The organism is Candidatus Allofournierella merdipullorum, assembly GCF_048426865.1.
In the GTDB taxonomy this organism is placed as follows: domain Bacteria; phylum Bacillota; class Clostridia; order Oscillospirales; family Ruminococcaceae; genus Allofournierella_A; species Allofournierella_A merdipullorum.
The window spans coordinates 55,317-112,022 of record NZ_DBFNWJ010000059.1 but is presented as its reverse complement, the minus strand read 5'-3'; the positions used below and the strand labels follow the sequence as shown (position 1 = coordinate 112,022).

Sequence of the window (56,706 nt, the reverse complement as noted above, 5' to 3'; positions counted from 1 at the left end):
TGCCGGGCTGCTTCTTGTAGGCCAGCAGCACCGCGCGGCTGGAGTTCACCACGCCGCCGTTGCTGTGCTTGTCCAGATAGCGGGCGATGTCGTCGGCGGTGCCGCCCTGAGCGCCGTAGCCGGGGATGAGGAAGAAGCTGTCCTGGTAGCGGGCGCGAATTTCCGCCGCCTCCTCGATGTGGGTGCCGCCGATGACGAGCCCCAGGCTGGAGTAGCCCTTCTCGCCCATACACTCGAGACCCAGCTCGTGGAGCTTGTCGCCCACCATGTCGTAGACGTGGCGGCCGTCGGCCAGCTTCTCGTACTCAAAGTCCTTCGCGCCGGGGTTGGAGGTGCGCACCAGCACGAACAGGCCCTTGCCCGCGCCGGTGACGTAGGGCAGGTAGGGGCGGATGGAATCCAGGCCCATGTAGGGGGCCAGGGTGATGAAGTCGGCCTCGAAGTCGCCCTCGAAGTGGGCCTTGGCGTACATCTCGGCGGTCTTGGCGATGTCGCCCCGCTTGATGTCCGCGATGACCGGCATGCCGGCGGCCTTCACGTAGTCCAGGGTCTCCTTGTAGGCGCGGATGCCGTCCAGGCCCAGGCTCTCGTAATAGGCGATCTGCACCTTGAAGCAGCCCGCCACGTCCTTGGTGGCGTCCACAACGGCCTTGTTGAACCGCACGATGTTCTCGCCGGCGGTCAGCTCTGCCTTGGCAAAGCCCTCCGGCAGGTAGGAAAAGTCGGTGTCCAGGCCCACACACACCGGGCCGCGGGCGGCCACCGCTTCGTACAGCTTGTCCATGTTGGTCATCATAACATTCCGCTCCTTTTAATAATTGTATTATATGAATGAAATATAACTATTTGTATTACCGCTTCCAGGTGATCTTGCCGCCCTTGAGGGTGAGGTCCACCCGGCCGAAGAGCTGCGCGCCGTCGTAGGGGCAGTTGCGGCTCTTGGAGTGCAGGGCGTTTTTGTCCACGGTATAGGGGGTGTCCAGCTCCACCAGGGTGAGGTCTGCCGCGTAGCCGGGCAGCACCCGGCCGTGGCCGGCAAGACCCAGGATTTCGGCGGGGGCGGTGCTCATCAGCTCCGCCAGCCGAGCCAGAGGCAGGCCGTTCTCCTTGCAGAGTTTGGTGTAGCACACGCCGAAGGCGGTCTCCAGCCCCACCATGCCCGCCGCTCCGGCGGCCTTTTCCTCGTCGGTGTGGGGGGCGTGGTCGGTGGCGATGGCGTCCACCACGCCCAGGCGGATGGCCTCGATGAGGGCCCCCACGTCGTCGGCGGTGCGGATGGGCGGGTTCACGCGGTAGTCGGTGTCGGCAAACCACAGGTGGTGGGGGGTGACTTCGCAGGTGACGGGCGCGCCCTTCCACTTGGACTGGCCGATGGCCTCCACCGCCTCCCGGGTGCTCACATGGCACATGTGCAGCCGCGTGCCGTAGTACTCGCACAGGTGCAGGTTGCGGATGGTCTCGATGTTCTCCGCCAGCCGGTAGTCCCAGGAGGAGATGTCCATGTCCTCGGCGTGGCTCATGATGACAAGGCCACGCTGGGCGGCGATGGCGAAGGCTTTGGCCATCACGTCGCCGGACTGCACGCCCTTGCCGTCCTCGGTGATGAATTTCAGGTCCTCGGGCAGGGTCTTGAGGTGGTCCAGGGTATGGCCGTCGAAGTTTTCGGTGATGCTCACCGACTGGTTCGCGCCGCACAGGCCCACCCGCTCGGCCTCGGCCATCACGCTGTGGGCGATGTCCGCCGAGGAGCAGACGGGCTTTGTGTTGGGCATCAGGTTCACGAAGGTGTAGCCGCCCGCAGCAGCGGCGGCGGAGCCGGTGGAGATGTCCTCCTTATATTCAAAGCCGGGGGTGCGCCAGTGGCAGTGCAGGTCCACGAAGGCGGGCAGCACCGTGCGCCCGGCGCAGTCCAGCACTTCCTCGCCGTCGGCGGCAAGGTCCAGACCCATGGCGGCGATGAGGCCGTTTTTCAGCAGCAGGTCCACCGGCTGGCCCGAGGCCAGGCGCGCGTTTTTCAGCAGCATGGGCAAGTTCGCTCCTTTCCATATCCTGCGGCCCGGGGCCGCGTTTTGGGCAAAAAAAAACTTTTCCCCCGAAAAGGAAAAGTCAAACAAAAGATGCAGAAAAAACACCGGCCCGCAAACCCAAAGCCCCGCGCTGTGCAAATCGGTGGGTCATGTGCTGCCGGCCCCTTTCTCTGCGTGTTAAATCAATTTATGTTAGCATACTTTTTACTGTGCGTCAAGCCCGGCCCTTGCGCCGGGGGGCGCTTTGCGTTACACTGGGAACAGCGCCCCGCCCGGGGCGCGGAGAGGAGCTTTTTTGCGATGAAACGACTGCTTTTGCTGTTTGTCTGTCTTTTGATGCTGGCGGGGTGCGCCGGCGAGCCGGCGGCGCCGTCCCTGCCCGCCGCAACGCCGGAGCCCACAGCCACGCCCGCGCCCACCGCCACCCCGGACCCGGAGGCCGCCTGGGCCGAGGCCGCCGCGGCCTTTCGGGAATGGCTGCCCACGCAGCCGGGCTTTGAAAACTTCTCCTTCGCGGTGAAAGAGGGCTTCCCCTATCTCATTTGTGTGAACCGGGCGGCCAGCTGCGTGACGGTGTACGCCGATGACGGCGCAGGCAGCTATTCGGTGCCCTACATGGCCATGGTGTGCAGCGGCGGCGAGGACACCCCTCTGGGCAGCTTTTCCACCCCGGTGAACTACGACTGGCGGCTGCTCTCCGGCCCCTGCTACGGCCAGTACGCCACCCGCATCGACGGGCCTTACCTTTTCCACAGCGTGCCCTACTACACCCAGCACAAAGACGATCTGGAATACGACCAGTTCAACCAGCTGGGCACTCCCGCCTCGCTGGGGTGCATCCGGCTGGCGGTGGCGGACGTGCGCTGGATCTACGAAAACTGCCCCATCGGCACGCCGGTGGTCATCTATGACGACGCCGAGAACCCCGGCCCCATGGGCAAGCCGGAGACGCTGTACATCGACCCGGCGGACGAGACGCTGCGGGGCTGGGACCCCACCGACCCCGACCCGGCGAACCCCTGGGACGACAGCTATCTGGATGGCACAGCCATCCGCAGCCGTGCGGCGGCCGCCGACTGGGAGGCTTTTAAAAACAGCGAGGCCTTCACCCAGAACCTGACCCCCACCGACCTGCAGGGCTGGAGCCACGACAGCTCCATCGAGGGTACCCGGGGGTAAGAGAGAAACGGCCCCATGCCGATTCGTGCCACTTCGCCCGAGCCTTCCGCACCGCACGCGGCGTCCCGGACACTTTTCACGACGAAGAAAAGTGTCCGTTCCGAGGCGCACTACGTGCGGAGGCACGGGCTTCGCCTCGGCGTTCATCAAACGGCGGTCCGGGTGAATCTTTTCGCAAAGCCGTCCCTTTTCTTTTTCGGGGCGGCGTTTCCCTTTTATCCTTATGCGGCCTCAGCCCGCCAGTTCCTCCATCGCCTCGCGGGCAGTGTCGGCGCTGAACAGAAAGCTGCCGCTGAGGGTGTAAACTTCCACGTGGCTGCCCACATAACGAATCTCGTACTCCATAATTCCTGCCCGCCTTTCTGCGTTTTGGCTTTGCGGGGTTTGCGTTTCCCCCGCCTCATGCTACCAGTATAGGCGAATATAGGTACGATAATCGGGATTTTGAATGGCGGCGGAAAATTTTTCCGCCGCGCAAAAAAGGGCCGCCCCCGGCAAATCCGGGGGCGGCCCTTTCGCTGTGTTTTCACTCGGTCTTTTGATAGACCGCTTCGATCTCGGCCACATACATGGTGTGGTAGTCCTTTTCCGGGTACCAGCGCTCGTCGGCGTCGCAGCCGGGGGCAAAGCCCGCCGGGTCCAGCGGCTGGGTATAGAGAGTGCGGCACACCAGCACCGTCTCGGCCTGGGCGAAGGCGGGCGCGCCGTCGAAATCGCACACCTCAAAGCCCACCTTGCCGATCTTGTCCTCGTCCCGGCCGCTGACCCGGCCCAGATAGGCCAGGTTCTGGCGCTGCTCCTCGCCGTAGAAGCTCAGGGTGAAGCGGCCGGCGGCGTCCACGAACTCCTTGGTGAACCGCTGGGGCCGAAGGAACACAAAGGCCACGTCCTTGCCCCACATCACCCCCATTCCGCCCCAGCTGGCGGTCATGGTGTTCACCCTGCCCTCCTTTTCGGCGCTCACCAGCATCCACCGGCGGCCGATCATGTTGAAAGGCTCGGCATGAAGGGCGGAAAGTTCGATCTTCTCAAAGGACATGTTCATCACACTCTGCTTTCTGTCTGGATCTTGCCCGGGGCGGGGCGGCCCTTGCCGCCGCCGCGGTAGCGGTCATAACAATACTGGATGATGGCGCCCCGCTTCACGATGCCGATGAAGCTGCGCTTGTCATCCAGCACGGGCACAAAGTTCTGGGTCATGGCGGCGGCCACCAGTTCGTCCATCTGGGTGTTCACCGTCACCGGCAGGTAGTCCCGCTTGCGGGGGATGGCCCGCACGGGAATGTCCTCGGCGTTTTCGATGCGGATGCCCTGGTTCTTGATGGCCCAGAGCAGGTCGCCTTCGGTCATGGTTCCCACATACTCGCCTTTGCGGTTGAGCATGGGGATGGAGGAATAGCGGTGGTACTCCATCTTTTCCAGAGCCTGCCGCAGGGTGAAATCATCGTATATAAAAGCCACGTCCTGTTTGGGAGTCAGAAAAAACAGGATGTTCACGCGCAAGACCTCTTTTCTGGGCACAGGAATGCCCGTCATTCTTTTGTTATTTTTATTATACCACAGCTTGCGCGTCCGAGTGTGAAGAACTTGTTAAACCCGGCGGCGGATTTTTCGGCGGGCGGCGCGAAACGGGCCGTTCCCCTTTAAAAATATCCGTTTCTGTGGTAGAATAGAACACGATTATCCCATCGAAACGGCTGAAAGGAGGCCGCGTCTTTGCCCTTTGCAAAACGAGCCGCCGCGCTGGCGCTGGCGGCCTGCCTTTTCCTGACCGGGTGCGGCGCGCCGGCCGGGGACGACTCCGCTCCCGCGCCGAGCCCCACCCCCTCGCCCTCGGCTCCGGCCCCGGCCGACCGGCTGGTGCTGGGCTACACCCCCGGCGACGGGTTCAACCCCTTCCTCACCGGCTCTACGCTGGTGCGCCAGAACGCCGGGCTTTTGTACGAAAAACTGGTGGAGATCGGCCCCGATATGTCCATCGTCTACCGGCTGGCCAGCAGCATCGACGTGCTGGACCTGCAGGCGGTCATCCACATCCGGGGCGGCGCCACCTTTGCCGACGGAACCCCCGTCACCGCCGAGGACGCGGCCGCCAGCATCGAGGCCGCCCGCACCAGTCCCCTCTACTCCGGCCAGCTGACCAACGTGACCAGCGTGGAGGTGAGCGACGGGGCGGTGGTGGTGACGCTGGCCCGGCCCGATTCCCTGTTCAGCTATCTGTGCGACATCCCGGTGCTGAAGGCCTCGGAGGTGGCGGCGGCAATGCCCACCTCCAGCGGCCGCTACGTCTACAGCGAGGGCGGCGTGCTGGTGGAGAACCCCCGCTGCCTCTTCGCCGAGGACGGCCAGCCCACGGAAATCGGCCTGGCCGAGGTGGGCAGCTACAACGAGATGGTCTCGGGCCTGACGGTGGGCTCGCTGAACCTCTACCAGACCAGCGAGCTGAACGACTCGCCCTCCGGCGTTGCCAGCGACCTGAGCTATTACCGCACCAACAACCTCATCTTCCTGGGGGTGAACGGGGCGGCGGCGCAGGACAACGCCATGCTCGCCCCCCTGCTGGGCACCGCCGCCGGGCGGGGGCTGCTGAGCCAGATCATCGGCCGCCGCGTTCTGGCGGAAAAGGGTTACTATTCCCGGGCCTACCCGGCCACCGGAGCCATCAACAGCTTCTACCCCTGCGTGCTGGCCCAGCAGGTCATCCTGCCGGAGGCCCAGCACACCGAGGCGGAGGCCCGGGCCGCGCTGGCGGCGCTGGGCTACACCGAAAACCCCATGGACGGCTTCTTCTACACCGCCGACGGCCAGAAGCTGACGGTGCGGCTCCTTGTCTACAGCGGCAACACCTACAAGCGCTACGCCGCCAGCCTCCTGGCGGACCAGCTGGAGACGGTGGGCATCGCGGTAACGCTGGAACAGGCGGATGATTTTGAAGTTTTCCGCGAAAAAGTGCTTTTGGGCGATTTTGACCTGTACATCGGCGAGGTCAAGTTGTATAATAATATGGATATGAGCCCGTTTATGGAGGGCGGCGGCGCCAGCGCCGGCATCGTGCAGAGCGAAGCCCTTTCCGCTGCCTACGACGCCTTCCGCAGCAACATGAGCGCCGCGGGCGCCTACGAGGCGGCCTTTGCCGCCGAGATGCCCTTTGTGCCCCTTCTGTGGCGCAACGGCACCGTGGTGCACACCCGCAGCATCCGGGGGCTCACATCCTCTATCAGCAATGTGTTCTATTCTCTGGGGCAGCTTCAGTTTGTCTCCGCAGACTCTTAACCGAACAGGAGGTTGTTTGTATGATCACCTTGCAAAACCCGCTGGGCACCATCAGCATGAACGCCGACTACTTCGCCGAACTGGTCAGCCTGGCGGCCCGCAGCTGCTACGGCGTGGCCGGCATGGCCACCGGCGGCGCCCACGACGATTTCAAGAGCCTTTTCTTCGGCAGCGATTTCCCTGAAAAGGGCGTGCGGGTGACCCAGAACGAGGGCAAGCTCACCATCGAGCTGCACATCAAGGTGGGCTATGGGCTGAACATCGCCACCATCGTGCAGAGCATCACCCACAAGGTCAAGCATGAGGTGGAAAACGCCACCGGCCTGAAGGTGGAGCGCATCGAGGTCTCGGTGGACGACATCGTGGCCGACTGACGGCCCCCTTCCCGCCGTCTTCGCGGGCGGACCCATAACTTTGATGTTGAGGTGTACTGTAATGATTACTGGTCGTATCCTGCGTGACGCCATCCTCTCCGGCGCCAACAACATTTCCAACCAGCGTTCCCGCGTGGACGAGCTGAACGTCTTCCCCGTGCCGGACGGCGACACCGGCACCAACATGAGCATGACCGTGGGCGCGGCGCGCCCCGAGCTGGAAGCCATGAGCGACGACTGCACCGTGGGCGAGGCCGCCAAGGCCGCCGCCAGCGCGATGCTGCGGGGCGCCCGGGGCAACTCCGGCGTTATTACCAGCCTGCTGTTCCGCGGCTTTTCCAAAGCGCTGGACGGCAAGAAGACCGCCGACGCCGCCGACGTGGTGGCCGCTCTGCAGAAGGGCGTGGAGGCCGCCTACAAGGCCGTGATGAAGCCCACTGAGGGCACCATGCTCACCGTGGCCCGCGTGGCCAGCGAAGAAGCCGCCGCCAGCGGCATCGCCGACGTGGTGGAGCTGTGGCAGCTGGTGATGAGCGCCGGCCAGCGCGCGCTGGACAACACCCCCAACCAGCTGCCGGTGCTGAAGAAGGCCGGCGTGGTGGACGCGGGCGGCCAGGGCCTGATGGTCATTTTTGAGGGCATGCAAATCGTGTTCGAGGGCGGCAAGCCCATCCAGTGCGAGGAAGCGGCCCAGAACAAGGCAAAGCTCTCCACCGACGGCGCCGGCAAGGGCGTGTTCACCGACGACCTGATGAAGGTGGAGGACATCAAGAACGGCTACTGCACCCAGTTCCTGGTGAACAAGAACGAGGGCGCCAGCATCGCCAAGCTCCGGGCTTTCCTGGAGTCCAACGGCGACAGCGTGGTGGTCATTGAGGACGACGACGTGGCCAACTGCCATGTGCACACCGCCGACCCGGGCAAGATCTTGAGCCACGCCATCCAGTACGGCTACCTCACCGGCTTCAAGATCGAGAACATGCACGAGCAGTTCCTGGCCCGCCAGAAACAGGGCAAGGGCCTGGAGAAGCAGAAGGCCGCCGAGGAGGCTCCCGCCGCTGCCTTCCCCTACGCCGCGGTGGACCCCGAGCGCACCTTCGGCTTTGTGGCCGTGGCCGCCGGCGAGGGCCTGGCCTCCGTGTTCGCGGATCTGGGCGTGGACGCCGTGGTCAGCGGCGGTCAGACCATGAACCCCGCCACCGAGGACATCCTGGCCGCCGTGCAGAGCGTGCACGCCGGCACCGTGTTCGTGCTGCCCAACAACAAGAACATCATCATGGCCGCCGAGCAGGCCCAGAAGATCGCCGACCGCAAGGTGGTGGTGCTGCCCACCCGCACCATCCCCCAGGGCATCACCGCCATGCTCAGCTTTGACCCCGACGCCGACGCCGACGCGAACTCCATCGCCATGATGGAGGCCGCCGGCCGCGTGAACACCGGCCTTGTGACCTTCGCCGCCCGCAACAGCGACTTCGACGGCCACAAGATCAAGAAGGGCGACATCATGGCTATGGAGAACGGCAAGATCGTGAACATCGGCACCGACATCTCCAAGATGACCTACCGCCTGGCCCGCAGCATGGTGAAGAAGGACACCAGCTTCATCACCCTCATCAGCGGCTGCGACGTGAGCGAGGAAGAGGCCCAGCGCACCCTGGAACTGGTGCAGGCCAAGGTGGGCGACAGCGTGGAAGTGACCCTCATCAACGGCGGCCAGCCGGTCTACTACTACATGATCGGCGTGGAATAAGCCCATACAACACCCACAGGCGGCAGGCACGGAATGTGCCTGCCGCCTTTTTTCGCACGGGATTTGTGCTATAATGAGGAAAACACGAAGGAAAGGGGGCCACGGCCATGCGGGCAGACACACCGGTGCAATACCTCAAGGGCGTGGGCCCCAAGACCGCCGAAAAGTTCGCAAGGCTCGGCGTGGCCACGGTGGAGGACCTGCTGGGGCTGTATCCCCGGCGGTATGTGGATTATTCGAATCCCGCCCCGGTGGCCGCCGCCCCCTTCGACACCGACACGGTGGTGAAAGCGGCGGTGTATTCAAAGCGCGGCGCTGTGCGGCTGCCCGGCGGGCGCACCATGGTGCAGGTGCTGGCGGGAGACGACAGCGCCGGCCTGTCCCTGACCTGGTTCAACACCCACTTCGCGGCGGACAGCCTGCAGGTGGGGCAGGAATACTTTTTTGAGGGCCGGGTGCGGGGCACGCTGACGAGGCGGGAGATGACCAACCCCACGGTGCGCACCCCCGCCCAGGTGGAAAAAACGCCCCTGGCCCCGGTGTATCCCCAGACGGAGGGCCTTGGCAGCGGCCAAATCGCCCGGTGCGTGGCCCGGGCGCTGGAAGAGGCGGAGCCGCTGGAAGAGATCCTGCCGCCGGAGTTTCTGACCCGGTTCAAGCTGCCGGGGCGCTGGCAGGCCCTGCAGGACATCCACCGCCCCGCCTCCATGGCCGCCGCGGCGGCTGCAAGGCGGCGGCTGGTGTTCGACGAACTGTTCACTTTGCAGCTGGGCCTGGGGCTTTTGCGCAGCCGGGGCGCGGCGAAGGCCAGCGCGGTGATGGAGCCCGCCGACCTTGACCCCTTCTGGTCGAGCCTGCCCTTTGCCCCCACCGGGGCCCAGCGGCGGGCGGCGGGGGAAATCTGCGGCGACATGACCAAGACCGCCCCCATGAACCGGCTTCTGCAGGGAGACGTGGGCAGCGGCAAGACGCTGGTGGCGGCGGCGGCGGTGTACACCGCTTACAAAAACGGCTGGCAGAGCGCCCTGATGGCCCCCACCGAAATTCTGGCCGCCCAGCACGCCGAGACGCTGCACAAGCTGCTGGGCCCCTTCGGGGTGCGGGTGGCGCTGCTCACCGGCGGCATGAAGGCGGCGGCAAGGCGCACGGCGCTGGCGGCCATCGCCGCGGGGGAGGCCGACCTGGTGGTGGGCACCCACGCGGTCATCGGCGAGGGAGTGCAGTTCAAGGCGCTGGGCCTTGCGGTGGTGGACGAACAGCACCGCTTCGGCGTGCGCCAGCGGGGCCTTTTGGCGGGCAAAGCCGCCCAGCCCCATGTGCTTGTGATGAGCGCAACGCCCATTCCCCGCACGCTGGCGCTGCTGGTCTACGGTGATCTGGACATCTCGGTGCTGGACGAGCTGCCCCCCGGGCGAAAGGCCATCAAGACCTACGCCGTGGGCGGCGAAAAGCGCAAAGCCATGTACGGCTTTCTGGAAAAGCAAATTGCCGCCGGGCGGCAGGTCTACATCGTCTGCCCGCTGGTGGAGGAGAGCGACGGCGAAAACACCGGCGACCTGGCGGCGGTGACCACCTATTACACCGAGGTGGCCAAGGCCCTTTTGCCCGGGCGGCGGGTGGGGCTGATGCACGGGCGGCTGAAGGCGAAGGAAAAGGCCGCCGTGATGGAGGACTTCAAGGCCGGCAGGCTGGACGCACTTGTCTCCACCACCGTCATCGAGGTGGGCGTGGACGTGCCGGGCGCCACGGTGATGGTGATCGAAAACGCCGAGCGCTACGGTCTGTCGGCCCTGCACCAGCTGCGGGGCCGGGTGGGCCGGGGTGCGGCGGAGAGCTTCTGCATCCTGGTGAGCGACCACCCCGGCGAGGGGGTGAAGGACCGGCTGCGCTTTCTCTGCTCCACCCAGGACGGCTTTGCCATTGCGAAGTACGACCTGGAGCACCGGGGCCCCGGCGACTTTTTCGGGGACCGGCAGCACGGCCTGCCCACCCTGCAACTGGCCAGCCTGACCACCGACACCCGCACGCTGGCGGCGGCTCACGCCAGCGCCGCCGAACTGCTGGAGGCAGACCCGGCCCTCACGGCCCCGGAGCACCGGGCACTGGCGGGGCAGGTGCAGCGCCTATTTGGACGCACCACCTTCAACTGAAACCAAAGGCCCGGACGGGGAACGCTCCCCGCCCGGGCCTTTTTTATTGATTATAGTTGGGCCGGTCCGCCCAGAAATCCTCCTTCGGCAGCATCGCGAAGGTGTAGCGCGTCTCGTCCACGACGCCGCCGTCCTCCGGCAGCTCCACCTGCCCCACGCTGTATCCCGTTGCCACAAGGTAGGCATCCTGCGTTTCGGCAAAGACCTCCAGCGGAAAGTCCCCCAACTCCCCGGCGGTGGCGAGGGTCTGCTTCACGGTGTGGCCCTGGGGGTCGATGAGGTAGTTGTCGAAGACGCCATCCTCTTCGCCCCGCACCAGGAATCCCTCTGCCGCGGCGGCCTGCAGCTGTGCCTGGGCCAGCTGCAGGCCCTGGTTCAGGTCGGTGGCGAGGGTGGTCTCCCCGCCCCCCGCCAGCGGCAGGCGGCAGATGCTGCCCGTGCGGTTTTCCAAGAGATAGAGAGCCTCCCCGTCGCAGGCGGCGCTGACCGGCCGCTCGCTGCGCACAAGCTCCTTCCAGCTGCCGTCGTCCACGTTCCACAGGCCCCAGCCCGCCTGGGTGCCCTCGCCGAAGCGCAGCACCAGTTCCCGCCCGCAGGCGCCCACAATGGCGGTGTCCAACAGCGGCAGGCCCGTCTGCTCCTGCTGCTCCCCGGTGGCCGGGTCCAGAATGAGCAGCCGCTTTTCCGCCTTGCCGTCGGTGTAGTCCGCCAGGATGCAATACAGCCGCCGGCCGTCCCAGGCGGGCGGGCCCGCCACCGAGACAGACGCGTCAAAGCGGGCCAGTTCCTTCCGGTCGGAACCGTCCCGCTCACAACACAGGATGCGCGCCTGGCCGCCGTCGTTCTCCCAGGGCGCGCCCTGCCAGACCACGAACAGCTGCTCCCGGGCAGTGTACACCGTCACGTCGCAGCCCTCCCACGCAATGCGGGCGGTGCAGCCCTCGTCGGTGTGGGCGCAGCCGGCGCTGCACACCGGGGCGTCCTGCAGGGTGGTGAAGTCCACGAAATGGAGCACAAAGTCGCCGCCGTTTTCCCGGGCAAGGTAGTAGTAGCCGGTTTCGGCGTCCCACTGGGTCAGCACGGTCAGCTCCGCGTCGGATGCGGCGGGCGCCGCGCTGGCCCCGGGCGCGGAGGAAGCGGGGGCGTCGGCAAGCAGAGGGCTGTTCTGCTTGGTGCAGGCGGCCAGCAGAACGCCGCACAAAAACAGGGCGATCCAGAGGGAATGTTTCATCTCGGTTCCTCCTTTCGGGGCTTCAGCGCACCACCAGCGCGCGGCTGCCCATGGCTGTGTAGATGCGTTCAAAGGTGTCTTTGTCCACCCGGGTGTTGCCGGAGAGCGGGTCCGCCAGCAGGCAGTCGCCGCCCTCCACCCCGGCCAGCACCAGACAGTGGAGATTGGCGTAGGGGCTGTATTCCTCGCCGGTGGGCAGCGTCCAGGTAAAGCCTTCGCTGAAGCGGGGGTCGGCATAGTCCTGGGTGAACCACACCGCCACCGGCCGCCCGTCGGCCAGCTGCTGTTCCAGCTTTGCAAAGGAGGCGCCGGTGAGGTCCTGGGCCCGCAGGGAGCTGCCGATGAAGGCCAGATAGTTGTTGGCTCCCTGCACCACCGGGGCCGCGAAGCAGTACCAGCCGCCGCTGGGGCTGGTGGGATCGCCCGCGTAGGCCTCCTCCGGGTCGGGGCCGAAGCGGTCCGGCCCGGAATAAGAAAACTCCTGGCGGGGGATCCACTCCATGGCCAGTTCGGCGGCGTCCGCCTCCACGCCGGCATAGCGGAGCAGGGTGGCCAGGCTGGCCGCCTCGCAGCCGTTGGGCAGGGTGGGGTTTTGCAGCACCGGCTCCATCTCCAGCACGCCGGAGGCCTCCGGGGCCTCTACGTTCCAGCCCGCGGCCACGGAGAACAGCGCTTTTGCCCGCTGCACGCCGTCGGCCAGCGCGCCCTGGGTCTGGCCCAGCACCCTCAGCAGCGCCCAGCCGCAGAGAGCAACCACCGCCAGCCGCACCACGGCGCCCGCAAGGCGGCGCTTGCGCCGCCGGCGGGGGGCGGGCGCACGGTAGACCGGGCGCTCGGGCTGCCGGCTCCGGGGCTGGCGAAGGGGCGCGGCGGCCTCCACCGGGGCGAAGGCAGGCAGGGGGATGGCCTGCTCCCACTGGCCGGCGGGCTGCAGGGCGGCGGCGGTGCGGATGGTGCGCGTGCTCATAAAAAAATCCCCCTCTGACACGATACATTTCGCGGCAACTGTCTGCCGCAAAACAAGTATCGCGCCAAAGGGGGCGCAAAGTCTGCAAAAAGCGGTATCGAAACTGTAAACATCCCGCAGAAAAACCGCAAAATCTCACTGCTGCAGCGCGTAGCCGGAGAAGCAGTCCAGCACCGGGTCGTAATAAAGGGCCAGGTTGCCGCCGTACCAGCCGAAGAGCACCATCACCTGTTTTTCCAGCGGCACGATCTGCACGTCCAGCCCCAGGTCGTTCAGCACCCGGTTCAGCTCCGCCTCGCCCATCTCCCGGTCGGCGTAGATGGGCTGGTGATTGTAAAGGGTGCCCCAGCTTTCTCCCGGTTCCTGCCAGCCGTCGGCGCTGTAGAGCACCAGGCTGTTGTACTGGGCGCTGCGCACCATGCCCTGCAGGGTGCTGAGCATGTCCGCCAGCTGGTCGCGGCCCATGCCCTGCCAGTATTCCTCCACCGGCTCCAGGAGGAAGGAGGCTTCATCCAGCGCCCAGGGGCGGGGGGTGAGCATGCTGTTCAGCCGCTGGTAAAGCTGAAGGCGCTGGTCGTCGTTGGAGAGGTTGACCAGGTACAAAAGTTCCTCCCGGCAGCGCTGCACGGCGGTCTCCTGCCAGTCGTCGGGCAGATTTTGATAGCCGTCTACGGCATACACAAGGCAGCTCACGGCAAAGCCGCTGTCCCGGTAGCCGGCGGCGAACTCCGCCGCCAGGGGCTGCTGCACCGCGTTGGGGGTGGCAAGGCCGGCGATCTGGGGCGGGGTGTCGGTGAAGCGGATGCCCCGCACATAAAGGCAGTCGCCGCCCTCCGCCCCGGCCATGTACACCTGGCCGGACGAGGCGTTTTCGCCCTGGCCCATGCCCCAGCCGAAGAGGTCCAGCCAGGGGGCGGCGAATTCGCCGGAGGCCTCGGCCCAGCGATAGACGCCGTTTTGTTCCTCCGCCGTTTCCAGCAGCTGCCAGGGCCAGAACTGCACGTTGGCGCTCTCGGCGCCCAGGGCGCTGTAGACCGGCAGGGCGCTGTGGCTCTCCACCTGACGGCCCGGCGGGGAAAGGCCCGCCGCGGCCACCAGGCCCATGCCCGCCGCCAGCACGCCGGCGCAGGCGCCGAAAAAGAGCAGGCCGGGCCGGCCGGGGAAAGAACGCTGTTTCACGGGGCCGCGGCCTCCTTTCAAACATTTATTGGATGGCTATGCCGGACCAGGTCTCCAGCACCGGGTCGTAGTAAAGGCCCATGGTGACTCCCCCGCCGGAAAAGAGCACCAGCACGCTGTCGGAAAGGGTGACCACCTGCAGCTCCATGCCGTACTCGGCATACTGCTGCTGCAGGCGCTGTTCCAGCTTGTGGGTGTCGGCTTCGCTCATGGTGCCGGCGGCCAGCGCCGCAGGGTCGGGGGAGTTTTCCGGCGGCCAGAGAGCGGTATCCGGCCCAATGCCCGCCGGCCACTGCAGGTAAACGTCGACGGCCAGCGCTTCCGTCAGCGGCGCGGCCAGCCGGTCCAGCAAGCTCTCGATGGGCATGCGGGCGGATGCCTGCAGCCGCCGCAGCGCCTCGTCGCTCAAAGAGCCGTCCTCGGTGCCCAACGGCTGCGAAGCGGGCGCTTCCTGCGGATCGCCGGCCACGTCCGCCGGGGACGGAGTGGCGGAGATCACTTCGGAGGCGGTGGCGTTGTCCATCAGCCAGCCCGCCGCGCCGCACTGGAACCAGAGGTCCAGCAGCACCTGGCGGTAGGCCGCCTCCAGCTGGGCCTCGGTGGGCGTTTCTTCCGATTTGAGCACAAAGCTCATCGCCAGGCCGAAGGCGAGGGCGGGGTCGTTGCCGCTGCCCCGGGCCATGTCCAGCGTGAGGGTGCGGGGCGAACCGCCCTCGGGCGTCCAGGTCACCGGCACATCCTGCAGATACTCGCAGCTGGAACGGGCGTCGTGATAGGTCTCCACCGACGCGGCGGTGGTGTCCATCTCCACACCGCCCCCGCCTAAGATCCCGTCGGTGATCAGCACCAGCATTTCCTGCAGATAGCTGTCGCCCTCCACCGGGATGAGCGAGGGCTCCTGCCCGGCGCACTCGGCGTAGAAGGTCCAGGGCCAGAAGCTCACGTCGTCGGTGCGCTGGCCCACGGCGCTGTAGACCGGCAGCGCCGAAGTGGAGGCCACCTGGGTGCGGGGGGTGAGCACCGCCTGTTCCAGCACGAAGGTGAGGACAGTGCCCGCCAGCAGGATGATCACGCCGGTGGTCGCCACCTTGCGCTGCACCGTGCCGGCTTTGCCCGCGCCGGGGCGGCGGATGCGCCGCGGCCCGCTCATGGTTCTTCCTCCCCCACGGGCGGGGCGGTCAGGGGAAAGCGCAGGGTGATAAGGGTGCCCTTGCCCACCCGGCTGTCGATGGCAAAGGCGCCCTTGTGGATGCGGCAGATCTCCTCGCACAAGGCAAGGCCCAGGCCCGCGCCGCCGGCCTTGCGGCTGCGGGACTTATCCACCATGTAGAAGGGCTGGCGCACCTTGTCCAGCTCCTTCTGGGGAATGCCCTGGCCGTAGTCCCGGATCATGATCTCCGCCTGGCCGCCCTGGCGGTGGGCCAGCATCTGGATGCGGCTGCCCTCGGGGCTGGCCTTGCGGCCGTTGTCGATGAAGTTGTACAGCAGGGATTTGAACAGTTCCCGGTCCATCATCACGAACAGCCCCTCCTCGCAGACCTGCTGCAGGGTGAGGCCGGAACTGGCCAGCACCGGCTCCATGGCGGCGGCCACCTCCTTCATCACCTCCGCCAGCGGCTCCGGGGTGAACACCAGGTTCTGGCTGCCCACGTTCAAAAGCTCCATCAGCTTGCCGGAGAGCGAACGCATGCGCTTTGTCTCCTCCACGATGATACCGGCGTACTCCATCCGCTTTTTGTCCGGCACGTCCTTTTGCAGATACAAAAGGTCGGCAAAGCCCAGGATGCTGGTGAGGGGCGTTTTCATCTCGTGGGCCATGTTGGCGATGAAGGCGCTGCGGTCCTCGGCGGCCTGTTCCAGCTGGGTGACCCGGCTCTCCACCGCTTCGGCCATGCGGTTCATATCCTGGGCCAGGTCCGCCAGCTCGTCGGAGCCGGACAGGCGGATGCGCTCGGAATAGCTGCCGGCGGCGATGCGCCGGGACGCCCGGCTAAGCACGTTCAAAGGGCGCAGCAGCGTCTGCACCACCACCAGCAGCGCGCCGGCGGCGCCCAGGCTGCCTGCGGCGCTGAGGGCCAGGGCGGTGGCCGCCTGGCGGCGCAGGATGCCCTCCACCTCCGACACGTCGAAAATGCACAGCAGGCGGTAATCCGTCTGCTCCAGCGAGAGGGGGGCGTTCAGTGCCAGATACAGCCGCCCGGCCTGGCGGAAGGTGCGGGAGTAGGTGAGGTTCTCGTCGGCGTAGCCGTCGCCCTGCAGCGCGGCGGCGTCCATCAGCTCGTCGAAGCTGGCGCCGGCGATGGTGTTCCAGTCCTCGGTGCCCCGGCGCAAAAGCCGGCTGGCCACGAGATACTCGTCCGCCTCCTGCCTTGCCAGCACCGACGCGGCGGCGGAGTCCGCCTCCTCAGCGGAAAGGCGCACCTTGCCGCTTTGCAGCCGCTGGCTGACCACGCCGGTCTTGATGAGGCTGGCCAGCGACTGCTGCTGGGTCAAAGCGCGCTGATTTTCCCGCTCCCACAGCGAGCTGCGGCTCGAAAGCAGAAAGAGCAGGCTCAACAGGCTGGTGACCGTGACGGTCAGCGCCAGGGTAGACAGAAAAATTTTCTGCCAGAGTTTCATGTGTCAGCTCTCCAGTCGGTAGCCCACCCGGGGCAGGGTGACCAGTTTTTCGGAAAGGTGCAGCTTCTGGCGCAGCCGCTGGACATGGATGTCCACGGTGCGGCTCTCGCCCTCAAATTCATAGCCCCAGACCAGGGCCAGCAGCTTTGCGCGGCTGAGGGCCAGGTCACGGTTCTGCAAAAACACCCGCAGCAGCTCGAACTCCTTGGGGGAGAGGGCCACCGGCTCGCCGGCCAGGGTCACGGTGTGGCTGCCCAGGTCCTGGCGGATGTCGCCGTATTCCAGCACCTCCCGGCCCTTGCCCCGGCGGCGCAGGGCCACCTCCACCCGCGCCAGCAGTTCCAGCGCCTCGAAGGGCTTGGCGATGTAGTCCTCGGCCCCCAGATGCAGGCCCCGGACTTTATCCGCCACCTGCTGCATGGCGGACAGAAAGATCACCGGCGTGCCCTGGCTGGCCACCCGCTCCATCACGGCAAAGCCGTCCAGCCCGGGCAGCATCACGTCCAGCAGCACCAGGTCAAAGCCCCCGGCAAAGATGCGCTCCACCGCTTTCACGCCGTCGGAGCAGATCTCGCTGGTGTAGCCGCCCAGGGAGAGGGTGGCCTCGATCATCTGGGCGATGTGCGCCTCGTCCTCCACGATCAGGATATGTGCCATGGGTGTGATTCCTCCTTTTTCTGCAAAGGGGCCGCGGCCCCTTAACAGTATGCCACACCTGCGCCCAAGGTGTCGACAACAAGTTGTATCGAAACTGTAAATACCAAAGGGAAACGGGCCGTTTTTTTGCAAAAACGGCCCGGTGGTTCGCTTATTCGTGGTCGCCCACCCAGCGCTCGCCGTCCTCCCACACGGGGGCGGCGGCGGCAAGGCTTGCCGGCACGTTCAGGATGCGCTGGTTGCGGCTGCCCCGGAAGCGCAGTTCCAAACTGCACTCCTCCTGCACAAAGGGGCCGTCGATGAGGGTGTCCAGCGCGGCCAGCAGGGCCTTTTGGGCCTCGGTGCCTTCCAGCAGCTGCTCGAAGGTGTAGCCGGTGTAACTGGCCACCTCATAGCCCGCCTGGCGGCACAGGGCCACAAAGCGGAGCATCTCCTCCCCCGCCTGGGCGAAGGGCTCGCCGCCGGAGAGGGTGACGCCTTTGCACAGGGGGCTTTTTTTCGCCATCGCCACCAGTTCTTCGGGGGTGAAGGCCTGCCCGCCCTCAAAGGGCCAGGTCTCGGGGTTGTGGCACCCCGGGCAGTGGTGGGGGCAGCCCTGGAAAAACACGGTGAACCGCAGCCCCGGGCCGTCTACGATGCTGTCGGCCACACAGCCTGCAACTTGGAGCATTACAGGTGCTTCACCCGGTCGTGCTCTTCGGCCTTCTTGGCGTCGTTCCACTTGTCCATGGTGCCCACCAGGTAGCCGGTGATGCGGCGGATGCGCTCAAAGGGGACGTCCTTGCCCATGACGGACTGTTTCTGCATAGCTGCCATTGTGTTTTCCTCCTCTAACTCGAAAGGCGCGGGGCCTTTTTTCAATTACCGTACTGTATTATATCGTTCTTTCGGCCGGCGGCCTGTTGCCGGTGCAACAAAAGCGGATCGGCTTATTCGCACCCGCAGAAGGTGGGAACGCCGGGGTACTTTTTGCGCAGCTCGGCCAGCTTTTCGGGGCTGAGGGCCTCGCCGCTGCGGCGGCCGCACCGGGGACACACATCGCCGATGACGCCCACATAGCCGCACACGGGGTCACGGTCGACGGGGTGGTTGATGCTGCCGTAGCCAACGCCCGCGTCGTGCATGCAACGCACAACGCTCTCGAAGGCTTCCAGGTTGTTGGCGGTGTCGCCGTCCAGCTCCACATAGCTGATGTGGCCGGCGTTGGCCAGGGCGTGGTAGGGGCCCTCCTTCTGGATCTTGTCGTAAGCGGAGATGGGGAACCAGACGGGGATGTGGAAGCTGTTGGTGTAGTACTCACGGTCGGTGACGCCGGGGATGGAGCCGAAGCGCTTGCGGTCCATGCGGGTGAAGCGGCCGGAGAGGCCCTCCGCCGGGGTGGCCAGCAGGGTGAAGTTCATCTTCATCTCCTGGCTCTTCTTGTCGCAGAAATCGCGCATATGGCCCACAATCTCCAGGCCCTTCTTCTGCATCTCGTCGCTCTCGCCGTGGTGGTGGCCGTAGAGGGCGGTGAGGGTCTCGGCCAGGCCGATGAAGCCGATGGAGAGGGTGCCGTGCTTCAAGACCTCACGCACCTCGTCGGCGGGGCCCAGATTGTCGCTGTCCAGCCAGACGCCCTGGCCCATCAGGAAGGGGTAGTTGTAGACCCGCTTGGCAGCCTGGATCTCGTAGCGGTCCAGCAGCTGCTTTGCCACCAGCTCCAGCATGGCGTCCAGCTTCTTGTAGAAGGCGGCCTCGTCGTGGTCGGCCAGGATGGCCAGGCGGGGCAGGTTGATGGAGGTGAAGGACAGGTTGCCGCGGCTGTAGCTGATCTGGCGGTCGGGGTCGTAGACGTTGCCCATCACGCGGGTGCGGCAGCCCATGGTGGCCACCTCGGTCTCGGGATGGCCGGGCTTGTAGTACTGGAGGTTGAAGGGCGCGTCCAGGAACACGTAGTTCGGGAACAGGCGCTTGGCGCTGACCTTCATGCTCAGCTTGAACAGGTCGTAGTTGGGGTCGCCCTCGTTGTAGTTGACCCCCTCCTTGACCTTGAAGATGTGGATGGGGAAGATGGGCGTCTCGCCGTGGCCCAGGCCCGCGTCCTCCGCCAGCAGGATGTTGCGGATGGCCATGCGGCCTTCGGGGGTGGTGTCGGTGCCGTAGTTGATGCTGCTGAAGGGGGTCTGGGCGCCGGCGCGGGAGTGCATGGTGTTCAGGTTGTGCACAAAGCCTTCCATGGCCTGGTAGGTGTCCCGGTCGGTCTGCTTGTAGGCGCGGCGGCGGGCGGTGGCCACGATGCGCTTTGCCTCTTCGGCGGAGAGGGCGCTGGTCTCGGCCAGGGCGTCGGCCACGATGGCGTCAAACTCCTCGGCCTTCACCTCCATGCGGGGCTGCATGCCCAGCGCGTCGGCGGCCTTGTTCACCGCCGCGGCGGTCAGGGCGCTCTCGTCCTCACTGTCCAGCAGGTCCTCCACGCCCTCGGTGAGCTTTTTCAGATAGAGCTTCGCGAAGCTCTTGCGGATGCCCTCGGCCATGCCGTAGTCGAAGTTCGGGATGGACTGGCCGCCGTGCTGGTCGTTCTGGTTGGACTGGATGGCGATGGCCGCCAGCGCCGCGTAGCTGCCGATGCTGGCAGGCTCGCGCAGAAAGCCGTGGCCGGTGGAAAAGCCGCCGTGGAACAGGCGCAGGATGTCGATCTGGGTGCAGGTGGTGGTGAGGGAATAGAAATCGAAATCGTGGATGTGGATGTCGCCCTCGGTGTGGGCCTTGGCCTGCTCGGGGGTGAGCAGATAGGCCGCGTTGTAGGCCTTGGCGCCGGCGGTGCCGATCTGCAGCATGCTGCCCATGGCGGTGTTGCCGTCGATGTTGGCGTTGTCACGCTTCATGTCGCTGATGCGGGCATCCACGTTGGTGATCTCGTCGATGGTCTTCATCAGGCTGGTGTTGGCCTCGCGGATGCGGGTGCGGTTGGCCCGGTACAGAATGTACTTCTTGGCCGCCTCGTCGTGGCCGCACTCCATCAGGCCGGTCTCCACCGCGTCCTGGATCTGCTCAATGGAGGGGGATTCCTCGCCGCAGTCCACCTCCAGATGGCGCGAGACCTTGTTGGCCACGCGGGCCGCTTCCCGCGCGTCGCCCTCGCCGGCGGCCTCCAGGGCCTTCAGCACCGCGGCCGCGATCTTGCCCTCGTCGAACAAAACGACGCGTCCGTCCCGCTTGATAACGCTCTTGATCATGATGTGCACTCCTCCTGGCCCGGCTTCGGGCCTTGCTTTGCGCTGTTTTTCCCCCTCGCGCGCCGCCGGGCAGCTGTCTGTATTTTGGGGTGAAAACGCTGTTTTAAACATTATGACACCTACATATAGTGGCTGTCAATATGACCAGGCGCAAAATTAGCGCCAAGGTTTCGATGATTTTTTTGTGAGTTTTGCTTTTCACGTTCAAAAGGGGGCAAAAACATGCTACAATGGATGCGCATCGTATGCGCATCCAGCCCCGAAGAGGGTCAAAATAAGGGGGGAGCCCTTGTGGAACAGGGAGAGCTTCGCAGCGCCGGCGGCGTGGAATACACCCTCATCCGCAAGCGGGTGAAGAACCTGAACCTGCGCCTTGCGCCGGACGGCAGCGTGCGGGTGAGCGCCCCTCTGCGGGCCGGCGCCGCCTCCGTGGACGCCTTTGTGGCCGCCCACGCCGATTGGGTAAAGCGGGCCGAGGCGCGCCACCGGGCCGCCGAAGCCGCCCGGGCGGCCCTGGCCCCGCCGGAAAAGGACCAGTGCCTCGCCCTTTTTAAAGAGGTGAGCGACGGGGTGTTCCCCCGGTTCGAGAAGGTGCTGGGGGGCAAAAAGCCCGTTATAAAGGTGCGGGACATGCGCACCCGCTGGGGCAGCTGCCACCCGGCCAAGCGGCAGATCACGCTGGCGGCGCGGCTGGCGCTGCAGCCGCCCCAGGCCATTGAATATGTGGTGGTGCACGAGTACTGCCATTTTATGCATCCGGACCACCAGGCCGGGTTCTGGGCGCTGGTGGAGAGCATCCTGCCGGACTGGAAGGCCCGCCGGGCCCTGCTGCGAGACCCGCGCTGAGCGCGCGGCCACGGAAAGGAAGATCCCTTTGGACGCAAAGTACAAACGCCTGGCGAACAACACCCTTTTGTTCGCCATCAGCAATTTTTCGGCAAAGCTGCTCAGCATCGTGCTGCAGCCTTACATCACCTTCGCCATGGGCCAGGTGGAAGAGGTGGGCATCACCAAGCTGGTGCAGAACATCGGCTCGCTGCTCATCCCGCTGGTGAGCATGGGCGTGAGCTATGCCATCATCCGCTTCGGCCTGGACGAAAAGGTGAAAAAAGGCGCGGTGTTTACCGACGGCCTGCTCACCATCCTCACGGGCTTTTTCATCATGCTGTGCTGCTATCCGCTGCTGCGGTTCATCCCCCTGTTTGCGGACTACGCCCCCTTCCTGTACATCCATGTGCTGGTGAGCTGCCTGCGCACCTGGTGCACCCAGTTCGTGCGCAGCCGCCAGCTGAACCGGCTGGTGGCGGTGGACGGCGTTTTGTGCAGCGCCACCAACCTGGGCTTTACCATCCTGTTCCTCTCCGGCTTCCACATGGGGGCCAAAGGCTATGTGCTGGCCATCATCTGCTCCGACGCGTTGAGCGCCCTGTTCGTCTTTTTCATCGCCGGGCTGGGGCGGTATCTGCGGCCCCGCTTCCACTCCACGACGCTGTGGAAGCAGATGCTGGCCTACTCGCTGCCCATGGTGCCCGCCCAGATCAGCTTCTGGGTCATCAACGCCAGCGACCTGTTCTTCGTGCAGGCCATGTGCGACGGCTACCAGGACCAGGCCGGCACCTACTGGACCGGCCTTTTGGGCGTGGGCTACTTTTTGCCCACCATCCTGTCGGTGCTGGGCACCATCTTCTATGAGGCGTGGCAGTTGTCCGCCGTGACCGAGCTGGAGGGCCGCCAGCGGTTCTTCAGCCGGGTGTTCGGCCTCTACCAGAGCCTTTTGTTCTGCTGCTGCGCGGGCATCATCCTGCTGTGCCGCCCGCTGATGTTCATCTTCAAGGCCAACTTCTTCGACGCCTGGCAGTTCGTGCCCCTGCTGGCCATCGGCACCCTGTTCAGCTGCCTCAACCAGTTCCTCAACAGCATCTACATGGTGGAAAAGCGCAGCACCCTCTCCCTTTACACCATGCTGGCGGGCGCGGTGGTCAACTGCCTTTTGAACTGGCTGTTCATTCCGGTGATGGGCCCCGTGGGCGTGACCCTGGCCAGTTTCCTGAGCTACTTCGTGGTGTTCATCCTGCGTGCCGTGAACACCCGGGGCCTGCTGGCCATCGACTTTGCCCCCCTGCGCCTTACCTTCAATCTGACCATGGTGCTGGCCGAGGCCGGGCTGATGATCTTCCAGACCCCCTACTGGCCCCTGTGGTGCGCCCTCATCACCGTGGGCGTGTGCGCCTTCAACTTCCAGGGCGTCATCGGCATCGTGATGCAGCTGCTGGGCCGTCGCCGCCGCGCTTGACAGGCGGCGCGCCGGGGCGTATACTATAAGCAGTAATTATTCCTGTTTTTAAGAAAGGACGGGACAATATGGATCTTACAGCGCTTTACAAACTCAGCTGCGGGCTGTATGTCATCACCACGGTGGACGGCGGCCGGGGGGTTGGCTGTGTGGTGAACACCGTCACCCAGGTGACCGCCGAGCCGGTGCAGGTGATGGTGGCCATCAACAAGGAAAACTTCACCGCCGGCGCGGTGCAGCGCAGCGGCCGGTTCGCCGTGTCGGTGCTGACCGAAAGCGCCCCCATGGAGCTCATTGGCCGGTTCGGCTTCCGCTCCAGCAAGGACGAGGACAAGTTCGAGGGTCTCCGGGCCGTGGAGTTCAAGGCGCTGCCCTGCCCGGCGGAGCATGTGAACGCGGTGCTGGTGTGCAAGGTGAAGGAGACGGTGGACGCGGGCACGCATCTTTTGTTCATCGCCGAGGTGGAGGACGCGGGGACCCTCTCCAGAGAGCCTTCCATGACCTACGCCTACTACCACCAGGTGAAGAACGGTCTGACCCCGCCCAAGGCCAGCAGCTACCAGGCTGCCGCGCCGGCCCCCGCCGCCACCCGCTGGCAGTGCTCGGTGTGCGGTTACATCTACGAGGGCGAGGAGCTGCCCGCCGGCTTCACCTGCCCGGTGTGCAAGCAGGGCGCCGAGGTGTTCAAGAAAATCTGACATCCGCAAATAAAAGATAAGGGCATAGCTTCGGCTATGCCCTTATCTTTTTCTTTTGGGGGCGTATTTTGCTTATGCCTGGGTCTGCAGGCTTCTGCGCTTGCTCAGCAGGAACGCCAGCAGGCCGATCACGCCGGCCAGGGAGACCACCGCGGTGCCCAGCGAGACATAGACGATGGTCTTGAGCCCGGAGTCCTCCGCCGGGGCCATGGGAGCCGCGCCGGCATTGAGCTCGGTGCCGTCGGTGAGGGTGACCACCAGTTCGCCGTTTTCATTGATCGCAAGGTCGGCAATGCCAACGCCGTCCTCGCCGGACGTGCCGGTGCGGCCCGCAGCCTTGATGCCGGTATCGGTGCTGCCGATCCACCAGTTTCCGTTGCTGCCGATGTTCGGGGTCACGCCGTTGGCGCCGTCGGCGCCGTTTTTGCCGTCCGCGCCCGCGTCTCCGGTGGCCTGTACGCCGGTGTCCACTCCGCTGATCCACCAATTTCCGTTTTCGCCGATGACGGGGGTATCGCCGGGGTCGCCCTTGTCGCCCTTTTCACCCTCATCTCCTTTATCGCCCTTGTCACCTTTGTCGCCCTTGTCTCCCTTGTCGCCTTTGTCGCCCTTTATGCCTTGCAGGGCGGACAGTTCAATGAGGTTCTGCCAGGCGCTGTCGCCGTCGTGCTTCCACTGGATGTATCCGTTCGCCACCTGCAGCTGCACTTCCTTGCCGTCGGCGCCGGTGATGTCGGAAAGAGCGACCAGGGTCTGCCACGCGTCGTCGCCCTCGCCCTCATACCGCCACAGGATGTTGCTGCCGTCGTTTTTCAGCTCCACCTGGCGGCCGTCTTCGCCGCTCTCACCTTTCAGAGCGGAGAGGGGAAGCAGGTTTTTCCAGCCGGTATCGGAGCCGGTGGTGTAGCGCCACTGGATGTAGCCGCCGGCGTTGTCCACCTGCAGCTCTACTTCGCGGCCGTCGGCGCCGTCCGCGCCGGTGATGACGTCCAGCGCCACCAGATCACGCCATGCGCTGTCGTCCTCGCCAACATAGCGCCATTGGATCTGACGGGTTTGCTCATTGGTGCGCAGTTCCATCTGCCGACCGTCCTGGGCGCCGTCGGCGGGTATCACCAGCTCCACCAGATCGCCGGCATAGTCGGTTTTGTCATCGCCGTTATACTGCTCATTGAAGATGTACACCTTGCTTCCTTCCGCAAGCTCCGGCAGGGTAAAGGTCGCCATACCGGCAGAAGCGCCAACCTGGGCCAGCCTTCCATAGTGGGTGTAGGCCCCGGTGTCGTCCATGATCAGGGCGGAAACATATTCGTTGGCGCCTGCCTTGGCGCCGTTGTAATAGACGGTGACGGCATCCTCGATACGCTGCACATTCACTATCGTAAAGCTATTTCGACTGCTGTCCTTAAGGGTGAGCTTCCACTCATTGCCGGTCTGATCGGAAATGGGCTGGAGGCCGCCGTCGGGCTTGCCGTTTTTCGCGGCAGAGGTAAAGAGGACAGAGTTCAGATCCAGATTAAAAGCGGGACGAGCACCATTTTTGTTCTCCACGAAAGCTAAACCTGCGTGCACACCATAGCCGTCGACATAGCCCCCATGGATCATCCCATTGACCGTACTGGGCGAGCGGAGCCACCACGTGGCAACGCCGTCGTAGAATGGCACCCATTGCCCCGGAGCGCCGTTATAATCGCCAACATACTCCGCAAGTTCCCGGACGGAAAGGAAAAACATCTTGTCGTCCGTTGTCAACCTGCTTTCGGCCCAGTTGACATCATATAAGCTGCTCTCCGCAACGTCCGTCTTTGCAATGCCCAGCATGAGGCTTTGCTCCAATGCGGAAAAGTTGGACGAATTGGAAGCAAAGTCACGGCACCACTTCTGCGCATCGCTGTGCTGCCATTCATTCGGGTATGTCTGTCCATCGCCGTCGTCGCTCTGCCCTTCTTCTTCAAATATAACTTTTGCGACCAGATTCTCCGAAAGCAAAAACATGGCGGGTGTACTTTTATCATTTGCTTTATCCGCGTCCAGCACCTGCCACCGGATAGGAGTGCCGCCATTGGTGCCGAAAAAGATATAGTCGCTGGGCGAATAGTAGGTTCCCTGGTCGTTCGTTGTGGGTGTGGGGTCGCTGAGGCCCGCCACCCCGGGCATGATCGCCTTGTCGCCGCCGTCGGCAAAGGCCGTGATCTGTGCGCCCGGCATCAACCCGATGAGCAGGCACAGGCTCAGCAGCGCGGCCAAAAGCCTGCCCGCCGGGAAGTTCCGCTTGCCGCCTTGTTGTTTTTTCATCCTGTTTCCTCCTTTTCAGCGTGGGGGCTTCTAAATGCAAAAAGGACGCACCGTGTCCTCGAACAGACCGTGGATGCGCCGCGTCCTTATGTGACTATGGATCTCAAGGGCGACGCAGAGGAACGATTCGCTCCCATTCGCCAGGCCATCGGGCCCCGCCCGTTGGCAGAAACTTTTCCGGCAACGTTCCTTGCAGTCTCTGTGCCCTTTTGCTGGTAAGCATCGCCGCCTTCGTTTTGTGTCTGGTATTGAATACAACCTCATTATATCCGCAGGCGGCGGGCCTTGAACATCGCCCGTTTGGCCCCCTGAATCGGGTGACCCCCCGGGGGCCGTCCCACCAAAAAACGCCCTGCTGAAACGCAGGGCGTTGTGGGCGTTTTCGTTTTTTGCGGCCGTGCTCCGGGCGCGGGGACGGCCTCAATTTGCCGGATTTTCGGGCTTTCACAGCTCTTTGATCGGGCCGGCGCCGCGGAAGGCGGCAGTCATCACGCCCCGCTGCAAACTCTACGCCGTCCGGAAGAGAAACAGCGTTTTTCAGCGGCGCAGCTTTTCTTCCAGCTCCGCCTTGAGGGCTTCCAGTACCTCCCGGTGGCGCAGGTTGTGCATGCCGGGGAAGGCCCGCAGCAAGCGCCGCGCGCCGAAGAGCCGCCGGTCGGTGATGGCCGCCCGCAAAAGGTCCCGCCGCGCTTCCAAATCGGCGATGCGGCCGGGCAGCGCCTGCCGGCCCTCGGCCAGCTTCTCGTCGGCGGCCAGGGCCGCGTCGCCCAGCTCTTTGCTCACCGCGTCGCTGCCCCGGCGCAGGGCCGCGCCCAGCTTTTCCAGCTCCCGCAGGTCCCGTTCCAGGCCCGCCAGCGTGACCAGCGTGGCCGCCAGGTCCGCCGCCAGCACCGCCCCGAAGAGGCCCAGCAGCACCCAGCCCGCCGTTTGGGGCAGCCGGTCCACCAGCCGGGCGATGGGCGGGTGGAGCAGCCGCACCGCCGCCATGCCCCCGAGGCCCCAGGCCAGGCTGAATTTCAAACAGATGTAGCCCCCGATGTTGAAGGGCTGGTCGGAGTAGTCCCACCAGCTGGTGCGAAAGGCCTTTTTCAGCACAAAGCCGGTGGCCAGCTCCAGGGCGCTGGTGAGCACCATCGAGCCGAGGAAGAGCAGCAGGGTGTTGTTCACCAGCGGTTCCAGCGCCAGCAGCACGATGCACATGCCCACCCCGTAGATGGGGCAGACCGGCCCGTTCAGAAAGCCCCGGTTGACCCATTGGCCGGAGTTGACGGTGCAGAACACCACCTCAAGACACCAGCCCAAAAAAGCGTAGATGAAAAAATACCACAAAAGCTGATAGGGTGTAAACGGCATGGGACGCACGCTCCTTTCCATGGATGCCATTATAGCACATGGAAAGCGGTTGTGGTATACTGGATAAGGCAAAGGAGGCGAAGAGGATGGAGCGGTGGATCCTGCATTGCGACTGCAACAGCTTTTACGCCAGTGTGGAGCTGCTCTCCCGGCCTGAGCTGCGCCAGAAGCCGGTGGCGGTGTGCGGCGACCCGGAGAGCCGCCACGGCATCATCCTTGCGAAAAACGAGCCGGCCAAGGCCATGGGGGTCAAGACCGCCGAGGCCATCTGGCAGGCAAAGCGCAAGTGCCCGGACCTGGTGCTGCTGCCTCCGCACCGGGAGCGGTACGTGCATTATTACAGGATCATCAACGAGCTCTACTGCCGCTTCACCGACCGGGTGGAACCCTTCAGCATCGACGAGAGCTGGCTGGACGTGAGCGGCTCCTGGCAGCTGTTCGCCCAAAGCCCCGGGGAGCTGGCGGACCGGCTGCGGGCCGAGGTGCGCCAGGCCACCGGCCTGACCGTTTCGGTGGGGGTCAGCTTCAACAAGGTGTTCGCCAAGCTGGGCAGCGACTACAAAAAGCCGGACGCCACCACCCTTATCACCCGGGAAAACTTCAAAGACATCCTCTGGCCGCTGCCGGCCCGGGACATGCTTTTTGTGGGCCGCTCTGCCGCCGAAAAGCTGGCGGGCATGGGCGTCTCCACCATCGGAGATCTGGCGGCGGCGGAGGAAAAGGCGCTGGCGGCGGCGCTGGGCAAGCTGGGGCACACCCTGAGCCGCTACGCCCGGGGGCTGGACGACGCGCCGGTGCGCCGCTGGGGTGAGAAAGAGCCGGTGAAGAGCGTGGGCAGCGGGCGTACCTTCCCCCACGACCTTGTCACCGCCGCCGAGGTTCACTCGGCGCTGTGGGCCCTCTCGGACGAGGTGGCCGCTCGGCTGCGCCGCCACGGCGTGTGGGCGGGGGCGGTGCAGCTGACGGTGCGGGACGCCTCCCTCAAGACCATCACCCGGCAGGCACGGCTGCCCCTGAGCACCCATCTGGCCCGGGATCTGGCCGAGGCCGCCTGGCGGCTGATGCAGGCCAACTGGCACGAAGGCCAGCCGATACGGATGCTCACGGTGACGGCGCAAGGCATCACCGGGGAGCCGGCGGCGGTGCAGCAGAGCTTTTTTGAGGACGCGCCCCGGCCCGACCCGAGGCGGGAAAAGCTGGAACGGAGCCTGGACGCCATCCGGGGCAAATACGGCAAAGGAGCCATCGGCGCGGGCAGCATCCTGCGCCGGGACCTGGGTCTGGGCCGCCTTTCCATGGAGGAACAGGGCGGGCCGGAGGAGGACGACGAGCGGGCAAAGGGGCCCCTGTGAGGGGCGGGAAAGGAAGAGACTATGATCGAAGCGGTATTGTTTGACATGGACGGCCTGATGTTCGACACCGAGCGGATGTGGGCCGAGGCGTGGACCGAAGTGGCCCGAAAGCGGGGCCTTGAGAACATCGGAGCGGTGGTGGACAGCATGCGGGGCCGCAACCGGGCGGGCTGCACGGAGGTTTGCCGCGCCGCCTACGGCGAGGAGTTCGATTTTGACGAATTTCAGGCTCAGGCCCGGGCGGTGATGAACGGGCTGGTGGCAGACCGGGGCCTGCCCAAAAAGCCGGGCCTTACGGAGCTGCTGGAAGAGCTGCGCCGCCGGGGGACCCCGGCGGTGGTGTGCACCAGCACCCGCCGGGCCACCACCGAGGGCTACCTCCGGCAGGCGGGCATCGCCGGCTGTTTCAAAGGGCTCGTCTGCGGCGATGACGTGCAAAACGGCAAGCCCGACCCGGAGGTGTTTTTGAAGGGCGCGGCGCTGGCGGGCAGGGACCCGGCCCGCTGCCTCGTGCTGGAGGACAGCCCCAACGGGGTGCGGGCCGGCGCCGCGGCGAGCTGCCGCACCGTGATGGTGCCCGACATGACCCGGCCGGACGACAGGCTGCGGGCGCTGGCGTCGGCGGTGGCGCCGGATCTGTTCGCCGTCATCCCCCTGCTGGACGAACTGTGAGCTGCATTTTCAAAGGGCCCGGGGCAGTCTGCCCCGGGCCCTGTTTGCTTTTCAGTTGCCCTCTTTCCAGAAACGGATGAACCGGCGGGTGGCCAGAGTGGCCTGAGGCAGGCATGCCAGGCCGATCTCCACCATCTGCGGCGGCGAGAGGGGAATGGCCCGGATGCCCTGCTGCTCCGGCAGGATCTGGGTCTCGTTGACCAGCGTCACCCCCAGCCCCGCCCGCACCAGCTCATGGGCGGCGTAGCGGTCGGAGGTGGTGAACTTGGTGTTGGGCTCCACGCCGTAGCGGGCCAGCACCTGGTCCGCGTCGGTCTCCTGATTGGAGCAGATGTCGATGTAGGGCTCGGCGGCCAGCGCCTCGACGGGGAACATCTTTTCCCCGGCACGGGGGTGGCCCTCGCCCACCAGCACCATCATCCGATCCTTGCGGAAGGGGATCCAGTCCAGCTCTTCGCCGCCCCGGCTCACCAGGCACAGGTCGATGCGCCGCTCCGCCACGGCCTGCCGCAGTTCCCGGTTGTAGCCCCACAAAACGCTCACCTTGATGTTGGGATACCGCTCCACGAATTTCACCACCTGACGGGTCAGCATGGGATAGCTGGAGCTGTAAGCGGTGCCGATGGTGAGGGAGCCTATCTCCAGACCGTTCAGCTGAGCCACCTGCTGCCTGAGTTTTTCTTCGGCGTGGAGGAAAGCCCGCACATCCGGCAAAAGCAGCCGGCACTCGTTGGTGGGGGTCACGCCCCGGTGATGGCGCACCAGCAGCGGAAAGCCGATCTCTTCTTCCAGCGTGGTGATGATGCGGCTCACGCCGGAGGTGGTATAGTTGGTCTGGGCCGCAACCGCGGCCATACTGCCGCTGTCTACCGCGTTCAGCAGGATGCGCCATTTTTCTACGTTCATGTCCGCCTCCATCGTTGACATTTTCGCAACGACACCTATATAAACCTTCACTTTACAAAAAGGATACCCCGTGGTTAAATGATTGTCAAGAGGAGAGCGTGAAGAATTTAACATCTCCCGTGGATTCAAGGCGTGTCTGCCCGGCCGGGGCACGGCGTTCGCCCTCCTTGTTCGCCTGTTATCGCTGATTTGTTAAGGAGTGAGTCAACCGATATGAACAGCATGATTATCTGCCTGATCATCTTTGCGGCTATGATCGTTCTGTTTTTCAACCGCAAGCTGCCCATGGCCTTCACCAGCATGGGCGTTGTGGTGGCCCTGTTCGTCACCGGCTGCGTGGACGCCCAGACGGTGTTCGCCGGGTTCGGCAACAACAACGTGCTGACCATGGCCGGCATGTTCATCGTGGCCGCCGGCCTGTCCCGCACACAGATGGTGAACAACATCACCAAGCTGCTCTACAAGATCACCAAGGGTTCCTTCACCAAGGTGCTGGCGTCCTACATTCTGGTGATCTTCCTGCTGGGCCAGTTCGTGCCCAGCCTGCCCGCCCTGTTCGCCATGGTCTACCCGCTGGTGATGAACATGTGCAGCCAGCTGAAGGTGAGCCCCTCGAAGATGATGTACCCCATCGCCGTGACGGTGGTGTCCACCTCCTTCGTCATCGAGCCCATCGGCCCCTACGCCGCCTGGTACGTGACCCAGAACGGCTATCTTGAATCCTACGGCTGGACCGGCGAGATGCTGAGCATGTGGAACGAGACGATGGTCTTTTTGCCCACCGCCATCGTGACCCTGCTGCTGACCATCTTCGTGCTGCCCCGCATGATGCCCGACGAGCCCGACATCCCTCTGGCCGCCATCTCCGGCCCCAGCATCAGCGAGCAGGAGCCCCTGTCCCCGGTGCGTGAGGTCATTGGCTACGGCGTGTTCATCCTGGTGGTCATCGGCCTGATGCTGGGCCTGCCCTCCTGGGCTGTGACCATGGCCGGCGCCGCTGTTGTGACCCTGTCGGGCGTGCTCACCGAGCAGCAGGCTCTGGTGCGTATGAACATGAGCATGGTGCTGCTTTACGCGGGCGTCACCGTGATGGGCGAGGCGCTGGGCAACACCGGCGCTGCCCAGCTGCTGGGCGACGGCGCCGCGGCTCTGCTCAGCGGTGTGACCAACGGCTACATCATCGGCGCGGTGTTCTACATCGTGTCCTTCCTGATGACTTCCTTCCTCTACAACCGCGCCACCACCACCGTGCTCATCCCCATCCTCATCATCACCTGCAGCTCCATCGGCTGCGACCCCCGCGGCCCGGTCATCCTGTGCTCGCTGGCGTCCATGTCGTCCCTCATCACCCCCATGCCCAACCCGGTGGTGCCCATGGCCATGCAGGCCGGCGGCTACACCCAGAAGACCATCCTCAAGGTGGGCCTTGTGCCCGCGGTGGTCCGCGGCGTGGTGGGCGTGCTGATCGCCATGACCCTGTTCCCGGCGTTCGGCTGAGCTGCCCGCTCATCCCCTTTTGCAATCACATCAAGGAGGCAATGCTATCATGAAGCGTTTTGAAAATAAAGTTGTGGCCATCACCGGCGGCGGTTCCGGCATGGGCCGTGTTTCCAGCGAGCTGTTCGCTCAGGAGGGCGCCACCGTCTGCGTGGTGGACATCAACGGCGCCGCCGCCCAGCAGACCGTGGACAACATCCTGGCCGCCGGCGGCAAGGCCAAAGCCTACACTCTGGACATCACCGACGCCCCCGCCATGGAGGCCTTCTTCAAGGACGTGGTGGACACCTTCGGCCGCATCGACGTCTACTTCACCATCGCCGGCATCAGCCCCATGGGCACCGCCGTGACCACCAGCGTGGAGGACTTCCGCAAGGTGGTCGCGCTGGACATGGAGAGCGTGTTCCTGGGCTGCAAGTACTCCATCCCCTACATGGAAAAGCAGGGCGGCGGCGTGATCCTGAATCTGGCCGGCACCTACGGCATCCGCCCCACCCCCAACAAGCTGGGCTACTCCGCCGCCAAGGCGGGCGCGCTGAGCATCACCCGCTCGGTGGCCATCGACTTTGCCCGCAGCAACATCCGCTGCAACGCCATCTGCCCGGGCTTTGTGAACACCCCGCTGAACAACGGCTTTGAGGGCGAGGCCCGCCAGCGTTTCCTGGACACCTACCAGCCCGCTCCCTTTGAGATCCAGGCCCGGGACATCGCCGAGACGGCGCTGTTTTTGGCCAGCGACGAGGCCCGCGCCATCACCGGCCAGGCCATCGTGGTGGACGGCGGCACCGAGGCTTCGCTGTATCTGAACTACAAGCGGGCCAAATAAACCGCGCGAACAAGCTTTGCCCGGCGCGCGGCGCACGCCGCCGCGCGCCTTTGCTGTTTCCGTTTCGGGAAAGGAGCGTAATGTCATGAAAGAGTATATCGTTGTGCCCGGCTGCCTGTGGGACGGCGCCGCCGACGGGGCGGTGAGCGGTCAGGCCGTTCTGATCCGGGACGGCGTTGTGCGCCGCATCGGGCCCAAAGCCGAGCTGGTAAAGGAGGCCCCCGGCGCGCAGCTGCTGGAGGACGCGGACTGGCTGATGCTGCCCGCCTTTGTGAACGCCCACGACCACGGCCGCGGCATGTCGCCGATCTCCTTCGGCACCCCCGACCAGGCGCTGGAGGTATGGCTGCAGGATCTGAACAAGCTGCCCGCCATCCCCCACTACGACGCCTGCTTCTACGACGGCGTGCGCCTTGCCTCGGCGGGCGTGGGCACCGTGCTGCACAGCCACAACCCCAACAATTTCGGCGACATCTGCCAGGAGATGATCCAGGCGGCCCGGGGCTACCGGGACGCGGGGGTCCGCAGCATCCTGTGCCCGCTGTATCTGGACCAGAACAAGCGCATCTACTACGACCGCGACAAGTTCATCGAGTCTCTGCCCGAGCCGCTGCGGACCAATTTCGCCGCCGGCATCCGCGACCGCATCATGACCATCGACGAGTATCTGGAGCTGGTGGAGCGCATCCGGGAAGGCCTGTGCAGGGAGATCGACGAGGGCTGGGTGGAGGTGCAGCTGCATCCCAACGGCGGCCAGTGGTGCAGCGACGAGGCGCTGCTTCGCATGAAGGACTACGCCTTGGCCCACGGCATGTACATCCACCTGCACCTGCTGGAGACCCAGTATCAGGCGGAGTACGCCCGGCGCACCTGGGGCAAGAGCTTCATCCGGCACTATCAGGACATCGGTTTCCTGGGGCCCTGGGTCTCCTTTGCCCACGCCGTCTGGCTGGACGAGGAGGACCTGCAGCTGATCGCCGCCTCCGGCGCCCATCTTGTGACCAATCCCTCCTCCAATCTGCGGCTACGCAGCGGCGCGTTCAACATGCGCCGGGCCTGCGAGCTGGGCCTTGCCTGCGGCATCGGTCTGGACGGCTGCGCCTTTGACGACGATCAGGACTACCTGCGGGAGATCCGCGTGGCCTGGCTGAACAACCGCCACAACGGTGTGGACGGCGGCGTGCCCTATCTGGACGTGCTGAAAATGGCCACCTCCCGGGGCGCCACCGAGGCCGCGCGGCCCCTGTCTCAGGGCGTTCTGAAGGAGGGCTGCAACGCCGACTTCGTCTGCGTGAGCCTGAACAGCCTCACCCGCCCCTACGCCGATCCGGGCCTTGACCCCCTGGCTCTGCTGGTGCAGCGGGGCACCCGCGCCGGCGTGCGGATGACCTTTGTGAACGGCGAACAGAGCTGGGGCGCCGACGAGGCCTTCCGTCAGAAGGAAAAGACCGCCGAAGAACGCATCTGCGCCTCCATCCGCACGCTGCGGGCCGCCGACCCCGGCAAGCGGAACAACGAGCCCCTGCTGAGCCGGGTGCACGACTTCTACGCCGCCAGCCTGCACAAGTGAGCGCCTTTGGCCAAAGAGAGGGAACCGTGATATGAACAGCAAGACCTCCCTGCGTAAGGGCGTATTTTTCCCGGCCTTTCTGCTGGTGCTGGGCGCCGGTGTGGTGGGCCTGGTGAACAACAAATTTCTCATCGACCGCTTTCAGGCGGTGTTCAACTGGTCCTATGTGAACCTGAGCTGGATGTATCAGTTCATCATGGCGGCGCTGTTCGTGCTGTGCTGCCTGCTTCTGTTCTCCCGCAAGGGGGACATCCGCATCGGCGGCAAGGACGCAAAACCCAAATACAGCTTCTGGACCTGGTTCGCCATGTCCCTCACCGGCGGCATCGGCGCCAGCATCGTGTCCTCGGGCGTGTCTCAGCCCATCACCTTTCTGGAGAGCGTGTGGGGCGAGCTGGAAGGCTACGGCATCGAGCCCGGCTCCTCCGAGGCGGTGCTCTTCGCTCTGGGCCGCACCTTCCACGAGTGGGCCTTCTTTCCCTACGCTTTCTACGGCGTGTGCGGCGTGCTCATCGCCTATGTGTGCTACAACCAGCGCAAGCCGCTGACCATCTCCAGCACCCTGTCGCCCCTGTTCGGCGAAAAGGCCAACCGCCCCGGCATTGCCGCCGTGGTGGACATGGCCGCGGTGCTGGCGCTGGCGCTGGCCATCGTGGGCACACTGGGCACCTTCATCGGGCTGGTGTCCTCCTGCCTGAAGCAGGTGTACGGCATCACGGTGAGCGTGCCGATGATGTTCGCCATCATGGCTGTGACCACAGTGGTGTATCTGCTGTCCACCCTGAGCGGCGTGGACAGGGGCATCAAATTCTTTGCCCGGCTGAATTTCCGGTTCTACATGGTCCTGCTGCTGGTGGTGGCCCTGCTGGGCGGTTCGCTGGCCTGGATCCTGAACACGGTCACCTCTTCTCTGGGCTACTGGCTGCAAAACCTGCCCCTGTGGACCTTCGACACCGGCACCGCCGGCGGCGAGAACCTCATCAAGTGGTGGACCATCTACAACTGGACTTTCTGGATGGCCTTTGCCCCGGTGACTGGCGTGTTCCTGGCTCAGCTGAGCTATGGCCACACCATCCGGGAAGTGCTGATCGTCAACTGGATCATGCCCAGCATCTTCGCGGTGGTATGGTTCTCCATCTTCGGCGGCTGCGCCATCGACTGGCAGCTCTCCGGCGTGGTGGACCTGGCCGCCGTGATGCAGGAGAACGGCACCTACGCCGCCATCTGGAGTTTCATCCGTCAGCTGCCCCTGAGCGCCGTTCTGGTGCCGGTGACGCTGTTCGTGATGCTCATCTCCTTTTCCACCAGCGCGGACAACAGCGTCACGGTGATCTCGGCGCTGTGCATGCGCGGGCGCAAGATCGGCGACGAGGCCCCCGCCCCGGTAAAGATCGCCTGGGGCGTGGCCATCGGGCTGCTGTCCTTCCTGCTAATGGCTTACGCCTCCGGCGGCAAGGGCAACGACGGCGTGCGCTACATGGTGGTGTCCATCGGCAGCGTGTTCTCCATCCTCATCATTCTGCAGATCGCCGCCGCGGCGAAGGTGTTCTTCTTCCCTTCCCGCGGCGAAGACAAAACGGACGTTTCCCAATGACCTGCCCTGCGGGCAGTGCTCCTTTTCACATCCATGCGGAAAGCCCCGCGGAGAATTTCTCCGCGGGGCTTTCTGCATTCTTTTTTCAGTTGCGGACGTCCGCTTTGCCCTCGCCGGCAAAGAACTCCCGCACAAGGCGCGCCACCGTGCCGCTGAGCAGCAGCAGCGCGATGAGGTTCGGGATGGCCATCAGGCCGTTGAAGGTGTCGGCGATGCTCCACAAAAGGCCCAGGTCCACGGTGGCGCCCAGAATGGCCACGAAGGAGTAGACCACCAGGAAGGGCCGGATGACCTTTTCGGTGCGGCAGAGGTAGGAGATGCAGGTGGAGCCGTAGAGCCCCCAGCCGATGATGGTGGAGAAGGCGAAGCAGCACAGCGCCACCATGGTGAACAGCGACACCCAGCTGCCGTAGGTGGCGGTGAAGCCGGAGATGGTCAGCTCGGCGCCGGCCTCGGTGCCGTAGGGCACCGGCGTGCCGCTGCACAGGATGACCAGCGCGGTGAGGGTGCAGATGACGATGGTGTCGGCAAAGACCTCAAAGATGCCGAACATGCCCTGCTTCACCGGCTTTTTGGTGTCGGCGCAGGCGTGGGCGATGCTGCCGGTGCCAAGGCCCGCCTCGTTGGAGAAGATGCCCCGGGAGACGCCCTTTTTCAGGCTCAGGAACACGCTGCCCACCACGCCGCCGGTGAAGGCCCGGGGCTGGAAGGCGCCGCCCACGATGGAGGCCAGAACGCCAGGCAGCTGGCGGAAGTTCAGCGCCACCACGCCCAGCGCCAGCACCACATACAGCAGCGCCATGAAGGGCACCAGCTTTTCGGCCACGCTGCCGATGCGCTTGATGCCGCCCAGCAGCACCATGGCCACCAGCATGGCCACAAAGATGCCCACCACCAGGTTCAGCATGGGCAGGATGGCCTCGCCCGCCAGCCCGTGCTGCAGCAGGGCGGTGTCGATGGAGGTGACGATGGTGTTCACCTGGGTGGCGTTGCCGGTGCCGAACACCGTGAGCACGCCGAACAGGGAATAGAGCACCGCCAGCCACTGCCAGCGCTTGCCCAGGCCGTTTTTAATGTAATACATGGGGCCGCCGGTCCAGTTGCCCCCGGCGCTGCGCTCCCGGAAGTGGAGGGCCAGGGTGACCTCGGAGAACTTGGTGCACATGCCCAGCAGCGCCGAGCACCACATCCAGAACACCGCACCCGGCCCGCCGATGGCGATGGCGCCCGCCACGCCGGCGATGTTGCCGGTGCCCACGGTGGCGGCCAGCGCCGTGCAGACGGCCTGGAAGGGGGTCATGGCCCCGTCGGCCGCGTCCCGCTTGCGGAACATCCGCCCCAGGGTGGTGCGGATGGCGTAGGGGAACTTGCGGATCTGCAAAAAGCCGGTGCGGACGCTGAGCAGCAGCCCCACGCCCAGGATGCAGACCATTGCCGGCACGCCCCAGATAAAGTTGTTGACCGCCCCGTTGACGGCCCGGATCAGTTCTACCATAATTCCTTGCTACCCCTTATCCTGTATCGTTCAAATCAGGCCCGCCGCATCGGGCCTTCGCCGCTTTTAGCCCTCGCCGTGTTCGGCGCGCCAGGCGGCGCTTTCCGCCTTTTCGATGGCGGTGCGCTTCGCGATGGCCTCGGCCAGCGCCTGCTGCTCGTTTTCCAGGGGCAGCTTGCGGGCGATGAGGGCCTTGGTTTTGATGCCCTGTTCGGTGAACATGGCCTCGTGCTCGGTGCGGATGTTCCAGGCTGGCTCGTCGGCGTGGAGGTCCCGGGTCTGCCAGGTGATCTCAAAGCCCGCCTCGGGGAAGTAGGCCAGGCTGTCGTTGAACAGGCCCTCGTCATCGGTCTTGAAGTACACCTCGCCCCCGTCCGCCAGCATCGCCCGGTAGAGCGCCAGCTGCCGCGTGTGGGTCAGGCGGTGCTTTTTGTGGGCCAGCTTGCGGTTCCAGGGGTTGCAGAAGTTGATGTAGATGCGCTGCACCTGGTCCCGCTCATCCATCACGCCGGCGATGCGCTCGATGTCAAAGCTTGCGATGAGCACGTTGTCCACCGGCAGGCCCTTTTCGGCGTACTCCTTCTCGATCTTGCGCTTGGCCAGAATGAGCACCTTGTCGGTGATGTCCACGCCCAGGTAGTTCACCTCCGGGTGGGCCGAGGCCAGCTTGGAGAGATAGCCGCCCTTGCCGCAGCCCAGCTCCAGATGGAAGGGCTGCTGGGGCCGGGCGAACAGGCTGCGCCAGCGGCCCTTGTTCTCCAGCGGCTCGTGGGCGTGCCAGGGGGTGGCCAGTAGCTCCGGCCGCGCGTAGGGTTTGAATCGCATTCTCATGGATGGTTCTCCTTCATGATTTGTAAAAGCGGCGGGGTTCAGGTCAGCTTTTCCGCCAGCCGCCGGCAGACCGACCGCAATTCGGCCACGATGGTTTCCTGTTTGTCACGGATGCGCTGGGACGGGCCGGATACGCTCACCGCATACAGCGCGCCGCCCTGCCGGGCCGGCACCGGCACCGCGATGGAGCACACGCCGGTCTCGAAGAACTGGTCGTTCACCGCGTAGCCGTCCCGGCGCACCTGTTCCACCGTTTCCAGCAGCCGGTCCGCGGAGGCGATGGAAGTTTCGGTCTTTTTCTCAAGCTCCGCCCCTTGGGCATATTCCCGCACCGCGGCGTCGTCGCCCGCCGCCAGCACCGCCAGGCCGGTGCTGCACAGGTGCATCGGGCGGGACTCGTACTTCGGCGTCAGCACCACCAGCGTCTGCCGGGGCAAAATCTCATCCAGCAGGATCACCCGCCGGCTGTCCAGCCGTTTGCTGAAATGGACCGTCTCGTTCACGCTGGCCGAAAGCTCCCGCAGCAGCGGCCCCGCCGTGCGGCGGGCCGCGTCGTCCGGCACGACCCCCGCGCCCAGCGCCGCCAGCCGCACCCCCGGCGCATAACGGCCGTCCTCCTCCAGAAAGAGGAAGCCCCGCTGCTCCAGGGTGTACAGGATGCGGAACACCACCGTGCGGTTCATCCCGCTGCGCTGCACCACCTGGCCCAGGCTCAGCGCCTGGCCGCCCTCGAACAGCTGCAGCACGGTCAGCGCGCTGTCCAGCGATTTGAGCAGATACTGGTCCTTGTTGCTCTCTTTCATCCGCGTCACCCGCCCCTTTTTTCTCAAAGACTCCCTCATCATAGCACGCAGCGGGAAAAATCGCAAATTTGCCCTTGCTTTTTGGTTTTTTCTGATGTATACTCAAATCGCAAGTTCGCTTTGAGAATATTATGTTCGCTATCAGAACATTTCGGGAGGGATCTCATGAAGAAGCTCGTTGTCATCAATCTCGGCTCCACCTCCACCAAGATCGCCTACTTCGAGGACGATCGGTGCGTTCATTCCGCGTCGCTGCCCCATCCGGCGGCGGAGATCCAGGCTTTCGCCAGCAACTGGGACCAGTACGACTACCGCAAGGCGGCCATTCTGGACTTTCTGGCGCAGCACGACATCCGCCTGGAGGAGCTGGACGCCTTTGTCAGCCGGGGCGGCCACACCCAGCCCATCCACAGCGGGGTCTACCGCATCACCGAAAAGATGCTGGAGCAGTCCCGCAGCATGAAGTACGGCAACCACGTCTCCGACCTGGGGGTACGGCTGGCCTACGATCTGGCGCCCAACAAGCAGACCGCCTTCATCGTGGACAGCCCCTGCACCGACGAATACCAGCCCCTGGCCCGCTACTCCGGCCTGGCGGAGCTGCCCCGTGTGAGCCGGTTCCATGTGCTGAACCAGAAGGCCTGCGCCCGCCGCTACTGCGCCGACCACGGCGTGGAATACGCCGACGTGAACCTGGTGGTGGTGCACATGGGCGGCGGCACCTCGGTGGCGGCCCACCGCAAGGGCCTTCTGGTGGATGGCAACAACGGCCTGGACGGCGACGGCCCCTTCTCCACCGACCGCACCGGCGAGCTGCCGGTGGGTGCGCTCATCGATCTGTGCTATTCCGGCAAGTACACCCACGCCGAGATGCGCCGCAAGATCAAGGGCCAGGGCGGCATGATGTCCTATGTGCAGGACACCGACGTCAAGACCATTGAGGAAAAGGCCCTGGCGGGGGACGAGAAGTACAAGAACGCCCTGGACGCCATGATCTACCAGACCGCCCAGGAGATCGGCAAGAAGGCCGTTGTGCTGAAAGGCGATGTGAACGCCATCCTGCTGACCGGCGGCATCGCCCACAGCGAGTACATCACCGGCCAGATCAAAGACTATGTCTCCTTCATCGCGCCGGTGTACGTCTATCCGGGCGAGCGGGAGATGGAGGCGCTGGGCACCCAGTCCTACTACGCGCTCATCGGAAAAGCGGAGGTGTTTGAAGTATGATGCTGAAAAACTTTGACGAGATGGAACAGTTCGTGCTGGCCCAGCCCGCGCCCCGGAAAGTGGCGCTGGCGGCGGCCCACGACGCGGACGCCCTGGGCTCGCTGATGATGGCGGTGGACAAGGGCGTGGCCGAGGCGGTGCTCATCGGCAAAAAGGACGAGATCTGCGCCCTGCTGACCGACATGGGCCGCGACCCGGAGGCCTTCACCATCATCGACGAGAGCGACGACCGGGCCATGGCCAACAAGGCGGTGGAGCTGGTGCACGAGGGCAAGGCGGACATGCCCATGAAAGGCCTGATGCACACCTCCACCTTCATGAAGGCCATTCTGGACAAGGAGACCGGCCTGCGTGAGCCGGACGCCCTGCTCAGCCAGGCCTCCATCTTTGAAATTCCCGAAAAGGGCCGCCTGCTCATCATTTCCGACTGCGCGGTGAACATCCAGCCGGACCTGGAGCAGAAGATCAAGATCACCGAGAACACCGTCACCCTGGCCCATACCTTGGGCATCGAGCAGCCCAAGATCGCGGTGCTGTCGGCGGTGGAGGTGGTGAACCCCAAGATCCAGAACACCGTGGACGCCCGCGCCATTCGTGAGCGGCTGGAGGGCAAGTATCTCATCGACGGCCCCCTGGCGCTGGACAACGCCATCGACAAGGCAGCCGCCATTCACAAGGGCATCGGCGGGCCGGTGGCGGGTGACGCGGACATCCTCATCGTGCCCGACCTGTGGAGCGGCAACATCTTCACCAAGGGGCTGGTATTCTTCGCCCACCTGCGCAGCGCCGGCACCCTGAACGGCCTGAAAACGCCGGTGGTGATGAGCAGCCGCACCGACACGGTGGAGAACAAGTACCTTTCGATCCTGGCTGCGGCGCTGCAGTCCATCCAGAGCAAGCGCGCGCAGTGAGTATATAAAAAGGAAAGAGGAGAAGATCATTGAAACAAAGCCCGTAAAAAAACAGCGGAACGTAGCCATTGAGCTGTGGCGGCTCATCGTGGCGCTGGCGGCCATCGGATTCCACGCCGGGTTCATCATCGCCCGGTCCTGCAACGAGGCCACCGGCTACTTCATGGAGACCAGCAACTGGTTCTTCGGTTCCAGCGAGGTGCTGCTGGTGTTCACCGTCACCGCCGGCTACTTCATGGCCGCCCACTTCGTCAAGCGCAAGAGCGACGCTGCCTACATGGCCCGCAGCGCCTCTGAGCGCGCCTGGGAGTACACCTGGGCCCGCATCAAGACCCTGGTGCCGGTGCTCATCATCGGCTATGTGCTGGCCATCCTGGTGTGCACCAGCTTCTACTACCCCGACTACACCATGCACGACATCATCGTGATGACCGTGAACAGCATCTGGGAGTTTCTGGGCTTCCATGCCGCCGGCCTGCGGAGCATGGGCAATGAGTTCTTCAACCTGAACGGGCCCATGTGGTTCATCTCCGGCATCATCATCGCCGGCTACTTCATGTACTGGGCCATCTGCAAGAGCGAGGACGGCTTCAGCGGCTTCTTTGCTCCCTTCGTGGCCATCTTCCTCACCGGCTGGTGGTGCTTCAGCGGCACCCGCGCCAGCCAGACTGCCTGGTCCACTTTCGGCGCGCAGACCACCTCCACCAACGGCATGGGCGGCGACGCCACCGACACCACCGCCGTCATCGGCTTCAACAACGGCGTTGTGTTCGTTGTGCTGGGCATGCTCATCGGCGTGCTGCTGTTCTATCTCATCCGCCGCCTGTCCGCCCATGAGTTCACCGCCGGCCAGAAGGCCGCCCTCACCGTTCTGAACGTGGTGTGCAGCGTGCTGCTGGTGTGGTACATCCTCTACCAGCCCACCTGGTTCGAGCTGGAGCGCTGGACCGTGGCTTTCCTGTGCCTGGTGGTCATCGGCCTGTCCCTGCTGAACAAGGACGGCCTCACCGCCCTTTTGAACAACCGCTACACCAGCGGCCTGCTGGCCTATCTGGGCAACATCTCCCTGTACATCTACATGCTGCACTACCCCGCGGTCATCGGCACCCTGCGGGTGCTGGGCCACAACACCCCGGACACCATCTACTCCTTCTGGGAAGTGTATGTGCCTGCCACCGTGGCCACCGTGGTGCTCAGCGCCGTGGTCAACGAGATCATGAAGCGCACCATCATGAAGAAGAAATAATCGCGTCTGACGGCGGTTTTCCGCCCGTTCTCTTCCTCTCAAAGGGAAAAGCCCCGGCTGTACAGCCGGGGCTTTTCTTATTGTTTAAAATGTATGTGCTGCCCAGAAAGAGCGCAGCGCCGTGATGTCCGCCGCACAGCTGCCCTGCACAAAGCCGGGCTTGCCGCCGCCCCGGCCGTCCAGGGCCTGGTTCAGCTCTTTGCACAGGGGCCGCAGGTCCGCCCCTTCGCCGGTGCAGGCGATGGCGTAGGCCAGGCCCCCGCCCTCTTGTTCGCTCACCGCGCAGCAAACGCCGGTGCGGCTCTCAGAGAGGGCCGCCGCCAGCCGCCGCAGCCCGTCCGGGCCAAGGCCCGGCTTGCAGACCAGAGGATTTGCGTCCGTTTCACCGGCGGCCCAGAGGGCGAACAGCTGGTTTTCAAGACCCGTGAGCCGGAATTTTGCCGCTTCCAGCTCCGCCTTCTGGCGCTGCACCGCGGCGGCGAGGCCCTCCACCGGGGCGGAGAGGGCCGCTCCCGCCCGGCGGCACTGGCCGTCCACAAGGCGGTGGCGCGCAAGCGCCCGAGCGCCGCACACCACCTGCAGCCGGGTGCCGGATTTATAGTTGATGTGGTCGATGATCTTGATCTGGCCCACCTGCCCCGTGCGCTGCACATGGGTGCCGCAGCAGGCGCAGCAGTCCGCCCCGGGCATGGTGACCAGGCGCACCGGGCCCTCCAGCTCCTTCTTGCTGCGGTAGGTGAGCCGGGCCAGCTGCTCTTTCTCGTACCAGACGGCCTCGGTGGGCACGTCCTGCCAGACGATGCGGTTGGCCGCCTCTTCCGCTTTGGCAAGGCCCTCGGCGTCCACCGCCACACTCAGGTCCATGAGCAGGTAGTCCTCGCCGATGTGAAAGCCCACGTTCTCCGCCCCGAACATGCTGTGCAACAGGCCCGAGAGGATATGCTCCCCCGAGTGCTGCTGGGTCAGGTCCAGCCGACGGGCCGCGTCCACCTTGCCCTCCACCTCGGTGCCCGGTTCCAGGGGCCGGTCGGTGAGGTGGCGGATGACGCCCCCGGCGTCATGCACGTCCAGCACCCGCACGCCGCCCAAGAGTCCGTGGTCGGCGGGCTGGCCGCCCCCCTCGGGGTAGAAGGCGGTGCGGTCCAGCACCACCTGCCAGCCCTTTTTATCCTCTTCGCAGGCCAGCACCCGGGCGGTGAATTCCAGCACCGGCGGCTGGGCGTAGTAAAGTTTTTCGGTGTGTTCCATGAAACGGCCCCCTTCCGGCGGTATCAGGCCTATTATAACACAAAGCTGCCGCTGGAAAAAGCCCGGCGGATAGTGTATAATAAAGCGATATGTTTTGAATGGGAGGTGCGGCGCGTGAAACGCCTGCTGAGTATCCTTCTTTCAGCGGCGCTGCTGGCGGGCTGCGCCGACCTGCGGCTGCTGCCCGATGGGCCCTCTCCCGCCCCCTCCGCCGCCCCCGAGGCCACCGAGGCCCCGGCGCGGGTGCTGGCGGTGTGGGACGAGGGTGGGGCGCTGAGCCAGGCACTGGCCCTTTATGCCGGGGAACAGGGCGTGCAGGTGGAACAGGCCGCCGACGCCGCTTCGGCGGCTCTGGCGGTGAGCGCCGCCCAGCCCGCGGCGGACAGCGCCCTGGACCTTTCCCAGCAGGGCGAGCTGGTGCAGGGCATGGCCGGCGCGCTCACCGGCGGGCAGGAGGGCTGTTTCGGCCTGCCGCTGGCGGGCAGCGCCTACGGGTATCTGGCCGACCGCGCCCGGCTGACGGCGCTGCTGGGGGCGGAGTTTGACCCCGCCGACCTGCAGAAAGCCTCTGCTTCCGAGTGGCAGGACTTCACCGGCGCGCTGGACGGCTGGCTGGCAAAACCCGCCGAGACTGCCGTGACCCTGAACGGCAAGGAGTACACCCTGCCCGCCGAGAAGCCCGCCGAACTGGCGGCGACGGAGGCGGTGTTCACGGTGGCGGCAGATGACCGGTTCACCGGGCCGGTGCTGGCGCCGGTGCTGGGCACCTGCTACAAGACCGCCGAGGAGGCCGCCGCGGGCGGACGCACCGACGCGGAGCTGACCGGGGCGCTGAACAGCCTGTGGACGCTGCTCACCGACGAGGCCGCCAGCCTCGCGGGGGCGGGCGAAAACGGCACGGCCCCCGACCGGGCCGGGGCCCGGGAAGCCTTTGCCGGCGGGAAAGCCCTTTTCTACCGGGCGAGCGCATCGGAAGCGGCGCTGGCGGGCCTTGCCGCCGAGGACACGGTGGTGGTCCCGCTGAAATTCACCTTTGACGACACCGACCTCCACGGCGGATTTTCGCTGGAGGAGCTGTCCCAGCCGGTGGTGAGCAGCGGCGGCTGGGTGTGCATCCCCGCCGGGGCGGACGAGAGCCAGCGCACCGAGGCCTGCGCCTTTTTGCTGTGGCTCTACGCCAGCGAGACGGGGCGGCAGCTGATGGGCGGCAGCGAGACGCCCGAGGGCCTGCCGGACCTGTCGGCGGCTTTGAGCGCTGAGACGCTGGAGGCCATCGACGCGGCGGGCGACGAGCTTGCCGCTCTGACGCAGTTCACCACCGCCGGACGCCGGGCTTTCACCGGCGCGGTGCTGGCGGCTTTACCTTAAAGAGAGGAAGAATCACAGATGCGGGAATGCGGCGTTTTGATGCCGGTGTTCAGCCTGCCGGGACCCTACGGCATCGGCTGCTTCGGCAAAGAGGCTTACAAGTTCGTGGATTTTCTGGCCGAGGCGGGCCAGCAGGTGTGGCAGATTTTGCCCCTGGCCCCCACCGGCTACGGCGACAGCCCTTATCAGAGCTGTTCCGCCTTTGCCTCCAACCCCTATTTCATCGACCTGGACGAGCTGGCCGATCGGGGCCTGCTGGAAAAAGGGGAGTATGAACACCTGCCCTGGGGCGGCGGGACGCACATCGACTACGGCGCGCTGTATCAGCTGCGCTTTGGGGTGCTGCGCAAAGCCGCCGCGCGGTTCTTCGCCTTCCCTGAGGACGACTACTACGCCTTCTGTTTTCGCAATGAGGACTGGCTGGAGGACTATGCCCTCTACATGGCCGCCAAAGGCGAATATGAAATGAAGGGCTGGCAGGAATGGCCCGAGGCCCTGCGCCGCCGGGAGGCGGAGGCGCTGGAGGCCCTGCGCAAGGAACAGGCGGAGGAAATTGCCTTCTGGAAATTTTTGCAGTACCAGTGCCACCGCCAGTGGACGGCCCTGAAGGCCTACGCCAATGAAAAAGGCGTGCGCATTCTGGGCGACATGCCCATCTATGTCTCGGCGGACTCCGCCGACGCCTGGGCGGGGGGCGAGATGTTCGAGACCGACGCCGAGGGCAACTTCACCCGGGTGGCGGGCTGCCCGCCGGACTACTTCTCCGCCGACGGCCAGCTGTGGGGCAACCCGCTCTACGACTGGGCCTGGCACAAGCGCACCGGCTACGCCTGGTGGGTGCGGCGGCTGCGCCACGCGCTGGAGCTGTTCGACGAGGTGCGCATCGACCACTTCCGCGCTTTCGACACCTATTACGCCATCCCCGCAAGCCACACCACCGCCCGAAACGGCGTGTGGGAGCAGGGCCCCGGCACTGAACTGTTCGACGCGCTGAACGCCGCTTTGGGCCGGGTGCCCATCGTGGCGGAGGATCTGGGGCTTCTGTTCGACAGCGTGCGCAAGCTGCTGGCGGACACCGGCCTGCCGGGCATGAAAGTGCTGCAGTTCGCCTTTGACCCGGGGTGCGACAGCGAGTATCTGCCCCACAACCATGTGGAAAACTGCGTGGTCTACCCCGGCACCCACGACAACGCCACCCTGGCGGAGTGGCTCACCTCGGCCTCCAAAAAGGAGCTGGCCAAGGCCAAGGCCTATCTGGGCCTGAACCGCACCGAGGGCTTCGCCGCCGGCATGCTGCGGGGGGTGCTGGCCAGCTGCGGACGGCTGGCGGTCATTCCCGCGGCGGACTGGCTGGGCCTTGGGGCCGAAGGGCGCATCAACACCCCCGGCGTGGGCCAGGGCAACTGGCATTGGCGGGCGAAGGCGGGCGTTTTCACCCCGGAGCTGGCGGCACGGATGCGCCGCACCTGCGCGCTCTACGGGCGGTGCAGCGCCGAAGAACAATAAAAATACATACTCCCCCTTTTTCCGGGCATACTACCGGCAAAAGGGGGAGTTTTTCATGCAGCGACGCAACGACCAGAACCACGGCGACAGCGACAACGAGGCCGTGCTGAACGAAGTGGTGCGCAACACCGAGATGGGCAAAAACACCACCGAGCAGCTCATCCACATCACCGACGACCGGCAGCTGAAGGCCAGCCTTTTGAGCCAGCAGCGGCAGTTCCGCCAGCTGAACCAGAAGGCCCACGCCGCGCTGGCGGCCCTGGGCACCCACGGCCACGGCCAGAGCAAAATGGCCAAGATGGCCACCACCATGGGCATCAAGTCCAAGACCATGACCGACAAATCCAGCCGCAACCTGGCGGACATGCTCATCCAGGGGGCCACCCAGGGCTACACCGACTGCGAGATGGCCCGCCGGGATCACCCGAACGCCTCCACCGGCGCGATGGAGCTGCTGGACCAGCTGCAGACACTGGAGCAGGACATCGCCCGGGAAATGAAGAACTATCTGTGACGCCGAGGGGGCAGCCGCCCCTTCAGACAAAGTGCCCGGATACAAAAAAGGCCGCCGTACCCGGTTTTCGGGTGCGGCGGCAGTTTTATTTTCAGTCCAGCCGGGCCAGCATGCCCGCCACGATTTTGGTGGCGGTGGCCACGTACTCGGAGATGCTGAATTTTTTGACCACCAGCACCTCGTGGCCCGCCTCGTCGGCGTTGTCGCTCATGGCCCGCAGGATGACGCAGGGCACGCCGTTCTTCTCGGCGATCTGGCTCACCGCCGCGCCCTCCATCTCCACGCAGTCGGGGTGCACCTTTTCGGCAATGGCCGCCTTGGTGGCACAATCGCCCACGAACTGGTCGCCGGTGGCGATGACGCCGGCGATGGCCTTGACCCCCAGCTCCTCGCAGGAGGCCAGCGCGGCCTTCACCAGTTCGGCGTCGCCCTCGTAGCGGGCGGTGAAGGGGGCGCTCTGGGCGATCATGTCGTCCTCGGCGTCGTGGTAGAGCACCGTTTTGCCCACCACCACGTCGCCGATGCCCACCTTGTCGGTCATGTTGCCGGCGATGCCGGAAAAGATGATGCGCTCGGCGTCAAAGCGGGTGATGAGCACCTGGGTGGTGGCGGCGGCGTTGGCCTTGCCCATGCCGGCGCAGCAGACCACCACCTGCTTTTCGCCCAGCAGGCCCCGGTGATACACAACGCCCGCGTAGGGCTCGACGGTCACGCCGTCCAGCAAAGCGCAAAGCTGCTCCACTTCGTCGGGCATGGCGCCCATAATGGCGGTAATGCTCATGTCTGTCTCCTTTTTATACATTGAACAGGAACTCGATGATGTCGCCGTCCTGCACCACATACTCCTTGCCCTCGGTGCGCTGCAGGCCCTTGGCCTTCACGTTGGCCATGTTGTAGTCGCAGGCGGCAAAGTCGTCGTAGCTCACCACACTGGCGCGGATGAAGCCCCGCTCGAAGTCGGAGTGGATCTTGCCCGCGGCCTGGGGCGCCTTGGTGCCCTTGCGGATGGTCCAGGCGCGGCACTCTTTCTTGCCGTCGGTGAGGTAGCTGATGAGGCCCAGCAGCTTGTAGCTGGCCTTGATGAGGTTGTCAAGGCCGGTGGCCTCGATGCCCATCTCCGCCAGAAACTCCTTCTTCTCCTCCGGGGTGTAGTCGGCGATGTCCTCCTCGGTCTTGGCGCAGATGGGGATGCACTCCGCGCCCTCGGCGGCGGCCAGCTCCTTCACGGCCTGGTAGTGGCGGTTTTGCTCCATGCCCTCCATCAGGTCGTCCTCGCTCATGTTGGCGGCGTAGATGACGGGCTTCGCGGTGAGCAGGCCCATCTCCTTCATCTGGAGCATCTGGTCCTCGTCGGACTCGTCAACGGCGAAGGTGCGGGCGTTCTTGCCCGCGCCCAGGTGGGCTTCCAGCTGCTCCAGCCAGGCGGCGGAAGCGCCGGCCTTCTTGTCGCCGGTCTTGGCGGCCTTGGCGAACTTGGCGGCGCGGTTGCTCACCACCTCCAGGTCGCTGAGAATAAGCTCGGTGTCGATGGTCTCGATGTCCCGGATGGGGTCCACCGCGCCCTCCACGTGCACGATGTCGGTGCCGTCAAAGCAGCGCACCACATGCACGATGGCGTCGCACTCCCGGATGTTGCCCAGGAACTTGTTGCCCAGGCCCTCGCCCTTGGACGCGCCCTTCACCAGGCCCGCGATGTCCACGAATTCCACGATGGCGGGGGTCTTTTTGTTGGTCTCCCAGATCTCGGCCAGCTTGTCCAGCCGGGCGTCCGGCACGGCCACGATGCCGGTGTTGGGGTCGATGGTGCAGAAGGGATAGTTTGCCGCCGCAGCGTTCTTGGTGCTGGTGATGGCGTTGAACAGGGTGCTCTTGCCCACGTTGGGCAGGCCCACGATACCTAATTTCATTGGACAGATTCCTCTTTCCGTGAAAAATGCCGGCCGAAAGCCGGGAATGCATGGTTATACGAATATCATTATATCTCAAAGGGGCCGGCGGCGCAAGGGAAAGCGGCGAACCGGGCAAAAAAGGCGGGCCGCCCGCAAAGGGGCGGCCCGCAGGGTCCCGGTTTTTTCAGAAAGGAACGTTCCTCACTTCGCCGTACCGTCGTGGTTGACGGAAACTCCGTCCACCGTATAACTGCAGCTCTCCTCGGTGAAGGTCAGGCCATCCTCGTAACGGCTGTCGATGTCCACGGGCGTTACCTTTTGGCCGGTCATGGTCACGTTCTTCAGGGAAACGTTCATCATCCCGCCATAATTGCAGCCATACAGGGAGACGATCTCCCGCTTATAGGAAGCCTCGCTGCAGTCAAGGTCAAAGGTGCAGTCCTGAATGGTCATATTTCCGCACAGGTAGTTGCTCTCCGCGCTGATGAGGTACGAAGTATAGTGGATGTGGCCGTAGGGGTCGGTGGCGACGGTGCCGTCGGCGTTGTACATTTTGTAAGTGCCTTTGAAGGTGCAGTTGTAGAACTGCACATCCACTTTGCTGGCGTCGTTCATCCCTTTCAGGGAAACCGGCGCGTTGGTGAAGGTGCAGTCGCGGAAGATCACGGTGACCTTTTCGTCGTCACCGTTGGCGCGCACGCGGATGGCTTCGTCGCCAAAGCCGGTGAAGTCCACGTTTTCCACCGTGAGGGTGCTGCCGTACTCCACGTCCATCAGGGTCATGTCTCCCTCATTGACCATCGTTCCGTTTTTCAAAGTCACGGTGCTGCCGCTCTTGACCACCAGGCCGCTGCCGCTGCCGCTCGCCGGGCGGATAAAGGAATTGCCGCCCAGATCCAGCGTTTTGCCGTCGGGGATGACAAAGGTGTCGTTTCCGTTGTGGTCGTCAAACACGGGGTCGTTCATGTCGATGTCGCTGCCGGCCACCACCACCGGCACCGTCGGGTCGTTCAGCGCGGTGAGGATGTCGCCGCCAAACACAGCGTCGGCATTGGCATTGGCGTCATAGTCATCGTTGCCGAAGCCGTCCTGTTCCACGGCGTCCTGGGTGGCCTTGAGCACCACGTTAAAGGCGCCGCCGCCCTCCACCAGCGGCAGGCCCTGGTAGGTGTTGTCCGCTTCGGTGCGCATATTCAGCACCACCACCAGGTACTGGTCGGCGCCGGGCGCCACTTTACCGGACAGCGCCAGCGCGTTGCTCTGCAGGGTGCCGGCCTTGGTGAAGCCGGCCAGGTCTGCCATGCTCCCGGGCAGGTCCGTTTTCTGCACCGGCGTGTCGGTGACTTTGTAGTAAACGTCGATCACTTCCGCCAGTTTGGTGAGCGCGCCGTCGGGTTCCAGCGCCAGGTCATACTTGAGCGCGAGGCTGCCGCCGTTGTGCACCTGGAACGCCTCCATCGCGGTGTAGCCCGGCTCCCAGAAGGCATAGCTGAAGATGGGAGTGTTCTCCGCCACCGCCTCGTAGGCGTCGGTGGTTTTGTTCAGCTTGTTAAAGTCCACCGACAGAGTGCCGGCTTCGATCTTGTTGCCGGTGTTGGTAACGCTGTCGGTGAACCAGGCAAAAGTGGTCCCCAGCAACAGCGCCATGCACAGCAGCAGGCTCAGCCCGCTGGTCCAGAGGGAATGCTTCGTCACGTTTTTCATAGTGTCCTCCTTTTGCATCGTTTGTAAACTTACCTGCCGCTCAAGTCAGATTCACAACAAGGCGGTCCGCCACTTCCTGACTGTTCACGCCGATGTGTGCAGCCAGCTGCTCCGGCGTGGAGGGGATCTGCACACCGTCCACAAAGAAGGTGCAGTTTTCCGCATTGATGGTGGTGTTCAGCGCCCGTACCGAGAAAAGCAGCTGCCGGTTGCCGGTGGTCTGGGTGGCTTCGATGCGGCAGTTTTTAAAGGTGAGGGTGCAGTCGTGGGCGCCCTGGGGATCGGGGTTTCCCTCCGCAGGGCCATTCACCACGATGGTGGCAAAATTGTTCCAGTTATCGGCATTGTATTCCTTGTCGTTGATGCCTTTCAGCGTGCAGTTTTCAAAGGTGATGTTAGCGTTGGCGGAGTGGGTCTGGAACGCGCACCATCCGGTGATGGTGGAGTTGCGGATCACCGCGTCCACCTTTTCGTTGGCGCTGGCCAGATTGATGGCGTAGTAATTGGCGGAGAGGGAACAGCCGTCCATCACCAGCGTCACGGGCTGTTTGTTGTTGTAGAGGGAGATGCCGCGGGTGTAAGTGCCGCTGGTGGGGCCCTGGAGATCCACGCCGGACAGCGTGACGGTGACAGGCTTGTCGGTGTTGCTCAGGTCCAGAACACGGTCCACGCCCTGGGGCACGGTGATGGCGTGGTCGTTGCCCACGATGGTCACATCGCCGTCGGCCTGGAGCTTTTCGTTGAGGGTGATGTCACCGGTGAGAACGGCGGTCTTGCCCGCGGCCACCGCCGCTTCAAGGCCCTCAGCGTCGGACACCGGCAGGAAGTCCAGCGGGGCGTCGACATCGTACCGGTCATTGCCGAAGCCGTCGGTCTCCAGGGGCTTCTGGGTGGCGCGCAGCAGCAGGTCGAAGGTGACCGAGCAGTTCTGATACTCGTTGCTTGCGTTCTCCTTCATCCGAAGCACCAGAGAGAACTCGGCCGCGTCGCCCGTCTGATCCAGCTCGCCCAGTTTCACCGCGCTGTCCGCCATTGCAGAGAGGACGCCCACGGGGGTCTGGCCGGCCAGGTCGGCCGCGTCCGCATCCGTGACATAGACCTCCAGCACATCGGCGATGTTGGCGGTGCTTCCCTCCGGCGCGGTGGCCTTGACGTTTGCCAGGACCAGCTCCCACTTCATCGCCAGAGAACCGCTGTTGGCCACGCGGAAATCATATCCGTAGGACCGCCCCGGCTCCCAGCTGATGTCGGCGCCGAAAAGCGCCCCGGTGTTTTCGGGAACGGCGTCATATCCGTCGGTCTCGTTGAGGCCCCGGTAGCCGAACTCCAGATCCAGGCTGCCGGCCTGAATGGTGTTGCCGTTGTTCACCACGCTGTCGGTGAACCAGGCGTAGGTGGTGCCCAGCAGCAGCGCAAGGCACATCAGCAGCGACAGGCCGCTGAGCGCCAGGGAACGTTTGATCTGCCCGTCTTTCATAACATTCTTCCTCCGTCTTTTGCAAGAGCCGCATCGCTTTGCCGGGCTCTCGCATCAAGCTGTTCCGCCCGCCTCAGGCAAGGGGCGTCTCGGCGGTGGTTTCATTCGGGGCTCCGTCCGGCCGGGACTCGGGAACGGTCTCAGCCGCGGCGGGGGCATCTCCCTCCGGCGCAGCGGCGCCCCCCTCGGGAGGGGTTTCTGCTTCGGGCGTCTCGTCCGGTACAGTGCCGTCCTCCGGTGCGTTCCCGTCAGCCGGAGGAGTATCCTCGCCGGGAGTGCCCTCCTCACCGGGGTCTGCCGGTGCGCCGGACACCACAGTGACGGGGCCGAACGAGGCGGTCGTGAATGTGAGCAGGCCGGTGGCGGGGTCATAGGCCGCGTCCCCGATGAGGTCGGCGCCCCGGTAGGCCCGCACATTGTCGAGGCCCGCGCTGAGCTGCATGCGCACGGCAACCGCCGCCGCATTGTTTTCTTTGAGACCGGAAAGGCCGATCTGCCAGGTTTCGGCCTTTTCGCCTTCCTGCACCGCGATGCCCTCCGGCATGCCGGCGGAAGCGACGGTGAGCACCAGCTGCTCCGCCGTTTCATCGATGGCCCCGGCAGGCACGGTGACCGAAGTCTCGGGAAGGGCGTTTTCCTGGCCGGGGGCGGTCAGGGTGGTATCGGTCCAGCCTTCGGCGGGTCTGACCGCAGATGCCGTTCCGGGGACCGGCTCCGGCGCGGGGGCGGCGGGCGTTCCCACCGTGTCGTTGTTCTTGATCAGGGTCTGCCCGTCGTATCCGTAGTTTTCCGGGCTGCCCCAGGAGGGGGCAAAGGCATATGTACCGCTCTCGTCCGGGGCCAGAGTGAACACAAGGCCCTCAGCCGGGATGGCCTGCGTTGTCCGCAAAAACTGTCCCGGTCCGCTGACGGTGCAGAAGCCGGTGGTGCCAGAAGCCGCAAGGGAAACGGTATAACTTGCGCCCTTGTCCAGCGCAAACCCGCCTTCGGTGGGCTGCAGCTGCTGGCCCGCGGCGTCCGTGACCTGCACCGTCAGCCCGAAACTTCCGGCCTGCACGCTGTTGTCCGGATTGGTCCGGGTGAACTGGAACCAAGCCAGCGTTGCGGCAGTCAGGCAGAGCAGCGCCGCAAGGATCACCGGCAGCACCGCCAGCAGGCAGCGAAGCTCCGCCCGCTGCGGGCGACTGCCCGTGCTGTGATTTATCTGGGTACGCATCATTCACCAGCCTCCGTTTTCTCATTGCCGTCTGTGGGCGCGTCATCGGCCGTTTTTCCCGCCGCTTCGGCCTGCACCTGCGCCCGGAGCTGTTCCAGTTCCGTCTGCATCCGGCGCAGCTTTTCCCGCTCGCCGGCCAGCTCCTGCCGCTGGGCGGCCAGTTCGTCCATCTGCTCCGCTTTATACTGACGCAGCAGGGAAAGGAAGCGGGACGCCTGCAGCCCGATGAGCAGCAGGAAGGGGATGAGGATCACCACCACATACCCCAGGGGGGTGCGCAGGAACTGGAAGAAGTACCCCAGCTTGGGCAGGCGGAAGGCATATTCCCCCAGCACGTTGTCAAAGGGAACGGGGGCCGCGTCATTTTCGCCGGTGGAGGTGCCGTAGGTGATGAAAGCAGGGCTTCCGTTCACCGTGGTGATCTCACGGATCTTGTGGGTGACCACCTCGCCGTCAGCGCTGGGGTCAGCGGAGCGGAAGGTGACGATGTCGCCCGGCTCCAGCTCGGCGGGGTCCACCACACGGCTCACGGCGATGTCGCCCACCTGGAAGGTATCGCGCATGGAGTCGGACAGAACGATGTACGGTTTATAGCCGAAGAGGTTGGCGTCCTGCCGGCCCACGGTTTTCACCGAGACCACGGTGAACACCATTACAAGAACAGCAAACACCAGGATGAGAGCGGTAAGCACCTGCCTCACCCTTGTGAGGATGTTTTTCATGGGGATGGTCTCCTTTGCAGTGTCCGCACGATGTTCGCACGGCGGGCAAAGGGCGCAAGGGGCCTTGTGCCCTTTGCCCGCCGCCCCGCCCCTCCTGTTCCGGAGAGGCGGGAGCGGGTCATCTTCAGGTCAGGGTTCTGAAACGGCCGGTCATTTGTTGTGGCACAGGCCGTCGGCAATGTAGGCATTGCCCTCCACGCCTTCCAGCTTCCAGCCGGTCGTTTCCGTCTCCATTTCGTAATAGTAGTCGGTGTAGTAGTCGCCCCAGGCGGCATAGTGCAGGTCAACGCCCTGGTACGGATACACCCAGAACTTGCCCTTCACCGGCATCGTTTTGCCGGTGGGCTGGCCGTCGACGTACTGCGTTGCCGTGGTGTCCACATCCACATACTTGCTGGCGGAATCGGCCAGATGGGCTTCGACCTTTTCGGTGGTACAGCCGGTGAGCTCCACCACATTCTGCGCCAGGCCGATCAGGCCGCCGCCGTTGTACGCCACGGTGACCGAGACATTTTCCACGGTGCAGTTTTTCAGCGCGGTGACGCTGCTGCCCGGTTCTGCCGCCATGCCCAGCACGGCGCCCACCTTGCCGTAGCCCCTGATGGAAGAGTTCTTCACATGGACGTTCTCAAAGGTGACATTGCCGTAGGCATAGGCGCTGACGATGCCGTAGACATTTCCGCTGATGCTGCCGGAACTGCTGCCGTATCTGGAAACAAAGGCGCCGTCGATGGTAACGTTCCGCACCGTGGCTGCCGCGATGTTGCCGAAGAAGCCGTTTCCGTAGGCGAGGTTGTTGACCGCCTGAAGGCCAAAGATCACATGGTCTCCGCCGTCAAAAGCGCCGCGGAACATTTTCCCGTTCACGCCGATGGGGGTCCAGTTGGCCCCGCTGAGGTCCATATCCCGGGTGAGGGTGACGGTGTAGCCGGCATAAGTGGTGCCGGCGTTCACCTTCTGCGCCAGAGCGGCCAGCTGGGCGGGGGTGTCGACGGTGACGGTCTTGGCGGCCGCGTTGGTGTTGGCCTCCAGGCCCTCCGCGTCCACAGAACCGTCCCAGGGCAGATCATACACAACGGCAAAGGGGCCGAAGGAGGCAGTGCTGAAGGTGAGCAGACCGGTGGCCGCATCGTAGGTGAAGGGGATCTCGTCCGTGCCGCTGAAGAGTTTCACATTGGTGCGCTTCGCACCGACCTGCATCTGCACGCTGACGGGCAGAGTGTTGCCATCGTTCAGGCCGGTGAGCGCAATGTCGTAATACTGCGCGCCCTGGCCGTCCTGCACGGGAACATTCCCGCCGGCGGAGGGGCCGTCCTGCCGGATAACGGTGAGCTTCAGCGCATTCGCGCTGCCGCTGATGGCGTCATCGGGCACGGTGACCGAAGCGCCGGGCACCGAAACAACGGTCTCCTCTGCCCAGCCGTCCGCGGGCTTCGTCACCTGCGCGGTACCGCCGGTGGCCCATTCGGGATGGTCGGGGGTGCCGTCGGCCGCCGCGTCATAGTCGCTGCTGCCGAATCCATCCTCTTCCTTGCTGGCCTGGGTGGCCATCACGGTCACGTCCGCGCTGAAACTCTTGCCCTGGAAGGCGTTATCGGCCTGTTCGTCCATCCCGTAGACCAGGATGAAGCTGACGCTCTCGCCGCCGTTCAGAGGAATGACCATGGACTGGGCCAGAGTGTTCAGTTCGCTCATGGGCCGCTTCACAAAGCTGCCCTGAACAGGCTCCACCTGGACGAAATCGAACCAGAGGGCATCCTGCAGGCCGTTGTCCTCAACGTCGAAGCTCAGGCGGATGTTGGCCGCCAGGCTGCCGTTGTTGGACACGGTGAGCAGTTTGGCGTTGGAAACGCCCGGCTCCCACCTGGGCTCGCTGAGGATGGGCGGGCAGTTCTCCGCTTTCAGGTCCTGGCCGTCGCCTTTAAAACCGAAAGCCTGGCCGTTGTTGATCCCGGCAAACTGATAGGTATCTTTCGAAGTGTCCACATCGTAGGCGGAAGCCCCGATGGACAGCGTTCCGGCGGTGATCACGTTGCCGGTGTTGGTGACGCTGTCGGTGAACCAGGCAAAAGTGGTGCCCAGCAGCAGGGCCGCGCAGAGCAAAAGGCTCAGTCCACTGGCCCAAAGGGAATGTTTCGTTACAGTCTTCATATGTTCCTCCTTAAAGTCAACCGGCACAAGGCCGGAGTGGTCGCTGCATAAAGAACTCAGTTGAATTCCTTGTCGGGGTTATTCCTGGCCTGGACGCACTGGGCGGTGAGATCGAAGCCCACCGTGTCGCCCTGGAACGCGTTGCCGGAGCCTTCGCCCATCTTCACCACGGCGGTGAGGGTGCGCGTTTCGCCGGGCGCAAGCGTCTTTCCGTCCACAAAAGGCGACCCGTCCGCCACAAAGTCGGAGGCCGCGCCGGTATACAGGGGGGTGCCGGTCTGGGCGGCGTTTTTATCCCCCTCATAGATGGAGAAAACCAGCGAATCGGCCAGATCGCCGGTGATGTTTTCCAGATACAGCCGGTAATAGACGTCCACCGTGCCGGTGTTCTTCACGGTGAATTCCCGCACCGCCGCGTGGCCCGGCTCGATGTTCGCCAGGTCCGCGCCGGAGAAAATGGTCTTGCCTTCGTTGAGCTCAATGGCCACGGTGCCGGTCGTAAAGGTGTTTTTTTCCGCCTTCACCATGGCGAGCAGGGCGGCCCAGGTGGTGAGCGCCAGCATGGCGGCCAGCACCAGGACCGCCAGCGCGCTGCCCAGCGCTTTTTTGCCGGTGTTGTTCGGCTTATTCATGCTGCCCGCGCCCCCTTTGCGTTTTGATGCGGATGAAGGCCAGCGCCGCCGCGCACGCCGCAGCCAGAGCGATCCACAGCGCCAGGCTG

The 56,706-nt window shown here is 64.7% G+C and carries 49 protein-coding genes (2 of these 49 running past the window's edge); 20 read left to right on the top strand and 29 right to left on the bottom strand.

The genetic code is table 11. The annotated features are described in order from the left end of the window. Positions 1 to 793: the 5' portion of an orotidine-5'-phosphate decarboxylase gene (gene pyrF / locus ACMNAY_RS11365; RefSeq protein ID WP_418719485.1), read on the bottom strand. Its footprint begins 77 nt before the window's first position; 793 of the gene's 870 nt are visible here — the first part of the coding sequence; its start codon is at positions 791 to 793; the stop codon falls past the left edge of the window. Positions 794 to 851: 58 nt separating this feature from the next. After that, positions 852 to 2,024, bottom strand: a complete 1,173-nt coding sequence (locus ACMNAY_RS11360; RefSeq protein WP_418719471.1) for a dihydroorotase — start codon at positions 2,022 to 2,024, stop codon at positions 852 to 854. Positions 2,025 to 2,327: 303 nt separating this feature from the next. Between ACMNAY_RS11360 and ACMNAY_RS11355 the strand changes: the two genes are divergently transcribed. After that, positions 2,328 to 3,206, top strand: coding sequence for a L,D-transpeptidase (locus tag ACMNAY_RS11355; protein ID WP_394977030.1), 879 nt, complete (start codon positions 2,328 to 2,330; stop codon positions 3,204 to 3,206). 526 nt (positions 3,207 to 3,732) lie between these two features. Here the strand turns inward: ACMNAY_RS11355 and ACMNAY_RS11350 are convergent. Then, a complete protein-coding gene (locus ACMNAY_RS11350) occupies positions 3,733 to 4,251 on the bottom strand; it encodes a flavin reductase family protein (protein ID WP_418719470.1) in 519 nt (172 codons plus the stop codon). Continuing rightward, a complete protein-coding gene (locus tag ACMNAY_RS11345; RefSeq protein ID WP_394967817.1) occupies positions 4,251 to 4,703 on the bottom strand; it encodes a CBS domain-containing protein in 453 nt (150 codons plus the stop codon). The genes ACMNAY_RS11350 and ACMNAY_RS11345 overlap by 1 nt, the downstream gene beginning before the upstream one ends. Before the next feature lie 219 nt (positions 4,704 to 4,922). Here ACMNAY_RS11345 and ACMNAY_RS11340 point away from each other — a divergent pair, with 219 nt between their 5' ends. The 4 genes from ACMNAY_RS11340 to recG all read left to right on the top strand — a co-directional run bounded on the left by ACMNAY_RS11340 (position 4,923) and on the right by recG (position 10,753). After that, positions 4,923 to 6,479 carry an ABC transporter substrate-binding protein gene (locus ACMNAY_RS11340; protein ID WP_418719469.1) on the top strand — a complete coding sequence of 519 codons (1,557 nt, stop codon included), beginning with the start codon at positions 4,923 to 4,925 and terminating at the stop codon, positions 6,477 to 6,479. Positions 6,480 to 6,499: 20 nt separating this feature from the next. Continuing rightward, on the top strand, positions 6,500 to 6,853 hold the full coding sequence (locus tag ACMNAY_RS11335) for an Asp23/Gls24 family envelope stress response protein (RefSeq protein ID WP_394967821.1): 354 nt from the start codon (positions 6,500 to 6,502) through the stop codon (positions 6,851 to 6,853). Between the two features lie 61 nt (positions 6,854 to 6,914). Continuing rightward, positions 6,915 to 8,603: a DAK2 domain-containing protein gene (locus ACMNAY_RS11330; protein WP_418719468.1), complete on the top strand. Its 1,689-nt coding sequence runs from the start codon at positions 6,915 to 6,917 to the stop codon at positions 8,601 to 8,603. Positions 8,604 to 8,710: 107 nt separating this feature from the next. Further along, entirely contained in the window at positions 8,711 to 10,753 is a 2,043-nt protein-coding gene (gene recG / locus ACMNAY_RS11325) for an ATP-dependent DNA helicase RecG (RefSeq protein WP_418719467.1), read from the top strand. A gap of 43 nt (positions 10,754 to 10,796) precedes the next feature. On the opposite strand, the gene ACMNAY_RS11320 is transcribed toward recG, so the two are convergent. From ACMNAY_RS11320 to ACMNAY_RS11280, 9 genes are all read right to left on the bottom strand, one after another. Beyond that, complete coding sequence (locus tag ACMNAY_RS11320) at positions 10,797 to 11,984, bottom strand: hypothetical protein (protein ID WP_418719466.1); 1,188 nt, start codon at positions 11,982 to 11,984, stop codon at positions 10,797 to 10,799. Positions 11,985 to 12,006: 22 nt separating this feature from the next. Beyond that, entirely contained in the window at positions 12,007 to 12,951 is a 945-nt protein-coding gene (locus ACMNAY_RS11315; RefSeq protein WP_418719465.1) for a C39 family peptidase, read from the bottom strand. Positions 12,952 to 13,086: 135 nt separating this feature from the next. Further along, positions 13,087 to 14,130, bottom strand: coding sequence for a hypothetical protein (locus ACMNAY_RS11310; RefSeq protein ID WP_418719464.1), 1,044 nt, complete (start codon positions 14,128 to 14,130; stop codon positions 13,087 to 13,089). Positions 14,131 to 14,155: 25 nt separating this feature from the next. Next, the gene (locus ACMNAY_RS11305; protein ID WP_418719463.1) at positions 14,156 to 15,280 is read right to left on the bottom strand and encodes a hypothetical protein; all 1,125 of its coding nucleotides are present in this window, start codon (positions 15,278 to 15,280) and stop codon (positions 14,156 to 14,158) included. Beyond that, positions 15,277 to 16,749, bottom strand: a complete 1,473-nt coding sequence (locus ACMNAY_RS11300; protein WP_418719462.1) for an ATP-binding protein — start codon at positions 16,747 to 16,749, stop codon at positions 15,277 to 15,279. Before ACMNAY_RS11300 ends, ACMNAY_RS11305 begins: the two co-directional genes overlap by 4 nt. A 3-nt stretch (positions 16,750 to 16,752) precedes the next feature. Next, positions 16,753 to 17,406: a response regulator transcription factor gene (locus ACMNAY_RS11295; protein WP_394967837.1), complete on the bottom strand. Its 654-nt coding sequence runs from the start codon at positions 17,404 to 17,406 to the stop codon at positions 16,753 to 16,755. A 151-nt stretch (positions 17,407 to 17,557) separates the two neighbouring features. Next, positions 17,558 to 18,076 (bottom strand): anaerobic ribonucleoside-triphosphate reductase activating protein, encoded by a 519-nt coding sequence (gene nrdG, locus ACMNAY_RS11290; RefSeq protein WP_418719461.1) that lies wholly within the window; start codon positions 18,074 to 18,076, stop codon positions 17,558 to 17,560. Then, positions 18,076 to 18,222: an anaerobic ribonucleoside-triphosphate reductase gene (gene nrdD, locus ACMNAY_RS11285; RefSeq protein WP_418719460.1), complete on the bottom strand. Its 147-nt coding sequence runs from the start codon at positions 18,220 to 18,222 to the stop codon at positions 18,076 to 18,078. Before nrdD ends, nrdG begins: the two co-directional genes overlap by 1 nt. Before the next feature lie 113 nt (positions 18,223 to 18,335). Continuing rightward, a complete protein-coding gene (locus ACMNAY_RS11280; protein ID WP_418719459.1) occupies positions 18,336 to 20,621 on the bottom strand; it encodes an anaerobic ribonucleoside triphosphate reductase in 2,286 nt (761 codons plus the stop codon). 291 nt (positions 20,622 to 20,912) lie between these two features. Here ACMNAY_RS11280 and ACMNAY_RS11275 point away from each other — a divergent pair, with 291 nt between their 5' ends. The 3 genes from ACMNAY_RS11275 to ACMNAY_RS11265 all read left to right on the top strand — a co-directional run bounded on the left by ACMNAY_RS11275 (position 20,913) and on the right by ACMNAY_RS11265 (position 23,612). Then, positions 20,913 to 21,467, top strand: a complete 555-nt coding sequence (locus tag ACMNAY_RS11275; protein WP_418719458.1) for a M48 family metallopeptidase — start codon at positions 20,913 to 20,915, stop codon at positions 21,465 to 21,467. A gap of 28 nt (positions 21,468 to 21,495) precedes the next feature. Continuing rightward, on the top strand, positions 21,496 to 22,914 hold the full coding sequence (locus ACMNAY_RS11270; RefSeq protein ID WP_418719457.1) for a lipopolysaccharide biosynthesis protein: 1,419 nt from the start codon (positions 21,496 to 21,498) through the stop codon (positions 22,912 to 22,914). A gap of 68 nt (positions 22,915 to 22,982) precedes the next feature. Continuing rightward, on the top strand, positions 22,983 to 23,612 hold the full coding sequence (locus ACMNAY_RS11265) for a flavin reductase (RefSeq protein ID WP_418719456.1): 630 nt from the start codon (positions 22,983 to 22,985) through the stop codon (positions 23,610 to 23,612). A 72-nt stretch (positions 23,613 to 23,684) separates the two neighbouring features. On the opposite strand, the gene ACMNAY_RS11260 is transcribed toward ACMNAY_RS11265, so the two are convergent. After that, complete coding sequence (locus ACMNAY_RS11260) at positions 23,685 to 25,907, bottom strand: DUF6273 domain-containing protein (RefSeq protein ID WP_418719455.1); 2,223 nt, start codon at positions 25,905 to 25,907, stop codon at positions 23,685 to 23,687. 537 nt (positions 25,908 to 26,444) lie between these two features. After that, entirely contained in the window at positions 26,445 to 27,260 is an 816-nt protein-coding gene (locus ACMNAY_RS11255; protein WP_394977056.1) for a putative ABC transporter permease, read from the bottom strand. 86 nt (positions 27,261 to 27,346) lie between these two features. Here ACMNAY_RS11255 and dinB point away from each other — a divergent pair, with 86 nt between their 5' ends. After that, positions 27,347 to 28,612, top strand: coding sequence for a DNA polymerase IV (gene dinB, locus ACMNAY_RS11250; protein ID WP_418719454.1), 1,266 nt, complete (start codon positions 27,347 to 27,349; stop codon positions 28,610 to 28,612). A 21-nt stretch (positions 28,613 to 28,633) separates the two neighbouring features. After that, entirely contained in the window at positions 28,634 to 29,284 is a 651-nt protein-coding gene (locus ACMNAY_RS11245; RefSeq protein WP_418719453.1) for an HAD family hydrolase, read from the top strand. A 51-nt stretch (positions 29,285 to 29,335) separates the two neighbouring features. Here ACMNAY_RS11245 and ACMNAY_RS11240 read toward each other — a convergent pair whose 3' ends face one another. After that, positions 29,336 to 30,190, bottom strand: coding sequence for a LysR family transcriptional regulator (locus ACMNAY_RS11240; RefSeq protein WP_418719452.1), 855 nt, complete (start codon positions 30,188 to 30,190; stop codon positions 29,336 to 29,338). A 213-nt stretch (positions 30,191 to 30,403) separates the two neighbouring features. Between ACMNAY_RS11240 and ACMNAY_RS11235 the strand changes: the two genes are divergently transcribed. The 4 genes from ACMNAY_RS11235 to ACMNAY_RS11220 all read left to right on the top strand — a co-directional run bounded on the left by ACMNAY_RS11235 (position 30,404) and on the right by ACMNAY_RS11220 (position 35,677). Further along, positions 30,404 to 31,687 carry an SLC13 family permease gene (locus ACMNAY_RS11235; protein WP_394977063.1) on the top strand — a complete coding sequence of 428 codons (1,284 nt, stop codon included), beginning with the start codon at positions 30,404 to 30,406 and terminating at the stop codon, positions 31,685 to 31,687. 49 nt (positions 31,688 to 31,736) lie between these two features. Next, complete coding sequence (locus tag ACMNAY_RS11230; RefSeq protein ID WP_330055761.1) at positions 31,737 to 32,513, top strand: SDR family NAD(P)-dependent oxidoreductase; 777 nt, start codon at positions 31,737 to 31,739, stop codon at positions 32,511 to 32,513. Positions 32,514 to 32,598: 85 nt separating this feature from the next. After that, positions 32,599 to 34,083: an amidohydrolase family protein gene (locus ACMNAY_RS11225; protein ID WP_418719451.1), complete on the top strand. Its 1,485-nt coding sequence runs from the start codon at positions 32,599 to 32,601 to the stop codon at positions 34,081 to 34,083. Between the two features lie 31 nt (positions 34,084 to 34,114). Further along, on the top strand, positions 34,115 to 35,677 hold the full coding sequence (locus ACMNAY_RS11220; RefSeq protein WP_418719450.1) for a BCCT family transporter: 1,563 nt from the start codon (positions 34,115 to 34,117) through the stop codon (positions 35,675 to 35,677). A gap of 85 nt (positions 35,678 to 35,762) precedes the next feature. Here ACMNAY_RS11220 and ACMNAY_RS11215 read toward each other — a convergent pair whose 3' ends face one another. The 3 genes from ACMNAY_RS11215 to ACMNAY_RS11205 all read right to left on the bottom strand — a co-directional run bounded on the left by ACMNAY_RS11215 (position 35,763) and on the right by ACMNAY_RS11205 (position 38,806). After that, positions 35,763 to 37,172 (bottom strand): alanine/glycine:cation symporter family protein, encoded by a 1,410-nt coding sequence (locus ACMNAY_RS11215; protein ID WP_418719449.1) that lies wholly within the window; start codon positions 37,170 to 37,172, stop codon positions 35,763 to 35,765. A 66-nt stretch (positions 37,173 to 37,238) separates the two neighbouring features. After that, positions 37,239 to 38,003 (bottom strand): tRNA (guanosine(46)-N7)-methyltransferase TrmB, encoded by a 765-nt coding sequence (gene trmB / locus ACMNAY_RS11210; RefSeq protein WP_394968949.1) that lies wholly within the window; start codon positions 38,001 to 38,003, stop codon positions 37,239 to 37,241. 38 nt (positions 38,004 to 38,041) lie between these two features. Continuing rightward, positions 38,042 to 38,806 (bottom strand): IclR family transcriptional regulator, encoded by a 765-nt coding sequence (locus ACMNAY_RS11205; protein WP_394968947.1) that lies wholly within the window; start codon positions 38,804 to 38,806, stop codon positions 38,042 to 38,044. A gap of 165 nt (positions 38,807 to 38,971) precedes the next feature. Here ACMNAY_RS11205 and buk point away from each other — a divergent pair, with 165 nt between their 5' ends. From buk to ACMNAY_RS11190, 3 genes are read left to right on the top strand one after another with little or no spacing between them, the layout of a single operon-like run. Next, a complete protein-coding gene (gene buk, locus ACMNAY_RS11200; RefSeq protein ID WP_394968945.1) occupies positions 38,972 to 40,033 on the top strand; it encodes a butyrate kinase in 1,062 nt (353 codons plus the stop codon). After that, a complete protein-coding gene (locus tag ACMNAY_RS11195; protein ID WP_418719448.1) occupies positions 40,030 to 40,944 on the top strand; it encodes a phosphate acyltransferase in 915 nt (304 codons plus the stop codon). Before buk ends, ACMNAY_RS11195 begins: the two co-directional genes overlap by 4 nt. After that, a complete protein-coding gene (locus ACMNAY_RS11190) occupies positions 40,904 to 42,190 on the top strand; it encodes an acyltransferase family protein (RefSeq protein WP_418719484.1) in 1,287 nt (428 codons plus the stop codon). The genes ACMNAY_RS11195 and ACMNAY_RS11190 overlap by 41 nt, the downstream gene beginning before the upstream one ends. Positions 42,191 to 42,274: 84 nt before the next feature. Here the strand turns inward: ACMNAY_RS11190 and ACMNAY_RS11185 are convergent, their stop codons facing one another. Continuing rightward, positions 42,275 to 43,438, bottom strand: a complete 1,164-nt coding sequence (locus ACMNAY_RS11185; RefSeq protein WP_418719447.1) for an alanyl-tRNA editing protein — start codon at positions 43,436 to 43,438, stop codon at positions 42,275 to 42,277. 114 nt (positions 43,439 to 43,552) lie between these two features. On the opposite strand from ACMNAY_RS11185, the gene ACMNAY_RS11180 reads away from it, so the two are divergent. Genes ACMNAY_RS11180 through ACMNAY_RS11170 form a run of 3 tightly spaced genes read left to right on the top strand, consistent with a single transcriptional unit; the run spans position 43,553 to position 46,826 of the window. After that, a complete protein-coding gene (locus ACMNAY_RS11180) occupies positions 43,553 to 44,806 on the top strand; it encodes a hypothetical protein (RefSeq protein WP_418719446.1) in 1,254 nt (417 codons plus the stop codon). Between the two features lie 18 nt (positions 44,807 to 44,824). Then, positions 44,825 to 46,312: a 4-alpha-glucanotransferase gene (gene malQ, locus ACMNAY_RS11175; protein WP_394977083.1), complete on the top strand. Its 1,488-nt coding sequence runs from the start codon at positions 44,825 to 44,827 to the stop codon at positions 46,310 to 46,312. A gap of 55 nt (positions 46,313 to 46,367) precedes the next feature. Beyond that, positions 46,368 to 46,826, top strand: a complete 459-nt coding sequence (locus ACMNAY_RS11170) for a hypothetical protein (RefSeq protein ID WP_418719445.1) — start codon at positions 46,368 to 46,370, stop codon at positions 46,824 to 46,826. Between the two features lie 91 nt (positions 46,827 to 46,917). On the opposite strand, the gene ACMNAY_RS11165 is transcribed toward ACMNAY_RS11170, so the two are convergent. The 9 genes from ACMNAY_RS11165 to ACMNAY_RS11125 all read right to left on the bottom strand — a co-directional run. Then, on the bottom strand, positions 46,918 to 47,607 hold the full coding sequence (locus tag ACMNAY_RS11165) for a 5'-methylthioadenosine/adenosylhomocysteine nucleosidase (protein WP_418719444.1): 690 nt from the start codon (positions 47,605 to 47,607) through the stop codon (positions 46,918 to 46,920). A gap of 13 nt (positions 47,608 to 47,620) precedes the next feature. Further along, complete coding sequence (gene ychF / locus ACMNAY_RS11160) at positions 47,621 to 48,733, bottom strand: redox-regulated ATPase YchF (RefSeq protein WP_418719443.1); 1,113 nt, start codon at positions 48,731 to 48,733, stop codon at positions 47,621 to 47,623. A gap of 183 nt (positions 48,734 to 48,916) precedes the next feature. Next, positions 48,917 to 50,419 (bottom strand): TasA family protein, encoded by a 1,503-nt coding sequence (locus ACMNAY_RS11155; RefSeq protein WP_418719442.1) that lies wholly within the window; start codon positions 50,417 to 50,419, stop codon positions 48,917 to 48,919. Between the two features lie 40 nt (positions 50,420 to 50,459). Beyond that, on the bottom strand, positions 50,460 to 51,896 hold the full coding sequence (locus ACMNAY_RS11150) for a TasA family protein (RefSeq protein ID WP_394977091.1): 1,437 nt from the start codon (positions 51,894 to 51,896) through the stop codon (positions 50,460 to 50,462). Positions 51,897 to 51,969: 73 nt separating this feature from the next. Next, positions 51,970 to 53,115 carry a hypothetical protein gene (locus ACMNAY_RS11145; RefSeq protein ID WP_418719441.1) on the bottom strand — a complete coding sequence of 382 codons (1,146 nt, stop codon included), beginning with the start codon at positions 53,113 to 53,115 and terminating at the stop codon, positions 51,970 to 51,972. After that, the gene (locus ACMNAY_RS11140) at positions 53,112 to 53,834 is read right to left on the bottom strand and encodes a signal peptidase I (RefSeq protein WP_418719440.1); all 723 of its coding nucleotides are present in this window, start codon (positions 53,832 to 53,834) and stop codon (positions 53,112 to 53,114) included. Before ACMNAY_RS11140 ends, ACMNAY_RS11145 begins: the two co-directional genes overlap by 4 nt. 150 nt (positions 53,835 to 53,984) lie before the next feature. Next, a complete protein-coding gene (locus tag ACMNAY_RS11135) occupies positions 53,985 to 55,985 on the bottom strand; it encodes a SipW-dependent-type signal peptide-containing protein (protein WP_418719439.1) in 2,001 nt (666 codons plus the stop codon). A gap of 56 nt (positions 55,986 to 56,041) precedes the next feature. Continuing rightward, a complete protein-coding gene (locus ACMNAY_RS11130) occupies positions 56,042 to 56,617 on the bottom strand; it encodes a TasA family protein (protein ID WP_418719438.1) in 576 nt (191 codons plus the stop codon). Next, a protein-coding gene (locus tag ACMNAY_RS11125; protein ID WP_418719437.1) for a hypothetical protein crosses the window boundary here: on the bottom strand, positions 56,610 to 56,706 show its 3' end. 563 nt of this gene lie beyond the right edge of the window; 97 of the gene's 660 nt are visible here — the last part of the coding sequence; its start codon lies beyond the right edge, outside the window; the stop codon is at positions 56,610 to 56,612. The genes ACMNAY_RS11130 and ACMNAY_RS11125 overlap by 8 nt, the downstream gene beginning before the upstream one ends.

Coding starts and splice junctions, on each gene's coding strand:
- ACMNAY_RS11360 (WP_418719471.1), bottom strand. CDS start 2,024: ATGCTGCTGAAAAACGCGCGCCTGGCCTCGGGCCAGCCGGTGGACCTG.
- ACMNAY_RS11355 (WP_394977030.1), top strand. CDS start 2,328: ATGAAACGACTGCTTTTGCTGTTTGTCTGTCTTTTGATGCTGGCGGGG.
- ACMNAY_RS11350 (WP_418719470.1), bottom strand. CDS start 4,251: ATGAACATGTCCTTTGAGAAGATCGAACTTTCCGCCCTTCATGCCGAG.
- ACMNAY_RS11335 (WP_394967821.1), top strand. CDS start 6,500: ATGATCACCTTGCAAAACCCGCTGGGCACCATCAGCATGAACGCCGAC.
- ACMNAY_RS11330 (WP_418719468.1), top strand. CDS start 6,915: ATGATTACTGGTCGTATCCTGCGTGACGCCATCCTCTCCGGCGCCAAC.
- recG (WP_418719467.1), top strand. CDS start 8,711: ATGCGGGCAGACACACCGGTGCAATACCTCAAGGGCGTGGGCCCCAAG.
- ACMNAY_RS11320 (WP_418719466.1), bottom strand. CDS start 11,984: ATGAAACATTCCCTCTGGATCGCCCTGTTTTTGTGCGGCGTTCTGCTG.
- ACMNAY_RS11315 (WP_418719465.1), bottom strand. CDS start 12,951: ATGAGCACGCGCACCATCCGCACCGCCGCCGCCCTGCAGCCCGCCGGC.
- ACMNAY_RS11305 (WP_418719463.1), bottom strand. CDS start 15,280: ATGAGCGGGCCGCGGCGCATCCGCCGCCCCGGCGCGGGCAAAGCCGGC.
- ACMNAY_RS11300 (WP_418719462.1), bottom strand. CDS start 16,749: ATGAAACTCTGGCAGAAAATTTTTCTGTCTACCCTGGCGCTGACCGTC.
- ACMNAY_RS11295 (WP_394967837.1), bottom strand. CDS start 17,406: ATGGCACATATCCTGATCGTGGAGGACGAGGCGCACATCGCCCAGATG.
- nrdG (WP_418719461.1), bottom strand. CDS start 18,076: ATGCTCCAAGTTGCAGGCTGTGTGGCCGACAGCATCGTAGACGGCCCG.
- nrdD (WP_418719460.1), bottom strand. CDS start 18,222: ATGGCAGCTATGCAGAAACAGTCCGTCATGGGCAAGGACGTCCCCTTT.
- ACMNAY_RS11280 (WP_418719459.1), bottom strand. CDS start 20,621: ATGATCAAGAGCGTTATCAAGCGGGACGGACGCGTCGTTTTGTTCGAC.
- ACMNAY_RS11265 (WP_418719456.1), top strand. CDS start 22,983: ATGGATCTTACAGCGCTTTACAAACTCAGCTGCGGGCTGTATGTCATC.
- ACMNAY_RS11260 (WP_418719455.1), bottom strand. CDS start 25,907: ATGAAAAAACAACAAGGCGGCAAGCGGAACTTCCCGGCGGGCAGGCTT.
- ACMNAY_RS11255 (WP_394977056.1), bottom strand. CDS start 27,260: ATGCCGTTTACACCCTATCAGCTTTTGTGGTATTTTTTCATCTACGCT.
- dinB (WP_418719454.1), top strand. CDS start 27,347: ATGGAGCGGTGGATCCTGCATTGCGACTGCAACAGCTTTTACGCCAGT.
- ACMNAY_RS11245 (WP_418719453.1), top strand. CDS start 28,634: ATGATCGAAGCGGTATTGTTTGACATGGACGGCCTGATGTTCGACACC.
- ACMNAY_RS11240 (WP_418719452.1), bottom strand. CDS start 30,190: ATGAACGTAGAAAAATGGCGCATCCTGCTGAACGCGGTAGACAGCGGC.
- ACMNAY_RS11235 (WP_394977063.1), top strand. CDS start 30,404: ATGAACAGCATGATTATCTGCCTGATCATCTTTGCGGCTATGATCGTT.
- ACMNAY_RS11230 (WP_330055761.1), top strand. CDS start 31,737: ATGAAGCGTTTTGAAAATAAAGTTGTGGCCATCACCGGCGGCGGTTCC.
- ACMNAY_RS11225 (WP_418719451.1), top strand. CDS start 32,599: ATGAAAGAGTATATCGTTGTGCCCGGCTGCCTGTGGGACGGCGCCGCC.
- ACMNAY_RS11220 (WP_418719450.1), top strand. CDS start 34,115: ATGAACAGCAAGACCTCCCTGCGTAAGGGCGTATTTTTCCCGGCCTTT.
- ACMNAY_RS11215 (WP_418719449.1), bottom strand. CDS start 37,172: ATGGTAGAACTGATCCGGGCCGTCAACGGGGCGGTCAACAACTTTATC.
- trmB (WP_394968949.1), bottom strand. CDS start 38,003: ATGAGAATGCGATTCAAACCCTACGCGCGGCCGGAGCTACTGGCCACC.
- ACMNAY_RS11205 (WP_394968947.1), bottom strand. CDS start 38,806: ATGAAAGAGAGCAACAAGGACCAGTATCTGCTCAAATCGCTGGACAGC.
- buk (WP_394968945.1), top strand. CDS start 38,972: ATGAAGAAGCTCGTTGTCATCAATCTCGGCTCCACCTCCACCAAGATC.
- ACMNAY_RS11195 (WP_418719448.1), top strand. CDS start 40,030: ATGATGCTGAAAAACTTTGACGAGATGGAACAGTTCGTGCTGGCCCAG.
- ACMNAY_RS11185 (WP_418719447.1), bottom strand. CDS start 43,438: ATGGAACACACCGAAAAACTTTACTACGCCCAGCCGCCGGTGCTGGAA.
- malQ (WP_394977083.1), top strand. CDS start 44,825: ATGCGGGAATGCGGCGTTTTGATGCCGGTGTTCAGCCTGCCGGGACCC.
- ACMNAY_RS11170 (WP_418719445.1), top strand. CDS start 46,368: ATGCAGCGACGCAACGACCAGAACCACGGCGACAGCGACAACGAGGCC.
- ACMNAY_RS11165 (WP_418719444.1), bottom strand. CDS start 47,607: ATGAGCATTACCGCCATTATGGGCGCCATGCCCGACGAAGTGGAGCAG.
- ychF (WP_418719443.1), bottom strand. CDS start 48,733: ATGAAATTAGGTATCGTGGGCCTGCCCAACGTGGGCAAGAGCACCCTG.
- ACMNAY_RS11155 (WP_418719442.1), bottom strand. CDS start 50,419: ATGAAAAACGTGACGAAGCATTCCCTCTGGACCAGCGGGCTGAGCCTG.
- ACMNAY_RS11150 (WP_394977091.1), bottom strand. CDS start 51,896: ATGAAAGACGGGCAGATCAAACGTTCCCTGGCGCTCAGCGGCCTGTCG.
- ACMNAY_RS11145 (WP_418719441.1), bottom strand. CDS start 53,115: ATGATGCGTACCCAGATAAATCACAGCACGGGCAGTCGCCCGCAGCGG.
- ACMNAY_RS11140 (WP_418719440.1), bottom strand. CDS start 53,834: ATGAAAAACATCCTCACAAGGGTGAGGCAGGTGCTTACCGCTCTCATC.
- ACMNAY_RS11135 (WP_418719439.1), bottom strand. CDS start 55,985: ATGAAGACTGTAACGAAACATTCCCTTTGGGCCAGTGGACTGAGCCTT.
- ACMNAY_RS11130 (WP_418719438.1), bottom strand. CDS start 56,617: ATGAATAAGCCGAACAACACCGGCAAAAAAGCGCTGGGCAGCGCGCTG.